The organism is Tenacibaculum sp. 190524A05c (assembly GCF_964036595.1).
Lineage (GTDB): Bacteria > Bacteroidota > Bacteroidia > Flavobacteriales > Flavobacteriaceae > Polaribacter > Polaribacter platacis.
Window position 1 is genome coordinate 729216 of sequence record NZ_OZ038523.1, and the last position, 57671, is coordinate 786886.

The window sequence follows — 57671 nt, forward strand, 5'->3', positions numbered from 1 at the left end:
CCTGGAAGAATCCTTGATCCACGACCAATCATCTGATAATATAATGTCAAAGATTTTGTTGCTCTGTTTAAGATAATCGACTGAACAGAAGGCTCGTCAAATCCTGTAGTTAAAATACTAACAGAAGTAATGATGGCATTTGGAGTTTGATTAAACCATTTTAAAATCGCATCACGCTCCTTTTTTGTATTTGTATTATCTAAATGTGCAATAGGGTATCCTGCTCTTTTGAACGTATCATACACATATAAAGATGTATTAATACCATTATTAAAGATTAAGGTTTTCGTTCCTTTAGCTCGTTCTTCATATGCTTGCAATAACTTAGAAAGCATATTCGTATTGGTATATAAATCTTCAGAAGATTTTACTGTATAATCTCCATTTGCTCCAACTTCAAGTGAAGTTAAACCAACATTGTAAGAATATACACTTGCCTTTGCTAAATATTCATTATTAATTAAGGCTGCAATACTTTCTCCTACGATTAATTCATCATAGTTATCTTTCATTGGCATTTTAATATTAGAACTTAACGGTGTTGCCGTAACTCCTAAAATGAAAGATTTATTGAAGAATTTAAATAATTTAGTAAACGAATTATAGTGCGCCTCATCAATAATAACTAATCCTACATCTGATATATCAAGAATATCATCATTTAATCTATTATTTAGTGTTTCCACCATTGCAACAAAACAATCATACTCATCTTGATCGTCTAAACTTGCTTTACTATCAATAATTTTATTTTCAACACCAAACTCTCCAAGCATTCTAGCCGTTTGTTTACATAATTCGATTCGGTGCGTCATAATAAGCACTTTCTTTTTGTAGTGCTTTAAATATTGACGTGTAATTTCAGAAAATATAACTGTTTTTCCTCCTCCTGTTGGCAATTGATACAGAAGATGATAATTTTCAGGGGCGTTTTCGAAACTCTTAAATATTTTAAATAATGCCTCTTTCTGGTAATCGTAAAGACTTTTACCAACTTTATTTTTAGTTTCAGTAGTACTCAAAAGGTGATTTTTTTAAAAACTCAAAAATACAACCTATTTAGTAATCCCCAGTGTTATTTTATGATTTTTTCGAGATTAATTTGAGTAATATCATAATGTGATGCATGCAAAGCAGTTATTCCATTATGAATTAACAAAAGTTGTGGAGATTGATGCATTACTTGGAACTCATACCCTACTTCATTAGACACGTCACGGTAACTTAATAAATCCAAATAGTACATATCTATCTTATCACTTACACTCTCAGGAAAACCTTGGTCAAAATTTTTCAATACCGTTCTACTAATAACACATCTTGTAGAATGCTTAAAAATACCTACTACTTTTGATTTAGATTTTTTCTTTATTTCTTCAAATTGACTTACAGAAGTTAATGGAATCCAATTTATTACGGACTTCACTTCTTTCTTTTCACTTTTCTCAGTCGATTTATTAAATATATTACCAAATATTCCCATTCTATATTATTTTACATTCATTGTCGAAGTTCTTTTCAACTCCTTTCAAACAAGACAAAAAGTCATTCAAAAACTCGTTTTAAAAGACAAATTGTCCTGCAAAAATACAAGATTTCAATTGGTATTGAATTTGTTCAGAGGATAAATAAAAAAATAAGAATGAATTTCAATAACTATACAATAAAATCACAAGAGACTATTCAGCTTTCACAGCAAATAGCTCAAGAATATAATCACAATCAAATTGAAAATGAGCACATCTTAAAGTCTATGTTTCAAGTAGATGAAAATGTACTTCCTTTCATATTGAAAAAGTTAAATCTAAATATTGATTTAATACAAAATGTATTAGATCAACAATTGAATAGTTTCTCAAAGGTTAGTGGAGCTAATATTCTATTGTCACACGAAGCTACTAAAACATTAAACGAAGCTTCTATTATAGCTAAAAAGATGAGTGATGAATATGTTTCTATAGAACATCTTATCCTGGCTATATTTAAATCGAAAAGTCAAATTTCACAATTTTTAAAAGATCAAGGAGTTAATGAAAAAGGGTTAAAAGCTGCAATTGAAGAACTACGTAAAGGAAATAGAGTTACTTCACAAAGTGCTGAAGAATCATACAATTCACTGAACAAATACGCTAAAAATTTAAATCAATTAGCACAAGACGGAAAATTAGATCCTGTTATTGGTAGAGATGAAGAAATTAGACGATTACTTCAGATTTTATCTAGAAGAACTAAAAATAATCCAATTCTTGTTGGAGAACCAGGAACCGGAAAAACTGCAATTGCAGAAGGATTAGCGCATAGAATTATTCGTGGAGATGTACCAGAGAACTTGAAAGATAAACTCATTTTCTCCTTAGATATGGGAGCATTAATTGCTGGAGCAAAATTCAAAGGAGAATTTGAAGAGCGTTTAAAAGCAGTAATTAAGGAAGTAACTACATCTGAGGGCGATATTGTTTTATTCATTGACGAGATCCATACTCTAGTTGGTGCTGGTGGTGGTCAAGGAGCAATGGATGCTGCTAATATTTTAAAACCGGCTTTAGCCCGTGGTGAATTAAGAGCTATTGGAGCAACAACTTTAGATGAATATCAAAAGTATTTCGAAAAAGATAAAGCTCTAGAGCGTCGTTTTCAAAAAGTAGTCGTTGACGAACCGGATACTGAAAGTGCGATATCAATTTTACGTGGTATTAAAGAAAAGTACGAAACACACCATAAAGTGCGTATTAAAGATGAAGCTATTATTGGAGCTGTAGAACTTTCTCAACGTTATATTACTAGTCGTTTTTTACCAGACAAAGCCATTGATTTAATGGATGAAGCTGCTGCTAAATTACGTATGGAAATTAATTCTAAACCGGAAGAGTTAGATATTTTAGATCGTAAAATAATGCAGTTAGAAATTGAAATAGAGGCTATAAAACGTGAAAACGATGTCTCAAAATTAAAATCTCTAAATGCTGATTTAGCAAATCTGAAAGAAGAAAGAAATGAAATTAATGCAAAATGGCAATCTGAGAAAACTGTTGTTGATTCTATACAATCGCTAAAAACAGCTATTGAAGAATCTAAATTAGAGGCTGAAAAAGCTGAAAGAAATGGTGATTATGGACGCGTTGCAGAACTACGTTATGGGAAAATTAAAGAGCTTCAAGAAGAATTAGAAGAACAACAGAAAATTCTTTCTGAACAAGAAGATAACGCACTTATTAAGGAGGAAGTTACTTATGACAACATTGCTGAAGTAGTTGCAAAATGGACGGGAATTCCTGTAACTAAAATGCTACAATCGGAACGTGAAAAATTATTACGATTAGAAGATGAATTACATAAGCGAGTGGTTGGACAAGAGGAAGCTATAGAAGCAGTTTCTGATGCCGTTAGAAGATCAAGAGCAGGATTGCAAAACCCAAATAAACCTATTGGTTCTTTCCTCTTTTTAGGGACGACGGGAGTTGGTAAAACGGAATTAGCCAAAGCTTTAGCTGAGTATTTATTTGATGATGATAATGCCATTACACGAATAGACATGAGTGAATATCAAGAGCGTCATTCTGTAAGTAGATTAGTGGGTGCGCCTCCTGGATATGTTGGTTATGATGAAGGTGGACAATTAACAGAAGCAGTGCGAAGAAAGCCCTATTCTGTTGTGCTTTTAGATGAAATTGAAAAAGCTCATCCAGATACTTTTAATATTCTGTTACAAGTATTAGATGAAGGTAGATTAACAGATAATAAAGGTCGTGTTGCTGATTTCAAAAACGCAATTATCATAATGACTTCAAATATGGGAAGTCATATTATTCAAGAGAAGTTCGAAACCATGAAAGGTGAGATACATTCAGCAATGGATTTAGCAAAAGATGAAGTTTTAGGGTTACTTAAACAAAGTGTCAGACCTGAATTCTTGAATCGAATTGACGATATAACTATGTTCACTCCACTTTCTGAACACAACATTAGAAACATTGTTGAAATTCAATTGAACAGTGTTAAAAAAACAGTAGCCGAACAAAATATTGTTCTTGACGCAACTGAAGAAGCAATAAGCTATTTAGCTAAAAAAGGATATCAACCAGAATTTGGAGCAAGACCCGTAAAAAGGGTTATTCAAAAAGAGGTTTTGAATACATTATCAAAAGAAATTTTATCAGGAAAAGTAACAACAGATAGTATCATTTTATTAGATGCATTTGATGATGAATTGGTTTTTAGAAATCAATCAGAATTGGTAAGCAATTCATAGTAGTAGTTTTTGAGTTAAGTGAAAAGCGATGTTTATTTGATAAGCATCGCTTTTATTTTTATTACATTCGTAACAAATCAAATCTTATGAAAAAAATCATTTTAGTTCTTGTATTTATTTTTAGCATTCAAGGTGTTTCAGCACAATCAGAAACAACAACATATTATTTAATTCGTCATACTGATAAAGTGCTTAAAAACAAAGGAGATAGAGATCCAGATTTGACTAAAAAAGGATATTTAAGAGCACAAAAATGGGCAGAAGTTCTTTCTGATGTAAAGTTTGATATGGTATATAGTTCTAATTACAAAAGAACTATAGAAACTGCAAAACCAACAGCTAAAGCAAATAATATAGGAATCAACTTCTACGATCCTAAAAAATCATATGACAAAGCGTTTCAAAAAGCAACTAAAGGTAAAACTGTACTAATTGTAGGACATAGTAACTCAACTCCATCTTTTGTCAATAAGATTTTAGGCGAATCTAAATACGTTGAAATTGATGAAAGTAATTATACCAATTTATACATTGTTAACGTAAATAAAGACAGTAAAAACAGTACCCTTTTACATGTAGACTTTTAGTCTTTTGTGTAATAATTAAAGTCTTTTAAAATCGTTGCTATAAAATCGATATCAGGAGTTTCTTTTGGCTTTTTTATACCAGTAACTTCTTCGATTTTAGATCTTAATTTTATCAAAGTATTATAGTCCTTCTTGTTTTTTGCTCGAGTATAAGTATCCTTTATTATTCGAGCATCATTATCAGAAAGTTTGATAACATTGGCATAAACAGGTTTATAATCTTCTTTTATATTCTCTAGAATCGTTTTAGCAAAACTGGCGTTATCTTTTAAGTACACCACAACTGTATTTGCAGAGATATCTCCTACTCTTTGGTTCTTAGAAGTAAAAACTATCATGAAAAAACCAATTGATTTCCCAATAATAAAAATCATGTAAATCAATCCAAAATAGCTATTTACATATCCCATAGAATAAAAATAAACGAAGAGTAAAATAAACAAGTTAAAATCAACCATTCGCATAAACCATCTGATTATATAATCGCCAATGGATGGTTTAAATCCTTCAATATTTATAACTCTCAACTTTAAAATTCTTTTACCTAAAGTTTGTCCATTCATTAAAATTTCTTGGTACAAAGAATAAAATGTAAGTGGCAAAAACATTAAAATATCAATAGCCTTAACCGACCAATAATCACCGTCTGTTGCATCTTTAATCAAAGAAAAATTAAACAGTTCTATAATTAAATAGATGTAAGCAAATTTTACTACGTTATCTATGATAAATGCGAGTAATCGTTGGCCAACGTTCGCCATCTCAAAATTTATCTTAACATTTTGTGTAGTATTTATTTGTAGCGTTTTCATACAATTTTTACATTTGTCTCTATGAGAGAGATCGCTTTTATAAAGCAAAATAAAGAAAAATGGCTTGAATTAGATGAAGTAATTTCAAATAATATTGAAAAAACTCCAGATGAAATTGCTGACTTGCATATCAAAATCATGAATGATTTATCATATGCTCAAACCTTTTATCCTAAGAGTAATGTTGTTCCTTATTTGAACAAACTTGCCAAAAAAAGCTACAGCAAAATTTATCATACTAAAAAGCAAGAAAAAAATACATTAGTTGCTTTCTTTTTAGAAACAGTTCCTCTACTCTCTTACAAATACCGAAAGTACATATATGTTTCTTTCATCTTTTTCTTTATTTGTTTTTTCATTGGTTTATTGTCCACCTTTAACGATGAAAACTTTGCTCGTCAAATATTAGGTAATGGCTATATTGATGAAACTTTAGAGAATATTGAAAGTGGAGATGCATTAGCCATTTATAAAAATGGAAGTACTTGGGGAAGTTTTATTGGTATATTCAACAACAATCTACGTGTAGGATTAAATATGTTTTTATCCGGTTTATTCTTAGGAATAGGATCTGGTTTTTATATTATTCATAATGGAATTATGGTTGCCGTTTTCCAAGCTTTCTTTTATCAAAACAATAGTTTTTTTGATAGTTTAAAAGGAATTTGGATTCATGGAACTTATGAAATTTTTGCAATGATTATTGAAGCTGCCTGTGGTTATATTATTGGTGCAAGTATTTTATTCCCAGGAGCACTTAGCCGTTTTGAATCCTTTAAAAAAGGACTTCGAGAAGCCTTTTATATATTCCTAAGTACCATACCATTTACTTTTGTCGCAGCTTTTTTAGAAGGTTATGTAACCCGATATTATAATCAAGTTCCAACCTTTGTTTGTATTCTCATTATCGCAACTTGTTTGGTAAGTATAAGTTACTATTACTTAATATTTCCATTTAAAGTAGCGGCTAAAAATCAGGTTAAATAATGAGAAACTTTATTTTACTGTTTTTGCTGTGTATTGGAATTTCGTCATTTGGCCAAGATGATTATTCGGATGAAAATGAAAATACTTATGAATATGTTGATTATGGAACCGAAATCATTGAGGAACGTAGTTTTGATGAAGATTTAAAATCAAAATATAACGGACCAGAATTTATATACACAGAAACCAAACCAGAGAAACCAAAACCTGAAAAAGATGACAAGTTAAGTCGTGATTTCTTTAAGGCATTAGTAGGATTTCTATCTACAGTATTTCCTTATTTATTGGCTTTAATCGTAGTCATCATTATTGTGAAAAGTGTACTCGCCGGAAATGCCGATTTCTGGAGGTTTAAAAAGAAAAAAATTGATAAGACTCCTTTAGTTATAACACAAGAGGAAGAAGAAAACATTCATGAAACAGATTATGAAAGATTGTTGCGTTTAGCGATTGATGCTAATGATTACAGAAAAGCAACTCGTTATTATTATTTGCTTTTATTGAAAAGAATGAATGAGAAAGAATTAATTACCTATGATAAAGATAAAACCAATTCTGAATATGTTTTTGATTTGCAAAAATTAGAGTTGAGAAAACAATTCTCTTATCTTTTATACATTTATGACTACGTATGGTATGGAGAGTTTAAAGTTGATGAATTGAACTTTATGACAATTGAAAATGAATATGAATCTTTCTTTAAACTATTATAATTGATGATAAAGAAAAGATACATATCATTCATTTTAGCATCGATGGCAGCGTTAGTTCTAACAAGCTGTAAAAAGACGAATTGGCAAGAGAACTTCAGAGAACGTTCAAAAGAACCTTTTGGCACCTATATCGTACAACAAGAAATTCAAGAATTATTTAAGGATGAACAAATCAATGTTCTTAATAAACATATTGATGACTATTTAATTGACATTTTCTATGACTATGAAGCGGATTTTGCCAATTATGTTTGTATAAAACCTGTCGCTTATCGCTTAGGTCCTGAATCTACCAACAAATTATTACAATTCGCTGCTTCTGGCAATGATGTTTTCTTATCACTGAATTTCTTCAATAGTACTTTAGAAGAAACCTTAGGAATTGAAACAATAAATCTTGATTCGGACATTTACACTGTGGCGGATTTGAAAAAATTAAATGGAACTCTTGAATTAGAGAATAATGTATTTGAAAATACGAGTTTTAAATATGACCGAAACTTGAGGAAGAATTACTTCTCTAAATTTGATGAAGAAAGTACAACTATTCTAGGAACACAAGAAGTAAACGATACTATTCGTCCTAATTTTATTAAAGTACGTTACGAAAAAGGAAATATATTCTTACATACACAACCGATAGCATTTACAAATTATTATTTGATCAATGGAAATCAAGAATATGTAGAAAATGTGTTTTCATATCTACCAAACAGAACCATAATTTGGGATCCACAGCGAAGAGCAAGCAGAAGACGTGGCGACGATGATAAAACATCTGCCCTGAGCTTTTTCATGAAACATCCTTCATTAAAATGGTCTCTTTATATTGCATTTATTGGATTATTGCTATTCATGTTTTTAAATGCGAGAAGAAAACAACGTGCAATTCCTGAAGTAAAACAATTGAAAAATTCAACACAAGATTTTACACATACTATCGCTAACTTATATTTAAAAGAAGAGAATCATAAAAATATAGTTTCTAAGAAAATCACCTATTTCTTAGAGAAAATCAGAACAAAATATCATCTAGAAACGAGAAATTTAAATTCTAGTTTTATAGAAAAACTCGCTGCAAAATCTGGTAATACAGAACACACAACAAAATATTTGATTAATACAATAATCGCATTAAACAAAAAATCTATCTGTACTCAAGATGAATTAGTTCGTTTGAATACATTGATAGAAAACTTTTTACAAAACAAGTAATTATGGAAGAAACAAGACAAGAAAATGAGAACCTAGAGTTTACTAATAGAATTGACCTAACAGAATTACAAGAAAGTGTTCATAAAATCAAAACACAATTAAATAAAGTAATTGTTGGTCAAAAAGAAATGATTGACTTGTTAATAGTTGCTATTTTCTCTGACGGACACGCTTTGATTGAAGGTGTTCCTGGAGTTGCAAAAACTATGACTACTAAATTATTATCTAGAGCTATGGATATTGATTTTAGTAGAATTCAATTCACACCAGACTTAATGCCTTCTGATATTTTAGGAACATCTGTTTTTAATGTAAAATCTTCTGAATTTGAATTCAAGAAAGGTCCAGTTTTCTCAAATATGGTTTTAATTGATGAAATCAATAGAGCTCCTGCAAAAACACAAGCAGCATTATTTGAGGTAATGGAAGAAAAGCAAATTACAATGGATGGTACACGTTATAAAATGAACGCTCCCTTTATTGTATTGGCCACTCAAAACCCAATTGAACAAGAAGGAACATATCGTTTACCAGAGGCTCAATTAGACCGATTTATTTTTAAAGTAAATGTAGAATATCCATCTGCTGAAGAAGAATTAGAAATTATTATTCGCGAGCAAGCATTAGAGAAAAATGTAAAATTAGATCAAGTAGAAAAAGTAATTACTGGAGCTGAGATTATAAAATATAAAGATCTTATCACTCAAATAAAAGTAGAAAAGAACTTATTAGAATATATTGCTAATATTGTTGTAAATACAAGATCAAACTCATTCTTATTCTTAGGAGCATCACCTAGAGCATCCATTTCTATTTTAAAAGCCTCAAAAGCTTTTGCTGCGATTAACGGACGTGATTTCGTAACTCCAGAAGATATTAAAAATGCTGCAATTCCTGTATTGGAACATCGTGTAATTGTGACTCCTGAACGCGAAATGGAAGGTGTTACGAGCAAACAAATTATTGAACAAATTATTGAATCTGTTGAAATTCCTAGATAAGGTTTAAAACTACTTGATGAAGAACTTTATAACATCTTTTTTCTTAAATAATCGCTTTTTTTATGCGCTTACGATAGTTGCTATGCTATTCGTAGTTGGGTTCTTTATTCCGTTGTTTTTTGGATTGGCTAAAGCATTATTATTCGGTTTATTACTCATTACACTTATCGATATATTCTTATTGTTTTCTGTTAAAAACGGAGTTACAGCTGAAAGATCAGTTCCTGAACGATTATCAAATGGTGATGAGAATAAAATTCAGTTATCCATTAAAAGTAATTATAATATTACTACCAATAACATCATTCTAGAAGAGCTTCCATTTCAATTACAATTAAGAGATTTTCGACTTTTTGAACAGCTAAAACCGCAACAGGAAAAAGATATAAATTACAAAGTTGTTCCATTTGTAAGAGGTGATTATGATTTTGGAAACACTAATATTTATGTGTCTTCTCCCCTACAATTAGCAACTCGAAAATTCATATTAAGTGAACAAAAAAATGTAAAATGTTATCCCTCATTTTTAAAACTTAATGAACTAAACATAAAAGCCATTTCTAATAATCTCCATACACAAGGAAGTAAGAAAATACGCAGAATTGGTAATTCATTAGAATTTGAGCAAATTAAAGAATATGTAACGGGTGACGATATTAGAACCTTAAATTGGAAAGCCACAGCCAAGCGAAATCAATTAATGGTAAATCAATATGTAGAAGAAAAATCACAGCCGATTTATTCTATAATTGATAAAGGAAGACAAATGCAGTTGCATTTTAATAACCTTACCTTATTAGATTATGCTATTAACGCAACTTTGGCTGTAAGTAGTACTATTCTTAGGAAGCAAGATAAAGCGGGAATGTTTTCATTTTCAAAGAAAATAGATAACGTTATTGTTGCCGAGCAACGAAACTCTCAAATGAGTTTAATTTCGGATGCACTTTATAATATTAAAACAGATTTTGTAGAATCTGATTACAGCTTATTATACGCGGCCATAAAGCGTAAAATACCAAGTAGAAGTTTATTAATTCTTTACACAAATTTTGAAACTTTAGACGCTTTAAAAAGACAATTACCCTATTTGAGAGCAATAGCTAAAAATCATTTGTTATTAGTTGTGTTCTTTAAAAATACAGAGCTTACAAAGATTGTAAAACAGAAAGCAGTGACTGTTGAAAACGTATATGATAAAGTGATCGCTGAGAAATTTATGTACGAGAAAAAGCAAATTGCAAACGAACTTAAAAAATATGGTATTCAATCTGTATTGACCAAACCAGAAAATTTAACTGGTGATACCATTAACAAATATCTAGAATTGAAATTACGAGGCTTGTTTTAATTCTTGTTATAATTTATAAAGTCTAATCACTAACTATTAAAAAATTGTATTCAAACTATGTCAAACTTAAAACTAAAACTAAAAAAAATTGATCCTGTAAAATATGCTTTAATTACTGGAACAGCTCTTGCTGGTGTAACTTTTGTAATTTTTGCTTTTTTCACTTTAATCGGTTCTTTATTTGGAGCTGCAATGGGAGAATTTGGACCATTTGCTGCTATTGCTGGAAGTGGGATTGTAATGCTAATTGTAGGACCAATTCTTTACTTTATTTTCGGTTTTATATTTGGTTTAATTGGTGCTTTCTTATTAAACTTTATACTAAGTAAAACTGACGGTTTAATTATCGACTTTGAAAAAATCGGAGAATCAGATGATCTTTCTATGATTGGACGAGGAGAATAATTCTCTAACCTCATTTTAAAAATCACCTACTCTTTAGTTAGGTGATTTTTTTTGTAAGTTGCAACAGCTAAATCGAACCAATAGCTACTAAAAACCCATCTTATGAAATCTTTTCATTCTTTACTTTTACTACTTATAATTTCTTTTTCATGTACTACGAAAGAAACTCAGAATAAACTAGCTATTGGAAGTTATAAGGCCTCACTTTTAATTCAAGATAATGAAGTAATTCCGTTTAATTTTGATGTATTAAATGAGCATAAACTCAATATTTATAATGCAGATGAAGTCATTAAAGTTCATGAGATTTCTTATCAAAATGATTCTGTAAAAATTCAATTACCTTATTTTGAAGGATACATAACTGGAAAGATATCTAAAGATGGAATTCAGGGTTACTTTATAAAACCAAGTTTGAATAGAACAGTTCCTTTTGTAGCAAAACCTAATTTACCTCGATTTAAGGTTACCTCAGAAGCTACGAAGAACATAACTGGAAATTGGGAAACTGTATTTAGTCCAGATTCAGAAGAAGACAGATACATCGCTAAAGGAATATTTAAACAAAATAAGAACAAAGTAGTAGGAACATTTAGAACCACTACTGGAGATTACCGCTATTTAGAAGGAATTATGAATGGTGATTCGTTACAACTTTCAACTTTTGACGGCGCACATGCCTTTTTATTTACAGCAAAAGCAACAGATTCTACCTTAAACGGATTCTTTTACTCAGGAAATCATTGGAAAGAACCTTTTACAGCAAAATTGAATAACGCCTACGAATTGCCTGGAGCAGAATCATTAACATATTTACGTGAAGGTTATGATAAAATTGAATTTTCATTTCCGAATGAAAAGGGAGAACTTATTAGTTTAGGAGATAACCGTTTTAAGGATAAAGTTACTGTAGTTCAAATTATGGGAACTTGGTGTCCAAACTGTTTAGATGAAAGTAAATACTATGCTGAGTATTACAACAAACATAAATCGAAAGAAATTGAATTTGTAGCTTTAGCTTTTGAAGTTGCAAAAACAAAGGAAGAAGGATTTCAACTAATTAAACGTTTAAAAGAACAAACAGGAATAAATTATCCTGTGTTATTGGCACAATACGGATCTTCTAGTAAAATTGATGCGCAGAAAAAACTACCAATGCTGAATCATGTACTCTCCTATCCTACTTCAATCTTTATAGATAAGAAAGGAAAAGTTAGAAAAATCCACACAGGATTTAACGGGCCAGCTACAGGAGTAAAGTATACTGAGTTTAAGCAAAACTTTGAATCGTTTATTACCCAGTTACTCAAGGAATAGTCATTTTTTTTATATTCACAAATTGGAACAAAAGTTCCTGTTATCCGGAATATTAAACCGATAAACAGGTATATTTGTTTTGATATAACTAGTTAGCACCAATTATGAAATCGAGTATTTTAATAAAGTTTCTACTTTTATTTGGGGTATTATACTCTTGCAATAAAAAAACTGAAAATACGAATTCGGGATTAATTGAAAATAAATTATTTGGAAAAGTAAAAAGTGTTGAGATAAAAACTTTTAAAAATGACACGCTAAAATCAGTAGAATTGAAAACCTATAGAAAAGACGGATTTATAGAAAAAAGTAAATTCCGTTTTGAGCCAAATTTATCATATGGAGAAACAATTTATGAATACAACAAGAAAAATAAGTTAGAAAAAGAAATAATAATTTCAAACGGAGATACAACTAATACGAATTTGTACATTTATAATAATCTTGGTTTATTAAAAAAAGAAGAATATTATGAGAACAAACTTCATTGCTTAACTAATTTTAAAATAGATTCTTCTGGAAAAATCATTGAAAAAAATTTTAAGTATGTGAATTCTGACGGTTTGAGAACTTTTAAATTCTACTATCCTGATAGTTTAACAACAATAATAAAGGAGTTTTTAAGAGGAAATCCAGATATAACAACTGAAATAAAAATTTATCCTAAACAAAATAAAAAGAGAGTATTTAAAAAAAGTCATTTTCCAAAAACTGAATTTGGAGAAATCTTGTATCATAATAGCGAAGGAAATATTATTAAAAAGGAAAAATATTACGAAGGAAAAATAACAGAAACTGAAAATTATAAGTACGAACTAGATTTAGAAAAAAATTGGGTAAAATCTGAAAGTGGCAAGATTAGAAAAGAAAGGAAAATTGAATATTATGAAAAATAACAGGTGCTAACAACGTGTATATTCAATTGCTTGTTTCTTTCCTACTTGGAAAAATCCTCGCGAATTTTCAATTCAGTAATTATTTGCTAAATTAGAGTTTGAACCACGCACCTGAAACATACACAAAACGTTTTAACACATTTTGAGAAACCTATCAGCTTACATATTGATATTAACTATTTGTTTCGGATGTTCGGACAAAAACTCTGAATGGAAATCTGAAATGAATGCAATAATATTCTTTGGAGCAGAACCGAAAAATGAAAAGTTTAATTTGACTTTCAACAAAACGGAAAACACACTGAATTTTAAATATGTAAATCAAATTGATACAACAAAAACGATAGCAATAAACAAAATAATTGATGCTGACACTCTTCTTTTCGGATTTGACAAGTTTGTGAAAATTAGCAAAAAGACTTTCATAAATGATGAACTTCAAGGATTGGAATTTGACTATTATGAAAAACTAGATTATGTAGATGACGCAACTGGACCGATTTTATTTAATGAGAAATATGGACTTCTTGCAATTAACAATGTATACGGACCGACAATCATATTTCTGGATAAAAAAAATGATTGTCTGACTGAATACATAATTAATAATCTAAATGAATAAAAAAACCGCTAACAATTTGTATAATTCATTTACTTCTTTCAGGAAGTAAACGCACCATACAAGAAACTTTGTACACAATTATGAAAAAGAACTTATTACTATTATCCTTGATCTTTAATCAAGTTTTATTTAGTCAAAATATTCATGAATTAAAATTTAGAAAATCAATTAAATTTGAAGTTTCTGAATCAATAAATCAATATCTATTAACAAAAAGTGATAAAAATAAGCTGAAATTAGATTCCATTAAAAAAATTGAAAGGAAGAATTTAATTGAAAATATTATTGGAAAATGGGAATATTTTGGATCTGATTGCTCTTGCTGTGTAAAACTAAATGAATCAAAAATAATTCAAAAATACATTGTGATTTCAAAGAATGAAATCAGTTTTTACAATGAAAAAATATCCAATAAAAATATTACCAATATAGAGCTTATTGAATTTAGCAATCAATTTGACAGCTTTTCAGAATTAACAGAGTTAGTTTATAAAGACAAAACTATTTGGACTTATAAAACTGATTCTTCAAAAGATTATATGAAAATCTATCGAAACGGAGAAGAAACAAATAGCGGAAGAACTAGACAAATTAGCGGAATTACAATCGATTATTATAAAAGAATGAAATAACAATGCACAACAAAGTGTATAATTAACTGCTGATGTTCCGAAGTTTGGTGATCTCAGTAATAATTCAATCTTATAAATTATATTTCGGCAACATCGTAAAACGACTCGCGTCCTTATCTCGCAAAAAAAACATAGACAAATTCGTTAACTCACATTTGAATGAACAATCTCAATCAAATAATAATTTTAGTCCTAACTTTGGGTTTTATTTCTTGTAATAACAAGAAAAAGACTGAGTCCAAAACAGGCCAAACGACTTCGGCTGTTTCAACAAATTTACAGGTTGACCATTTTAATATTTGGGTTAAAAATCCAAAAACAGCAAAAAAGAAATTGACAGATATCGGATTTACCTCTGTTCCTGACTCACTTTCAACAATTCATAAAGGACAAGGAACAACAGGACGTTATTTCTATTTTTTAAATAACTACCTCGAATTAATTTTTGTGTACAATCCAATAGAATTCGAAAAAAACAATAGAGAAAATAGAGGTTTAGATTTTGCTGAGAGAGCAAATTTTGATAAAAATGGTGCTTCCCCTTTTAGCCTTGCTTTGAAAATAAAAGACTACGATATAGAAAAAATTCCATTCAAAAAAGTAAAGTATCATCAAGAATGGATGAATGATAGTGAAAGTATATATTCAGCTATTAATTCAAAAATAAACCTAAAAGAGCCCTCTATTTTTGTAGTTTATCCAGAATTAGAATCGGATAGGTTTGAAACACTAACTGACTTAAAAAATATACCAGAAGAATATGCTTTTGTGAGAGCGTTTTATAAACATCCAAACGGAGCTAAAAAAGTAACGCATATCACAATTATATCCCCTGACCTAAACATGGAAACAGAAACAATCCAAGCTGTTAACAAAATTGAGAATGTAAGCATTAAAAATGGTGCAGACCATTTAATGGTTTTGACTTTTGACAATAATGCTCAAGAAAAAATATTTGACCTAAGACCTGAATTACCATTAATTATAAAAATATAAAAAATAGAAAACCGGTGGTAACGATGTGTATAAGTAAAAGTAGGGTAAGCGATAAACAAAAGTATAAACATAGAACATAAGTCAGTGCAAAACCGAAAGGTCTGGTAGTAAAAATATGCTACTACTCAGACACTAATCGATAGCACAAATTGAAAAAATGAAAAAAGAAATAACTTATTTACTATTGATATTAGGCTTACAAATATTCTCTCAGAACACTCAAACTGTTAGACTTGAATTGGTAAGTTTTTCAGACAAATCATATAATGATTTTGCACCAACTCTTTTTAAGAAAGGAATTTTATTTGTTTCTGACAGAGACAAGAGTACTAATTATTATAGTTTGTATTACTCTGATTTTAAATCAAAACCAAAAAAAGTAAAAATCAAAAATCAAAAATACCATATAGGACAAATTTTTTATGATGCATTAAATAGAACAGCATATTTGACGAAAACATCAAATGAAATTTCAAAGGATAGTACTACATATAATTTGGCTGTATTTTCTGTAAAAATTAAGGGAAATAAAAGAAAACGAATTGAAAAGTTAAGAAAATTAGATTTTTGTAATCCAAATTATAGTTATGGATATGCACAAATACATAATAAAAAGTTAACCATTCACAGTAATGAGAATAATGAATATTCCTTGAGTGTATATGAATCTAAAAATAATAAATGGGTAAAAGAAAAGGTCATATATAAAGATAAATATCCGATTTTAAATCCTACTTATAAGAATAACTCTACCATAGTTTTTGCATCGAAAAGACCTGGTGGAAAAGGTGGAGTTGATCTATATGAAATAGTAAAAATTAATGAAAAATGGGGTGAACCAAATAATTTAAAAGAATTTAACTCAGAATATGATGAACTAAGTTTGCTATATGTTAATGAGAATAAAGGATATTTATCGTCAAATCGTATTGATAATAAGGATCACATATTTAAGTTTACAATTAATCAAAAAGAATAACTAGAATAGTTACCAACACTACCTATAATTAAATACTGAATGAGAAAAATTACTTTTATCATAATAACTATTAGTGTATTGTTTTCATGTAATAGTAAGACTAAAAACAATGAACATGGCACCAAAGAATCGATAAGTAAACCAGATGAAAGTAAATCTTTTCAAAAACCTACTTCAAAGCTTCTTGTTAGTGACATACCCACAGCAGAAATACCTAAATCTATTGAAATAAAAGGGAGCTTATTAGTTGCAAAAAAATGGAAAGATAATAATGGAGAAAATATTTTGATTCTTTCTAGGAAAGGACCATTAAAAGAAACCGAATTTGAAGTTGAATTTTCAGGTGATGAACAATACGCTGAATTCTATGGTGAACAATATTTGAAAAAGGATAATGAATTTAAACTACTTTGGGACATTTATGATTTTGAAAGACATTGCCCTTTTGATTTGTGGATAGGTAACTTACCTAATTCGACACAAATAACAGATTTGGACGATGACGGAATTACAGAAACAACTATTACCTATAAATTGACTTGTAGAAGTGATGTTTCACCTTCGAGTATGAAAGTAGTTATCCATGAGAATAAAACAAAAATGGCTCTAAGAGGAACCATGATTCTAGATATGGATAAAAGTAGAATGTCGAATGATTTTGAATATGATTTGTCAAAAGTAGACACTACTGGATTATCGGAATATGAAAGAATAATCGAGTTATATGGTAGATACTCAAACGAAAATGATTTTAAAAACAAGCCTTCTGAATTCTTAAGCTTTGCGAAAGAAACATGGAAGAAGTTTGTTGGTAAAGATGAATTTAAACAGTTATAAAATGAGCATAACATTCTACATGGAATAATAGTAGCTTTCCGGATGTTGCGCTTCATATACTTAACGTTGTAAAACAATGCAAACGAAAATGAATATAATTAAATTACTTCTCAAACTGACCTTTATAATAATTTATGGAGTTTCATATTCTCAAGTTGAGATTATAGGATATGTAAAATCCTCTATTACAGGTGTAAAACCAATTTCAGAAATTTATATTGAACTCTTAAAAAGTAAAAAGCCTCTTTTAGAGAGAATGACAATGGCAGACAGCCTAGGTTTTTTTCGAATTAAAAATCTGAAACCAAATAAAATTTACGAAATTCAAATCTCTGTATCAGGTTATAATAATCATACTTTTAAAATAAAAACCAATGAAGGAATAACTAAAACTACTCTAACCATAGATACTGATTGTGAATATAGTGCCGAACAAGCAGAAAAAGATTGGAAAAATGGAAGACCTAAATTACTTTTATTCGGCTCAATTGTACCAACAGGCAATTCTCAATATGACATTAAGTTTGAAAAAAGCTATGGAATAGAATATTTTGATTTTGGTTGCACTCCTCCAACTGCAGAATGTATAAAAATATACAATGAACGAATCTTTAGATTTATGGATGAAAAATATGGAAAAAAATGGCGAAGTAAAGTTCGTTCAGATGTTGAATATTTAGATTGAAATAACATTTTTAAACTAGTTTTATAATTAATGTTGGTTAACTTTACTAAGTAACAATTCAATCTTATTAATTATCTTTCCGCAACATCTGAAAAGAACTCACATCCTTTTCATTCAAAAAATTAGACATAAATACGTTACAATAATTAAAAAAATCGATGAAAAAGAAATTACTAATTCTTACATTATTAATAATATCATCTTGTTACCCTGTAAAAGAAATTATATCAGAAAATTATAAAATAGATAATGATTTAGAATTTACAATACTTAAATATTCAGAACCAACAAATAATCCAGGTTATATTAGAAGTAACGATGACAAATTCATTACTTTAAAAATTAAAATGACCAATAAAAGTTTAAATTCTAGGGTGGTAAAATTTGATAAATACTATCTGGTTAACGACAAAAAGAATTTTAGAGCACCTTTATGGAAAGTTAACAGATTTGTAGAAAAATTATACACTGAAAATAAGAGTGTAAAATTTAACGGATTAGAGACAAAAAATCTTTACCTGAAATTTTTGGTTCCAAAAAAGGAACAAATAAATTATTTGATTTTTGATGATCAATTAATTGAATTAAAGTTCGGGAAAATAAAAAAAACAATGTTTTAAAACTATTGCCAACAACGTGCATAATTAATTGTGGCTAAATTTTCTCCGAGGAAATTCAATCTTATTAATTATCTTTCCCTCAAAAAAAACACCCACAAAAAAGTTGCCTACAATTATGAAAAACAGCATTCTCACAATAATATTTCTTTTAATTACAATCTTTAATTTTGGACAAGAAAGAATGTATGTAACGGCCGAAAGTGGATTAGTAGTAAGAGAAAAACCATCACTAAAGTCAAACAAAATTTTTCATCTTCCAAAAAATACAATGACTTATATTTCAAAGAAAACTGGTATAAATTTAGTTATTTCAGATGAAGGAAAAGAAATTAATGGAGAATGGTTGAAAATATATGGTTTTGATAATAAAAATACACAAGGCTATGTTTTTGGAGGTTTCTTGACAGACGAAAAACCTGAAATTTGGTATTCTGGAAAACAAGCATATTATAAAACTTACGATTATGATAATCAACAAGAAGGAACTTTTAAATCAAATAGTATATCTGAAAAATACCTGAATCAAAAATTACCAAGTATTGAACCAAATATAGAAATCTTAAACCCAAAAGAATTTCCTTACTTTCTTAATCCACAAAACACAAAAATTGTGCTTTTCGAAAACCATAAATTGAATAGTTTAAAACCGGCTGGAATTTTAAATAGTTTGACTCAAGTAAGAATTGACTCAACTTTTTATAAACTAAAATTTAGGGATTACACTAACTGTGTTTGGAATAGAATTAATATCAACGGAAAATATTATTACACAGATATAGATATTCACGACTTTTCTTTATCGAAAGAATTACCGAATCTTAATCAAAAAGTTAAAATTGTTGGTCAGTATGATGGTTATGATGGAGCTTATCATTTAGGTTATCCTGAATATTTTTTTATGATTTTTACTAATCGGGAAAATAAAGTGATTTATAAAACAAAAGTTCTTGATTTCCATCTTAATAACGAATTTGCTATGGAAGAGGATATTTTGAATATAAAATGGAATGAAAAAAATAATTCCTACGAAATAACTCTAATTGGAGCTGAACAAAAAACCAAAATTAGCTGGAATGGAAAAACATCTGAAATAAAAAAACTATAGGTAATACCTTTATAATTTATTGCGGCTCTACTGAAGTTTCGGGATCTCATCGGTATCTCAATCTTTTTAAATATCTTTCCACAACATCGGAAAACAACTCACGCCCTATTCCCGCAAAAAATCATATATAATTACGTTCGAGAACATAAAAATGAAACTTAATTATAAAACTTATAACAAAAAAAGAAATATCTATTATACAATTACAAGTATAATTGGAATGTCACTTTGCGTGTGGATTATAGAACTATATCAAAAAACCTTTGTAGAGCTTTATATTCTTTTTGTAATTGTATTAGGAGTTGGACTAATTGCAACTTTAATAGACTTCAAGTATTACAAAAAGACCTATTCACTTAAAGGATTCTCATCTATTTTCTTCGCTTTTTTGACAAACCTGAGCATATGGGGATTTACAACTTGTGCTTTATTTATGACAAGTAATTATTATTTCGAAAAGTCTAAGTCTAGGTTTAAGACTTATGAAATTATAGACCGATATTCAATCATTGGAAGCAAAAGAAATCGATCCGAAAGTACTCCGGTTTTTCAAATTCTACATAAAGTAAAGATAAAAGATATATATTTTGGGAATGACTTTTATAAAGATATGAATTCATTCAAAAATATTGAACTTGAAATAAAACAAGGCTTTTGGAAATTTGATATATTGATTAATAAAAAACTAAAAAAATAAAGTATCCCAAGAGAGTATATAATTAATTTAGAATGTCCTGAAACTTCAGAACTTTAAACAAAATTCAATTTTATTAATTATCTTCCCTGAATATGAAAAGATTGCTTCTAATAATATTTAGTTTCATAATTAACTTTTGTTCTTCTCAAACAAAAAAACAACTAATTGATTCAATAATTAAAGTCAATATAGTAGAATCTAATTGTATTGGATACGGTTGCATGCCTAGTACACAATACAAAAGATTTCAGAATCTAAAACAAAAACTAACTCAAAAAGAACTAAGTGAATTATTAAAACACGACAACCCTACAATACGAACTTACACCTCTATTGAATTTATTCAGTCTGGTAAAGGAAATCTTCCTGAAATGTTATCAACTGAATTACAAAAAAATGAAATGGTTGAAACTTTTGAAGGCTGCATAATAGACATTGAACCAATTTCATCAATAATTTATCACGAATATTGGAATAAAATCAGAATTAAAGCTTCTCGAAAAGTTAACGGGAATAATTACGAACAAGATTTAGCTATGAAAAAGGCTCTTGCGACTGACTTGATTATAGAAAAATTAGATAGTGTAATTATCTATTCAAAGAAAGAAATTTATTGGTTGCTTTATAATAGAACATTCGAAAACAGAAAACATAAAAAAAGTTATTTACCTCGAATTAAGGAATTGGCTTTTAAAGAAAATAATGCTTATGCATTTGATTATTTGAAAAAACACTACTATTCAGAATACTCGAATGAATTGGAAAACTATTTAAAAAATGACTTTCCAAATGCAAAATTTAAAACCGACAATGAAGTTTTCAATTTGCACTCTTTTATTAAAATATTATTGGAAAGTAAAAATGATGATTATAAAAATATTACAATCGAAAAACTAAAAACCAATCAAAGTTGGAAAAAACATAAAGGTTGGTTCAATACCACTTTGAAAAAACATGGAATTGAACTCTGAAAAAGTTCTTCACAAAACAATGAATAAACCTAATTAGCCTCTATTCGATATCTTCCAAATCAATTCGCTAGTTACTAATACAAATTCTTACACAAAAAATGTAACTTTAATCCCGAAAAAAAGGTTATACAAAGGCGTTCCGGTTATTTAAAAAACAAGTAAAATACACTATGAAATTTAAGAAGTTAAAACTGTATACTAATCAATTAGAATCAGAATTTGAGTTTTATTCCAAAACTTTAGGTTTTGAAGTTTTAGAACGAAAAAAAAAATATTTTTCTGTAAAAGTTGGTTGGAGTGAATTATCATTCGAGAAAAAAGAAAGAGAATATAAATACCATTATTGTTTTTTAATCCCTTCAAATAAACTTAACGAAGCTTTAGAATGGATGGAAAAAAGAACTGAAATTATAAATATTGGAAATGGTAAAAAAACTCAAAAATTTGACTCTTGGAATGCTGAATCATTTTACTTTTATGATGCAAGTGGAAATATTGCTGAATTCATTGTGCGATACGATTTGAATAATGACGATTCTGACGAATTTGACATTTCTAAAGTTTTAGGAGTAAATGAAATGGGAATGCCCACATCCAATGTTAAAAAAATAAATGACCAACTTCGAACTGAGTTACAAACAGAATACTGGAAAGGAGATATTGAACGGTTTGGTACAAATGGTTCACAAGAAGGAATTTTTCTTTTACCAAACTACAATTTAAAGGACATTTGGTTTCCAACATCAATAAAAATAAAACCTGAACCTTTTGAAGCAGTTATTGAAAATAAAGAAAGAGAATATCATGTAGAATATAGAAATGAAAAAATAAAAACTACTACCAATATTGATAATAATTAATACGGGGTTTATTGCATTTTGACAAAGTGGTCATATCATTGTGATTTGACTTTTGAAAAAGAAAAAATTAACTGAAAACCAAATGAGACGTAAGAATTGGACATCTGAAAAAATATTTAATCGCTTATTGAATAATAAGACTCAAAAAACATATTGGGACAATATCTCTGAATTGAGAAAGAGACCAAATCAAGAGGTATTTAGAAAAGCATATGAATTTGCTAAATCCGATTTTGATAAGCAAAAAATTATCGGACTTGATGTACTACAACAATTAGGTTTTGACCCAAGATATAATAAAAAAGAAACTGTAGAGTTACATTTTGAACTTCTTGAAAAAGAACAATCAGACAATGTACTTAAATCAATTTTTCACGGAATTGGACATAATAATGACGAATTGAGTGATAAACAAATTTTAAAACTTCCAGAATTTAAAAATGTTAAAAACACAGAAGTCAAACACGCTTTGATTTCAGCATTATCAGGTATAGAAAATATTAACACGATCAATGTTTTAATTCAATTTACGAGAGATAAGACTCCTTCAATCAGAAATTGGGCTACTTTTGGAATAGGAAGTTTATCAGAACTAGACAATTCCGATATTAGAAATGCTTTATGGAACAGGGTAAATGACTCAGACTTTGAGACAAAATCAGAAGCTATTGTTGGATTGGCAAATAGAAAGGACAGTAGAATTAAGAGCATTATTACTAAAGAACTAGAAAATGGAGATTATGGAACTCTTCTATTTGAAGCAATTTTAACTATTAAAGACAAAGATTTTATACCTCTTTTAAATAAAAATTTAGAAGTTGCCAAAACGAATGAAGATGACATTAAAAATGGTTGGGTACCTGCTTTAGAAAACACAATAAATGAATTAACAAAATAACAAACGTACAACAATGTGTATAGCGGATTGTTCCCTTCGGGATACTACGTCATCATACACGGAACGTTAGCTACCATAAGAAATGACAACTCTCGATTTATTAACTACATTTTGGAAAAATTGGATAATGCTTCCGTCATTTATATTAGGAATTATCGGATTCTTCTTTTTTGTTTATTCTGTCTCTAATGAAAACATAAAGAGGAAAAAATCAAAAATAACTGGAATTTCTTTACTGATATTCTTTGCTTTTAATTGGTTTATTGGTTTTAGTTTAGCGTGGAGTCTTGAAACACTTGCCAAAAATGAATTAATTAACTTTTTAAACCAACCTAATATCGAAATTGAAATTAATGGTGAGAAACTAGTTCCTGAATACTTAACAAGAGTTATTAGTGAATTAAAAAAAATTGAAAATTTAACAGCACATCATTCGCACCCTACAGATGAAATTGAATTAAAAATATCATCTGAAGAAGATTCTATGACACTAGTAGTTAGGCAAGATTCCGAAAAGAAATATGAATTTTGGGTATTTTCAAATAAGTATAATCATACTAAAGAAAATATAATTGGAAAATTGAATACTTTAGTGTTTATTAAATATTTCGGTGGCTAACAATATACAACCACAATTATAGCGGATTCGACTACGCCCGAATAAATTCGCTAGTTACTAATACAAACTCTTACACAAAAAATGTAACTTTAAGCCGAATCAATCGTTAAACAAATAAATTTGGTTTAATTAATAGAAAATGCCACATTCTATAGTTGCTATTATAACAAAAGATAAAATTGATAAAGAAAGAGCTGAATATTATGATTTAATTCTCTTCTCAGAAAATAACTTTACAGTAATTGGGTTAAGCGGATCGCATTCAGAATATTGGGCAAAAAAATTAAACATTTATGATGATTACAGTGATTTCTTTGGATATCCTGATGGTGTTTTTATAAATATAACTTTAAAAATGACTGAAGATATTGGGATCAAGAAGTTTGCATTAGTTGCGACTGATTATTTTGGTGGCTTGGGTACTCAAGCCGGTCGGATATTTGAAAACGGAAATGAAATATTCCTGGATGGATATAATGATCAAGAGCCGCTATTTAAAGGAACTAGTATAAATATTGCACTGAAATATATTGGAGTGAAAAGGGGTAAAAAGTCAGACGAATTCGACACCATTAACTTATCTAAATATAGATCATTTGAAAAATATTATATAAAATATGATAATGAATAACTAAAAACCAACGAACAAAAAATCTTGCAATCTATTCAAATCCCTTTTTTAGAAATTATAGCACTTCTATCCGTCCTTCATTGTTTAGTCTTAAGCTTGGTCATTCTTTTCTCAAAATTTTTTAGAAGTAAACATAATAACTACTTAGGATATACTTTATTGATTATTGCTATTGTTGGTATTAACAATTGGTTTTGGGATAGAGGCTCAAACCCAACAATTATTAGTTTATTAGATCTATTTCTTTGGCAATTTCTATATCCAGTAACTCTGCTGCATTTTTTTCACAAAACATCGGAGGATGAAACCAAAAAAATAGTAGGAATCAAATATCTATACCTCCTTTTTATTGTATTAAGTGCTTTTAATAGTGTCATATCTTTAAGTACCATATTCAATTTATATAGTTTACCTCAAACTATTTGTACTCATGTTGATCAGTTTTATAAAGGAATCAGTTTTTTGTCTGTTATCTTTCCGATGTATACAATTATCCTATCCTACAGGCTAGTTCTTCACCACAAGGACAATCCAAGTAAAAAATGGTTAAGACAGCTTTGGATTTATTTTTCTATCCTTATGCTATTTGGTGTTGCATTTGAATTGCATAGATTTTTGTATTCGGAAAAACTACCTTTTACATATTTATGGACCTTTGCTTCTATCTTCCTTTATTGGTTAGTTTATAAAGGGTTTTATCAGTTTAAATTATCTAATGATAGATATGAAATTAGAACAATTGCTAAAAAAGAGAAAAACCAATTAGCAAGCAACAGAAATACTAAAAACACCCACTTTAATAAACTACTACTTTTAATAGAAAAAGAAAAAATTCATCATGATCCAAATCTAAGTAGAGACCATGTTGCAGAACAACTCGAAATTAGTAGTGGATATCTTTCTCAAATTATAAAAGAAAATACTTCTGGTAGTTTTTCAGACTTTATCAATTATCATCGGGTAAAAGATATCAAAGCATTGATCAAGGATCCGAGATTTGATAACTATAGTTTACTTTCTATTGGTTTGGAATGTGGGTTCAATTCTAAAACGTCCTTTTATACCAATTTTAAAAAAGAGACAGGTTTAACACCGAACCAGTATAAGAACAAATAGGTTCTAAATTGTCATAAGTATAGATTTCCGAACTACGCTAACCCAAACAGAATGTAGATTTGCGGTAAATCTAAATAATTATAATATGACTAAATTTTTAATCGCGTGTCTATCTTTTTTAATGATTTCTATTACCTATTCGCAATCAATTGATGTTGATAGCTGGACTCAAGATCTTGATACTTATAAGAGCAACTTGGAAAAATATCATATCGATCTTTATCATAAAATTAATAAAGCAGATTTTGAAAAGGAATTACAGCAGATAAAATCAAACCTTAATAACAAAACCGACCTGGAGGTTATCATTGACCTTATGCGATTGACTCGAAAAATAGGTGACGGACATACAGCATTTTCGTTAAGAGGATTTGAAACCCATAATTTCCCGATTGAAATTTATAATGTCAATGGACAATGGAGAGTGATCAAAACAACTAAAGAGCACAAAAACCTTCTAGGTAAAATTTTGATACAAATTGATAACGAATCAATTGATAAAGTCTCCCAAGAAGTAAGTAAAGTTGCTCAATATATTGAAAACAAACAATCAGAGATTATTAGAACCGGACAATATTTAATGAAATCTGAAGTACTCTTTGGTTTGAAGCTAACAAAGAATCAACGTAAGGCAGATTTTATTTTTTTAGACGATACAGGAGAGAAAACCAATGTTTCTTTAGAAGCAATTGCGAAAACCGATTACCATAAAAAAACCGAATTTGAATCTTTCACTATAAATGTTCCAGAAATACAAAAACCTTCAGATTCAAAACTAGATTATCTTTGGTTTAGTCCTATTAAAAACACTTCAGCGATTTATATCAAATTTGAGAGCTACCCCTCTTTTCAAGATATGGAAGCCTTTGGAGGTTCCCTTTTGTATTACATCAACAAGAATCAAATTAAGCAAGTGGTTATTGATTTAAGAAATAATGGTGGTGGAGATTTTTTTATTGGTACTTTTTTGGCTTATTATCTTAATCTGGCTAATAGCATTGATTGGAAATCTGGAGTATACGTGCTAACGGATAAAGTTACTTTTTCTGCAGCCACGAGTAATGCTTCTCAATTCAGACAGATGTTAAATGCAAAAATTATTGGAGAACCTACCGGTTCTAATCCAACAGGTTATCAAGATATGGGAGAATTTACGCTTCAAAATTCTGGGAGAATTGTTACATATTCAAAGCGATTATTCCGATTCCAAGAACAGGTAACTCAAGGAGTACAACCAGATGTCCAGATACCATATGATTGGAAAAGTTACTCAAATGGAATCGATAATATGATGCAATGGATTATTAATGATATACTGAAAAAATAGGTGTTTGTATATTAGTTTAATTTTAAAACTATAGATTACTTAAGGAATAATCTATCACCAACATTCAAATAAATGAAAATGAATAATAGAAAAAATATATTTTTTGGATTACTACAAATTTTACTTTCACTCCTCTGGATTCGGGAAATGTCTATGTTCTATTATTACTATCACTATACAAACATACTTTTTGCTCTTAGATATCCTGATTGGGTTTTATTTACAAATATAGTTTTGAGTTTTATTAATCTTTATTATGGACTCAAGTTAATGAATAGTAAAATTACAATTAGAAAAAGCTATACCGCATTCGTCATTATAGTCACTTTTGGGGTATTTGTTAACTTTTATTATTGGTTTCTTTAGTATATCAATATTGATTAATCTCCACATCTAATATTCAATCTTATTAATTATCTTTCGGCGAAAAAGGAAAATGACTTCCCTCCTTTTCCCGTGAATCTTATAAATAAATCCGTTATTTGAAATCAAAAAATATGAAAGAGGACTTTGAATATAAACTCGAGCAAATAAAAAATGTTTGGAATCAATTCATTTGGGAATATGATTTCTGCAAAAAAGAAATAAAATTTGATTTCGAAGCAAGAACTAATTATTTCGGAGATATATTCGGATATTTTCTTGACACTAACGTCATAATACTCCAATATTCTAATTCAGAATCAAATAGTATCCGGTTTTCAAATCAAATAAGTCTTTTACAAAGTATATATGTTCAACAAGATTTTATCGAAGAATTATTAAGACTTTTTAAATTAAGAATCAACAAAGGAGATTTAAAAAAAGATCCAAACTACACTATAAATAGAAATATTAGGAATGAATTGGTAGGACATCCAATTAGAAGAGAGAATGGAAATGGAGAACTAATTAGCTCATGTCTATTTGGTTACAATGGAGGAGATAGTAAAATAACTTATTTAAAATATCATAGAGAGAATAATTTCAAATTTGAATCTATGGAATTTTTGATTTCAGAAATAATTTCAAGACATAAAGAATTTCTTAACTATTATTTTGACAAAATATTAAATAAACTTAAACGGATTCTTTCAAAATTCATTAAAAAAATTGACACTTTAGAAAGTTTAATAGAAAATAAAAGTTTTAATGAAATATTAAATATTTCAGAAGTGTTTTTTGAATCAATATTTGAATCTGACTATATTTATGATAAAGATTCCTTATTAATAATATATTCAAAAAAAAATGATCATCTAAGATATCAAAACTTTATTGATCGATTTTATAGAGATCTAAAAACAGGATTGAAAGAAATCAAAGAGTATGTAAAGGAATTGTTCGAACCTCAATCTCCAAGAAGTAAAACTGAAGCTGAAAAAACTATTTTCAAAATAGAATTTGTTGAAGCATCAGAATTAAGTCCTGAAAAAATTGAATTACCTATTACATATCATTATGAACTTGGTAAATTAGCTATATAAAGAAATTCAATGGACTTTAATTTTTTCAGTGATTGTTTGAAACAAAAATGTTTAGATAATAAATTGGTTCTTGAAGAATTAAAACATATGAAATCGAATATTTTTAATAAAATTGAATACTACACAGCGCTAAGACTAATATATAAAGAGTTGAAAGAAGAATGAATAAAAAAGCCGATGTATACATAGCACTAAAAGAATGATATTGAAAAACGGATTAATAAGCATTCTAAATGCCATATTGGCAACTATTCTCTATCTCATAGGAATTGAACTTTTTGGTTCTTGGATTTTTTTAGCTAAAATACTTGGTATTGAGAACTATTACGAGTATTATCTTTTAATCCAAGGAACACTTCAGCTAATAAGTGTTTTGATTTTTATGTATTTCATTAGAAAGATGACTTTCAAAAATTTGATTGTGGATACTCAACTAAAATGGTATGTATTTGGGGTAATAATTGGAATTTCATTTGTCTTTATTCAAACACCTCTAAATTGGATTTACAATTTATTCTTTGAAACAGAATACCATATAGCTTATAGATTTGATGGTTTACCAAAATTTAAGAATATCAATATTATTCCTGTGATACTAATGATACCCATTGGAGAAGAATTGATTTTTAGAGAATATATCCAAAATTATTTACAGAAGACAACGAATGAAGTAATTGCAATTTTGTTTGCTTCTTTGATGTTTGCTTCAATTCATTCTCCTTATATGAATTTAATATTAGGATCATCAAATGAAAATTGGCATTTGTTCTATTTAACATTTTTTGGAGGCTTAATATCTGGAACTCTATACTTAAAATCTAAATCGATTGGTCCTTCTATCCTATTTCATGTTTTTTGGAATGTAATGGCTTGCATTGTTTAACATATAAAAACAAATGCTCCATTTAATTACAACTATATCAAAGCTTAGATACCATAGCTAAATTTAAATCTTATTAATTATCTTTTCCGCAGTAATTTAAATACTATGCAATAAATTATGAAATATCTTAAAATGAAAAACTATGTAGCTTTAATAATATCTATTTTGACTTTAACAAGTTGTTTTAAAAGGAACTATGAAAGTGAATTGATTAAATCACCTACTGGCAATTTTGAAATTAAAACAACCGTAAATAGAACTGATAAAAATGCAGACAATTACGCTGATGTAATTATTCATATTTTCGATATAAAAAGTAATAAGGTAACTCAATTGAATACTGGAGTTGGCGATTTTAGTAAATGGTCAGTCGGTTGGACTAAAATAGGAGATACAATCGTTCTTCAAAGCAGTGATATAGGAAATAAAGCATGGATTATTAGTAATAACAAACCTATTGAGATTAAAATGACAGATAATCTGAATAATCGAGCTGAATTTCTTAAATCAGAAAAATACGACTAAGAAACTCAACGGAAACTTAATCCTATTAGTTATCTTTCGGTGAAAAAGAAAAATGACTTCCCTCCTAGTCCTGTATAAACTATGTTCAAATATATTATAGAATAAGATGTAATGGCTATACCTAAAAAAGGATCAAGAAAAATAATTGTAAATAACGAGAAGTATAAATGGCTTATTCGAAAAAAGGGAACATATTCTCAAACGGTTTTTGGAAATGGTAAATTACATATTGCTATTGAATTAGAAGAGAACCCAGGAGCTAGCTTGTTCATTATTTCGGATCGTAATCATCCTAATGATATAGAAACAAAATCAGTAAATCCGATAAAACCATCTGACATTTCTAATTGGATATTGCAGGCTTATGATTTAGGATGGAATCCTTCAAATATGGGAAATCCCTTGCAAACTAGAATTATTAATGGTAAAATGGAATTAGTATAGAATATACATTATATGCCAAAATGTATAATTAATTCCCTCTGAGAACTCATTATTATTAATTATCTTTTCCGAAATACTGTAAATAGAATTTAACAAAACCAAGCTTAAAAAGAAATAAACAAAAAAGATAAAATGAACTTAAAAGAAAACAAAGAGATTAAAGAGATTTTGGAGAATGTAAAAATTGGAATGATTGATTACATTGAACCAGGAGAAACAGAATACACCGAATCTGATGTTGAAAAGTGTATATCTATAATGAACAATTTCCTTTCAGAAATATCCAATTCAGATTCACGCGAAATTGGAATGCAAAGTGTTAAAAAAGTGGTTATTGAATTAAATAAGCTAAATGAAGAATGTGAGTATGAAATAATAGAAACAGACCAAAGAGAACAACTAGCTGAAATAATAATTATAGCTGGTAGTCTTAAAGGTTATAACAATAAAAATGAGGATATCACTGAACAATGGAGAGATTGGTAGAATACATCATATAATTAATGTATTAAGTTAAAATTATGGAAATGAAAAAAGTCTTATTCTTAATAGTACTATTAATTGGTATTAACTCTTGGACTCAAAAACTAACTTGTGATGACTTTAAGATTGGAACATTCTATATTCCAACTACAGAAGAAATTAATAAATATAGAATTGAAGCAAATGATAGTATTGCGGAAATGATTCAAAAACGCGACTTATCCATCAAAAAATGGATTGTCGTTCGAGATAAAAACACTCAAATTGAATGGACTAATGGAATAGGAAATGGAAAACCAGAATATGAAATAATTGAATGGTTAGATGACTGTACGTATCGATTAACTTATGACGCTACAAAATCGAAATTAAATGATGAAAAGAAATGGGTTAATGACAATAATGGAATTGTTGTTACAAAAACAAAAATTGAAAATAACTGTATGTCTTATAGAGCAACAATGACTACCAAAGATGGGCAAAAAATTTCTCAAAACGGGATCATATGTAAGTAATAAAATAAGATTCGGTAATTTCATTTTTTCCAAACTTTCTAACTTAGCAATGAAAAAGTTAACAATAATTCTTACGCTACTTTTATTAGGGAATATTTTTGAACTGAATAGTCAAAATATTCATTTCAAAAGATTAAAGAATCCTAAAAATCTCAAACAAAAGGATTCTTTGATTATTGATTTAAAAAAAGGAGGTGCTTTTCATAATGTCTGGCAAAGATTAGTAATCATAAGAGAAAAAGAAAAACTACAATTAATTAAAATTGATAATGTTACTGAGCTTGTTTTAAAGTATGATAAAACATCAGTTTTATCAAATTCAGAAGAGAATTGGCTTAAAAATAATTTTAATAAAGTTTTTAAATCTGATAATAAAACAAGAATAAGTAACGAAGAATATATCTCTATTATTAATAAAATCAGTGATTTAATTTTAACTTATAAAGATTGTAAAACCAATATAACCGGTAAGTATTCGAAAATTACTATTTCAATGAATAATATTAAAGAAGTTTTTGACTTTAACTGTGAAATACATGCTAACTTATAAAAACCTGTAAACTCTAATAACAAAACTCGATCTTATTACATATCTTTCACTAACAATGGAAAGACTACATTAATCACTATTTAAAACATTTCATGAAAAAGACAATTACTTTAATTTTACTAGGTATGCTATCATTAGGCTTATTTAGCTTCATAAAGAAAGATAAAAAGAAAACTACCAATTCAAGTTCGGTAATTCTAGGGATGGTTCTTTTAGAAGATCCTAACTCATTTGACTTGAAAAAAACTATAAATGAATTACGAACGAAATGGAAATTAAAAGTTGATGAGAGTGAATCTGATGATAAAGCTGCCGTATTATTAATAAATGATTACAGAATTGTAATAGCAAATATTGCCGCTCCTATTCCAGGAAAAGAAGTTGAAAACGCCGCAGAATTCAATTATTTCTGGAAAAATGGAGCTCAGGAAGCATCTAAACATAAAGGTCATATTGTTGTTTCAATTATGAATGCAGGCAAAAATCCTGTACAAGAAAATGTATTATACAGTAAAATAGCTTCAGCAGTTATGAACAACAGTTCATCATTAGGTATTTATATTGGAGGAAGAACTTTAGTTCTGAAAAAAGATTTTTACCTCGCAAATGTGGAAATGATGACGGAAGAAGATCTTCCTTTATACAATTGGATTTACTTTGGAATAAAGCAATTAAACGGAAAACAATCTGTTTACACCTATGGCCTATCTGATTTTGGAAAAATGGAAATGGAGATTATAGATTCAAATAAATCCATTCAAGAAATCAATGAAATGATGTTTAACATTACTCACTATGTAATTGCTTATAATGTGACGTTAAGAGACGGTGAAACTATTGGTTTATCTGCAGAACAAAAACTAAAAATATCGGAATCAAAAGGTAAGTTTTTAGGAGGAAACACATTAAAAATTAAGTTTTAAAAGTCTTTTATAAATTCTCAAAATGAGAACGACTTCATGATAACTTTCACTCAAAAACTCTATGAAAACAATTTTACTACAAAAAGACGAGTATTCTATTTCTAATGATCAATCTCAATTAGATATTGATGCTATTCATAATTTTTTATCAACTAAAGCATATTGGTCTTTAAACATTCCTAAGGAAAAAGTAGAAGTTTCTATTAAGAATTCACTTTGTTTCGGACTGTATAAGAATAGTAAACAAATAGGATTTGCAAGAGTAATCTCAGATTTCTCAACAATAGCTTACTTAGGAGATGTTTACATATTAGAAGAACACCGTGGAAAAGGTCTTTCAAAATGGTTAATGGAAACTATTATGAGTTTTCCTGAACTTCAAGGATTACGCAGATGGATTTTACTCACAGGTGATGCTCATGAACTATATAGAAAATACGGTTGGACAGACTTAGCGGATTCAACAAACTGGATGGAATTACATAATAAGAATGTGTATTCTCATTAAGTAACACAACATTACTTTCGAATTAAAGGATAAATCTATAATTCAAACTTATTAATTATCTTTCGTTAAAATAGAAAAAGGTTTTCTTCTTCTTTTAAATAAAACTCTTAAATACATTGATCAAAAATTGGATGATCTGATATATAATATGAAAAAAAGAATCAACTTATTAACCACTATTATTGTAATTTTTTTAGCTCAACATCTATTTGCTCAAAAAAATCAATCCCTTACTTTTAAGGACATCAGACAATGGAGAACACATTCAACTACTTTATCTGATAACGGAAAATGGTATACAACAAACTACAAATTATTAGACAAGTCCGAATTCATTAAAGACTCTATCATTGAAAAAAAAGTAAAATTGTCTTATGGAGAAGACAATCAAACAGATATTCTTTATGTTTTCAATACAGAAACTGGATTGAAATATCAAATTCCATATGCCAATAATCCTGTTTTTTCTTATTCTTCGGAATGGATTGCTTATCAGATTAAACCGGAGTCGAAAAAAAAGAAGAATAATAAAAAAGTCCAGACGAAAAATTATATCGAACTGAAACATCTAGAATCAGGTTTTTCTATCAAATATGAATCTAACGCTAGTTATCAATTTTTAGAACATAAAAATTACTTTATTACTTCTGACAAAAACAGTTTATTAATTTATGATTTGGAGAAACGAATAGAGCATTATGTAGGAAACATTGGAGAGTATATTATTGATGAAAAATCAGATTATGTTGCATATACAATTGCTTCTGATGATAAACGAGGTAATGGTGTATATGTATATTCTTTAGAAAAAAAGACAACACGGGCATTACAAACTGGTAATTCTTTATTCAGTAATCTTTCTTGGAATAAGGATAAAACTTCTATTGCATTTTACAGATATAAAAATGTGGATAATGAGGTCGATTATTCTAATATAAATCTCGTTACAGTTAATCAAGTAAATAATTCAGGGAGTAACATAATTGAGTATTGTTCAAAGGATATAAAAGGCTTTAAGAATAATTTTAGCTTTGCCATTAAAAAAGGGACAAACTCGAATAAAATAACATGGAGTAATGATGGGGAAAGATTCTTTGTGAAAATTAAGAAATACGTTAAAAAGAAAAAGCAAAAAAAAGGTAAAACCAAAGTAGAAAAAAAATCAACTGTTCAAGTTTGGCATAGTAAAGATAAAAAACTACTATCTGAACGAATGATGGAATATGATAAAAAGGCAGATCAAACATTTGACGCTATTTTTTTTCGAAAGTCTAATACAATTACTCAACTAACCGATGATAATATTCAGGAATTAAATTATAGTAAGGGAACTGACCAATGGGCAGTTGGTTTAGATAATCAAAAATACATTTCAGATTGGGATGTTAAAAAACATGATTTATATAGCATCAATCTTAAAACTGGAGAAAAAAAACTAATACATAAGAAGCTCAGTAGATCTTATACTAGTCCTAATTATGAAATATCACCTGATGGGAAAAAGCTGTTACTCTGGGACGGTAGTCACTTTTGGGTTTATGATTTTAATACTAACGTAAAGGTTAATATAACGAAAGAACTTAACATTTCTTTTATAAATAAAGATTATGATCAATTTGGTTATGTTCCTAGCTATGGATTTGTAGGTTGGGTTAAAAATAAGAATACAATAGTAGTAAATCATAAGTATGATTTATGGGAACTGCCTTTAGACAAATTATCAACAGCCAAGAATCTTACAGGATCGGTTGCTAAAAACACTTCAATTCGCTACAGACTTGAAAATTATAATTTCAAAGAGGAATCAAATATTGAAGATCGCTATATTGACCTTTCTTCGCCTATTTATCTATATGCATTTAACCCTCAAACAAAGTATTCGGGTTATTATAATTTGAATAATAATCAACTAACAAAACTAATTTTTGAGCCTTCAAATTTTTCTCAGACTTGGAGAAGGAATGATATTATCAAAAGTAAAAGTTCTAATACTATAATTTATACTAAAGGAGATTATCAAAATTATCCAGAATCATATTTAAGTTCATCTGATTTTAAAAAATCAAAGAAAATAACAAATACAAACCCTCAACAAAAACTTTTTAATTGGGGTAAACGAATATTAATTGATTATACGAATGAAGATGGCATTCCTCTACAAGCCACTCTAAGTATACCAGAAAATTATAAAAAAGGAAAGAAGCTCCCTATGATTGTTTGGTCATATGAAAAAGTTTCCGATAGATTATATCATTATTCAACACCCTATATAAGTGGTGCTAATACAACCGAAATGCTTTATGTATCTAATGGATATCTATATTTAAAACCTGATATTCATTTTAATGTTGGAACTCCACACTCTGATATGCATGAATGTATAAATGCTGCAATTGAAAAAGTTATAGAACTAGGATATGTAGATGATAAAAGAATTGGTTATGAAGGATTTAGTTTTGGTGGGCATTGTGGAATGTATATTTCTACACAAAAAAATAAATTTGCCGCTATTGCTGCTGGTGCTGGTGTTAGTAATCTCGTACAAGGATTCAATATAGATATTGTCTGGAATGGTAGTAACGAACAAGATTATTATATGACTGGTCAAGGTCGTTTAGGAACAGACCCTACATCTAATACAGAAATGTATCTTAGAGAATCTGCTGTTTTTCAAGCGCAGAACATGAATACACCTCTCATGTTATTTCATGGGACAGCGGATAATGTAGTGCAATGGGAGCATTCATTTGGGTTTTACAGTATATTGCGATTTTTGAAAAAGCCTGTGGTTTTTCTTTCATACAAAGGAGAAGGACATGGACTAAGGAAAGAAGAAAATAGATTGGATATTCAAAGAAGGTTAAAAGAGTATTTTGATCACTATTTAAAAGGAGAGAAACCGAAAAAATGGATGATTGAAGAGTTACCATATATACCCAAAAAAGAGGTTTTAAAAAATAAAAAGGATAAAAAAACTCTTCCAAAATGGAAATAATTGATAAAGAGGTTTCATTAATGTTAAGAAAAACAAGTAGCACAAGATACTATGTAAAACCAATTAATAAACCCCAATGAAACTATCGTTTAATATTGTTTTAGCAATACTTATAATATCTATTTCCTGTTCTCAGAAAGAACAAAAACTAGATAAAACAGAAGAACGATTTACTTCAGAGCTTTTGGAATTAAAGGAATATTTTAAAATTCCTGGTCTTGCTGTCTCTATTGAAGAAAACGGACAACCGATTTATAAAAAACACTTTGGAGTATCTGATATAAAAACGTAACAAAACTTGAAGCTTCTACCCTATTTCCAATTGCTTCAATCACTAAGGTTTATTCTGCTATATTGATAATGAAATTAGTAGAACAAGGAAAACTTTCATTGGATGATTCTATTAATACATACTTATCGAAATCAATATTAAATGATTCCATAAAAGTAAAACATGTCTTATCGCATACTTCTCAGGGAAACATTGGAAAGGAATTCTACTATAGTTCACGATTTGGATTATTAACTAAAGTAATTGAACAAGCTTCGGGTACTTCTTTTGCGGAATTAATGAAAAAAGAAATCTTCCTTCCATTACAACTTAAGAACACTTTTTTATTAAAAGATTCAACTCAAATTGAAAGAATTGCCAAACCATATATGTTAGATAATGATGTAGCAAATGGATTTATAGATTATGGATATTCTTCTTCAGCCGGTATAGTTTCTAATCTGGATGATTTATCTGTTTTTAATAATGCTTTAGACAAGAACACCATTATAACTAAAGAATCAAAAAATCTCATGTTTTCATCTTTTGAGAAAGCTTTACCGTACGGATATGGGATTTTTAATCAACAATTTGAAAACTTAGATATTGTTTGGGCATACGGACAATATGATTGCTATTCAAGTTTATTAGTGAAAATTCCAGCTCAAAATATCTCTCTTACCATTTTAGCCAATAATAACCTTTTAAGCGATCCTGCTCGTTTAATTTATGGAGATGTTACTACTTCCCTATTTGCAATGAGTTTTTTAAAAAACTATATCTTCAAACTTGATAAAATGAACTTATTTGAAAAACCAGATTCTATCTCACGGAATCAAAATTCTCATAAAACCTTTTATTATAAAAAACTATTGGCTCAAGCTTTAGCGGAATCTTACATGGCTAGGTTTGATGCGAAAAAAATACAATCGAGTGCACAACTTTTAAAATCTGTTTTTTATGAAAATCCCGATTATTTGGAATATGCAGATTTAACCTTGCTTCATAATCTTACATTTTTAAAAGACGTGGCATTTTATAGGGAACTTGATGAATTCAATGATTTTGATATCCAAATTCAAAACATTGGAAAAATGCTTCTTGAAAAAGAACCTCATAATCCTTATGCCAATTTATATTTGGGGACCTTCTATGCTAGAAAAGGAAACAAGGAATTAGCAAAATACTATTTTGAGCGTATTGTTAATGCTAGGAATTTTTCTAAAAATTGGTATACAAATGAAGCTCAACAATGGTTAAATGAGAATTAATTATTCAAAATCTATAATCTTATTTTTAGATTTCTTTCGTTAATTAGCTCTAACCAACCAAGATTAAGATAAAATGGATTCTATACATAGAATTGTTAAAAAAGCTCAAGACGATTTATTTCCTGAATTAGAAGCTAAAATTCGAGCCGAACTCTACAAAAAAGATAAAGATTGGCTTATAGATCAGATAATTTATTTAACCTGCGAGAGACATAGCTTACATGAGCAAAGAGATAAATTTAATGCTTTAAAAAAACGATTGCATCGTATCAAAGCAAAGAATTTCAACACTAAAATGTTATTTGACTTTATTGATAATTATAAAAATATAGATAGAGTTTATTTAGAAGAATCTGGTTTCCTTATACATCCATCACATTTAGGCCTAAATAGCATTGAATCCTTTCAACGAACAACTCTCGGAGAGAAATTACTCGAAGAAGCGAAAGATGTACTCTACATAGCTCTATATGGAGATTCGACAATAAATATTGATCTAAAACGTGAGCGTGAAGAAATTCTAACGATCATTTTACCGGAAAATAAAGTAGATACTTTTTCTTTTTTAAAAGCAATGACGGAAACTAAAGTTTCTGGAACTTGGAATGATCCTGAAGGCATATCAAATGATGATCAAGTAAGTAACATTGCTTTACAAATAGAGTTTAGTGATGATCACAAAGGAACTATAGGTGTTGCTATTTTTGTTGCTTTGAATCTTATAAATTTATTAGAAGTGAATGAGCAAATCTTATATTCTAGATTAGAAAAATTAGAAAGAAGTTCATTAGAGCCTCAATAAAATTAAAATTTAGGAACTCCTCCACTATTCGTATAACTTTAATTATTTTTCTTACTCAAGAGATATCAATATATTTATTCAATTAAATATTAGATCCAAAACAACTATGAATTTTAGTGAATTTTGCATTCAAGAATATGACAAATTTTATGATGAGCAAATCGAATTTTATTCTCAATATAACTTAGACTCGTACTCACATTGGTTCTATGATCAAGAGAGTGAACTATTGAGAATATATAATAATGATAACGATGAAATCTATTTCGAATATATACCAATTGGTTCGTATTCTTTAAAGTCGAATACTTGGTTATGGAGTTGGGCAAATGAACATTCAATTGAAAAAAATAAAACAAAAACATTAGTAATTAAGGAACTTGGAGAGAAAAATTCTTATTCACAATTAAACGATGGACTTTTTGAATGTGATAAAGAAGAATGTTGGGACTTCGCTGCTATTACTAAAAATTATATACAATCATTAGGTGTTTATTGTGTTAATTCTAATGATTTATTGAGCTTTAAATTAGTTATTAAAGTACATGGAAATAAAAACTCTAAGGAAGTTGTTAAATTAAAGCAAAGAACTGTTGATTGCGGTATTCATGGAAAACGAAGACCTGCTTTTGTTTGTCAACACTTAAATTTAACGGAACGAAAGGGATTCCATGAATCATTTGATACATTTAGAGGAATGGATTTAGACAATGATGATGACTTTGGCGCATGGTGTAATGAATGTGAACTAGTTAGAGACAAAGAAGAAGAATGGAATGATGTTTCAGAATCGTATGCAGAGATACAACTAGTATGTGAAGAATGTTATTTTGAGTTAAAAGAATTTAATCAATAAGAACAGGAAATATAACAATATTGAAATTAATATTTTTGTGGAAAAATCAAATTACAAACTATGAAAGCATCCGTATCTTTTAACGAACCAAAGAAACTCTATGTAATCTTTACAATTTTTCTGATTATAGGTCTATACTTAATGATTTTTGTATCCTTTCAACAAAGTTTTATGAGTCCTTATGTTTTATTCGCTTTTAGTTTTTTTATTTTCTATTTCGGACTGAAAGGTATTTATAAAACTTACCAATACACAAAAAATAAAAAGAAATAACATAAAGGTTCAAAACGTAATTCTATCTAGTTACTTAGAATACCTTTATAATAAATTACTATTTAAGAAAAAGTATGAAACAAATAATTTCAATCTCAATAATAATTTCTATTCTTATTGTTCTATTATCTTGTCAAAATAATATAGAAAATGAAGTTTTAGTTTTACCTGTAGAACGTATTATTTATAATAATCCTGCTCCAATTCCTACCATGAATGGAACAATTTCTTTTTTACCTGGTGCGAATACGCCAGAAGATGCAACCTACAGAATGTATTTTGATTCCTCAGAAGATCCTCAAACAGTTTTTGATTTAGCAATTCCAGAAAAAAAATACACTAATTTAAATATTAACCATACTTATTATTGGAGAGTTGAGACCATAAGTAGTAATGGACAAGTTTTGGCCAGTTCACCAATTTGGAGTTTTACAACAAGTAATACTTTTATAATAAGAACTCAGGAAGATATTGAACTTTTAGGAAGTAATAATTACACTAAAATAATGGGAACTCTTATTATTGGAGATTTTGTTGGAATTAATCAGATATTACCAGAATCTACTAATATTAAAAATTTAGCGCCTTTAATCAAATTAAAAGAGGTTATTAAATTAGTAGTGAATAATAATGATTTACTTGAAAACTTAGATGGAATTTCAAATCTTGAAATTATTCATGACGATTTATTTATTGGAGTCGGTCAAAATTCTGAAGGAGGAAATTCTCAATTAAAGGATATTAGTGCACTGTCTAAAGTTAATTCAATTGGTGGAAGTCTAATTATATACAATAATAACGAATTAACTAATTTAAACGGTTTAGAATCTATATTGACAATAAATAATGATTTAATAATTGAAAATAATTCAAAACTGAAGGATTTATGTGCTTTGACTACATTATTTAAAAATTCTGAACCCTCAGGACTTTATCAGGTAGTTAATAATGGCTATAACCCATCTAAAATGGATTTGATGAATGAAAATTGCACTGAGTAATCATTAACAGTTTTAAAAATTACTTTCGGAAATAGCATATATAAAATGAACTTTAAATTTGTTATTGGACTTTTCTTATTAATGGGTTTATCAGGATGTGATAAAACTGAACAATCCAAATATCTATTCTTTCTTCATAACCGATTTTTAGAAACTCATGAATTGAATGATATTCATCCCGAATATGGTAGAACACAGTACAAAGAAATCTTATCTAAGTTTCAAAATGCAGGATTCAACGTTATCAGTGAAAAAAGAAAAGGTAATGTAAATGCTAGAGCCTACGCCCGTCTAATAGTTAATAAAATAGATATCTTGATGCAATCTGGAATCCAAGCTCAAAATATAACTGTAGTTGGAACATCTAAAGGTGGATATATTGCCCAATATGTATCTACGTTAGCTAATAATCCAAATCTTAATTTTGTTTTTGTCGCTAGTTTTCAAGAATCAGATATTGAAAATATTCCAGAAATAAATTATTGTGGAAATATTCTTACCATTTATGAGAAATCTGATCCATTTGGTGTTTCTGCCATCAAACGAAAAAATAGTTCAACTTGTAACATCCAAAATTTCAAAGAAATACGGTTAAATACAGGATTAAGACACGGTTTTTTATTTCAACCTTTACAAGAATGGATTCAACCAACCATTGAATGGGCAAATGGTAATTATGATATGAAATAAATAATCTCTGTATCCTTGTTTTCCCATTTTTACATTAATTATTCTCTTTTTAATATAAGTCTACACATTTGATTATAAGATTTTTGACCAAAATTTAAATCATAATACCGGTGCAACAATAACTGGTTTTGATAATGGTCATAAATTCTAATTAAATAATCAACATGAGAGCATATTTCATATTTTTTTCAGCACTATTATTTATTTTGATTTCATGCAAAAGTGAAAGTAAATCCTTGAATAGAACCGATATAATTAATACTGTTTCAGAAGTAAATACTTCGGGATCTGGATATAGAGAATTAGAAGGTAAGTTTATTGAATATGAATATGTAGATTTTGGAAGTTTTCGATTAGCTATTTATGATAATAGAATTAAATGGCGAGGTTATGGAGGCTATTTTGATGGAATAACTTCTGAAGTAGAACCTCAAATTTCAAAAATTTCTGAGCACATTTACTTCTTGTCATGGGTTTTCGGAGATAGTGGCGGAGACAATGTTGTTGTAAACTTTAAAACTAAAAAAGTATATGCCCATCTTCGCAGTGGTAATGCTAGTGAAAATAGTCCTTCTGATTTTGAAATGATTCACGGAACCGTTAAATGTGGTCCTTCAATTCATTGCGAGTTTCCTGAAGGAAAACCAATATCTATGCTTCGAATGATTTTAAAATTGAATAGTAATACTAAAAAGTATGAATTACCTACAATTTTTGAGTCTAAAAAACCTCTAATAGAAGAGCATTTAACTGCTAGAAAAGAACTTTCTGGAAAAACCTTTATCTACGACAGTGAAGAAGGTCTAACTTCAATAAAAGTTGATGAGAATATTACCTGGGTAAGTTTAAACAATAAAGAAGCTAAACAATATCAAACAAATATTACCAAAATTTCTGATGGGATTTACTTTCTTTCCTGGTTAGGAAATTCTCAATTTGGAGAACATATTGTTCTAAACACAAATACAATGAAAGTATTTGATCATTTAACCAATGTAAAATTACATGAGGAAAGAATTTATAAGCTAAATGATAATTCCAATTAGTAAGAACGAAGATTTACTCTAGGTTAAAAAATTAGTTCACTTATAAATTAAACCATTGTTTAATTAAAAAGTCTAAGTAGTTAAATCAACTAAATACCCCTTACATGAAAAACTTAATTTTCGGTTTCTCAACTATTCTCTTTTTAACATCATGCTGTTCTGAAGAAAATAGTTATGAACCTGTTATTCCAACCGATTCTTTTGCCGAATTGAATTTACCTGACCAACCTTTCAATTATGAAAATCAAAGTATTCCTTCCTATATTTCTAAAGACAATACATTAGGCTCTAACCCAATTACTAATGCGGGTGCTACGTTAGGTAGAGTATTATTCTACGATACAAAATTATCCGTAGATAATTCTATTTCTTGTGCTTCTTGTCATATTCAAGAGCATGCGTTCTCTGATTTAGAGAATGTAAGCAAAGGAATTAATGATAATCTTACTCCAAAACATTCTATGCGATTAGTCAATATTCGATTTAGCAATGACGGACGAGTTAGATGGGATAAATCAGCGAACACTATTGAAGATCAAATGACACTTCCTATAAAGGATGAAAAAGAAATGGGCTTTAGTGGAGAAAATGGTATGCCTAGTTTTGATGATTTGATTATAAAAATGAAAGCAACCGAATATTATTCAAGTTTATTTATTAGTGCATTTGGAGATGATACTATTACCGAAGATAGAATTCAAAAAGCATTAGCTCAATTTGTAAGAAGTATCCAATCTTTCGATTCTAAATATGATATTGGTAGAGCTCAGGTAAACGATGATTTAACTGATTTTCCAAATTTTACGGATGATGAAAATGCTGGTAAGCGTTTGTTTATTCAAGACTTTGAATGGGTTGAAGATTCTCATACTGTAACTGATGTTCCTGGAGATCCAGGAGGAACTTTTAATGTTGCAAAACGAACAGTAGGAGGATTCAATTGTGCTACTTGCCATCAACCTCCAGAATTTAATATTGATCCGAATTCTTTGAATAACGCTTTTGTAAGACCCGCTTCGAATAATCCAAATGCACCGTCAGACATTCATAATACAAGGTCTCCATCACTAAGAGATTTGATAAAAGCAGATAAAGAAAGTTTGAATGGAGGAATGTTTCATTCTGGTCAAGCTCATTTTTTACAAGATATATTCGGACATTATGAATTTAGAAGGTTAGACGAAGCGGATAATCCAAATCTTGATCCTAGATTAAGACGAGTTAGTCCAAGTACGGGAGAAAATATTGCTCTCTTAATGAATTCCACGGTTCAAGAAAGACAACAAATTAATGCATTTCTATCTACATTAACAGGAAGTGATGTGTATACGAATGAAAAATGGTCAGATCCATTCATAAAAAATTAAACCCAAATCAAATAATACTAGAGTGATGATTGAAAAATTATCACTCTACTCTATTCTTTCCACTTTATTTAAATCAAAAAATATACATTAACACATTAAATTAAAAAACAAAAAAAAGCACCATATTGATATGGTACTTTTTAAATTCAAAATAGTGGGATTTTTACTTTGTAATTACTTAATTAACACCTTTTTTATAATAGAATTTCCTTCTAAGTTAGTTATCCTTAAAAAATATGTACCATTCGAAATTTGCTTAACATCAAGCTCTGCTGATTTATCATTATAAGCTACTACCCTACCATGGATATCATATAAAGTTAGCTCAAGCTCTGATTGGTTTTTTGCTATTACCTTTATGATTTGATTAGCTGGGTTTGGATATATTTTTAAATCTTTTTCATTCTCATCATCAGTAGATAAATTATTGAAATAATATCCTATTATAAAGTCAATTTGATCAGAGATTTGTTTCGCAATGTTCTCTGTATCATAATTTGCTAATGTCCAATCAAAACGATCATGATGAACAGGATCTACTGTTGGTTTAATTAAATCATACCATGTTTGAAAAGCGTTTTTATCCGCAGGTATTATAGATTTATAATAATTTAGTCTATCAAGAATCTCAGTACTTTCAGTATAAGAATCCAAATTATCCTTTAGTGATTGTGAAGGTATATATCCCCAAAAATGCAATAAAGGTGTTATGTTTATATCTAAAGCTTCTGTACAAGTTTTGATATAATCTTCACTACTAATATTAGGAATATCTTCTGCCAACCAATTTGCACTTTTAAATCTGTTGTAATACACTTCATTTATCTTTCCTAATTTATCCCAACCAAAAAGCATAGCTATATCAACAAACTTCATTCCTCCTCTAATTTGATATCGTTTTTCATCACAAACATCATTAGGCATTGTAGGATCACATCCCATCGGATTATTAGTTCTAAAATTTTGACTAATCATCCAATTTATTGCCGCCATATCTCTAGTATGCATTTCATTCTCTAAATACTGTGTAACAGTATCAATAGGAAGTCCTAAACCAACATTATATGCGGGTAATCCAACTAATTGTACTGTAGTTTCAATTTCCCCTGGAGGAGTTGGAAAATTCATATTATGTCCAAATTCGTGAACAAGAACACCGTTAGAAGCAGTTTGAATATAGTTTGTTTCAAGCACTCGTAATGGATTTTCACCTGAATCGCTATAATTACCAAAAGGAGCATCTGAAAAACTTAAAATCATTGGATAACCCGCTCCTATCGCACCAAAAGGTAATCTCCTATCAATTAATAAATATTCAGATCTTGTTTTCTTCAAAGGTCTACCTCCAGCAATTTGAACTGCTTCCCACATTTCATCCCATTTATTCATAGCTCCAGAAATATCATGAGATCCTATCATTCCTTTAGGTAAAGTAAATAGCATCATTTCTGATTCAATATCTATCCAAGAAGTATAGTTGTTTGCTAAATCTGTTTGAAAAGAAGAAATAGATAATTCATGCCCGCTTATACTTCTATAAAATGGAGATTTTATGGCGTTACTTATTGTAATATCTAACCATCCCAAGTTAGTTCCATCTGGGACTAAAATGTATATAGCACCTCCAAAAGGATTTGCAACTTTAACCTGACTTTGAGTTACATCAAACTCTTTTGATATTCTAGGAAAACGATTAGTTTCACCTAGTTTAGCTGTTAGATCAAAAGCGTGTGATCCAACTTGAATACTTAAACCACTATTTATAGCCTGACTTGGTACATTTATCTCGATTATTTCTCCAGGAGCTGCATAGTAACCCGTTGGTCTAATTGCAGTATCTCCTCCTCTTTGGTAACCTCTATCGGTAATGTATGTTCCATTTATTTCTACAACTTGACTTACGAGCCTAGGAGCACTATTATCAATAGATCCTGGAAAAACATCTGCGGCCTCAAATTTAATTCCTGAAACATTATCTATGTTTCCTAAAACAAATTCATTGTCATGAATATCTTGTTGAAGATAAAAAGTAATTCTTGATTCATTTGATAAATCTGAAATGTTCACTAAACTTCCACTTTGGAAAAGTGGTGCATAATTATCTTCATAAGCTTTTAAATAAGCATCAATAGAAGTTTTAGCAGAAGCGTAATTATTTGAATAGTTTAATAAAATATCTATGGTGTATAAATCTTTTTGAGATTGTGTTAGAGTAACGGTACCTAAAATACTCTTGGTCATTTCATCAATAGCATTTGTAAGTGTACTCACAGAACTCGCTTTTTTAGGAGCATATATATTTAAGTTATCAAATTTAACTGTACTCGAAAATGTACTCGGAAATGCCGCAACTGCAGTTTCTAATTCAAACCTCCATCCAACATAAGGATGAAGTGTACTTAATTCACTTTTTACATAATCTAAGTCAAATTTTGGATCAAAGTTTTGGACAGTAAAACTATCATTGACTCTGATTGTCCAAGTTCTACTTACAAAATCAATAATAAGATTAACTTTTACCCACTCACCCTCTGTAAGTTGACCAACTGGAGAAGAGTATGCAAAATCTGCACCTTGTGTACCTTGTCTTCCATCAGCATATAAAAATATGAGCTTGATATTTGTTCCATCAAACTCTGTGTATAAATTAAATCCTGCGCTTGTTTCAGAATCACTAACCTTATAATTAAAAATAGGTTTTCTTGCATCTCCTGTACCCGCTTCAGTGACGTTAAAATCTAATTCAACTTGAAAAGAATTCTCATTAAGTATTGATTGTCCTAAAGTATTAGGAAGACTTAATCCTTCATTTGGCTTTAGACTTAATGCTTTTCCATTTAATCCAGAAGTGAATAACGTAGAATTTATTGTGGTTTCAACTCCATCTAATAGATAGCTTCCATCAAAACTACCAACTTGATCATTTATATCATCTTCAAAGGTAAATTGAGAAATTTGAGCATTAGAAACTGCAATAAAAAATATAGAAAGAAATAAGAAGTATACACTTTTGAGTCGTGTAGAAATTTTAAAATAATTTTGCTTCATATGTTTGGGATTATTATTGGGATAAATATCAAATAATTAGATTTTTAATATTTACTTCGAAACAAAATTAATAAAATTCTACTCTATTCTTTCCACTTTATTAATTGGAATTGGTAAATCAACTCCCTCTTGAATAAATCGTTTATGAACTGCTTCTTTTAGCGCACATTTTCCTCTAAATTCTTGAAAGGGTTCATTCATCCAAACATAAGCTCTTATGTGAATATAGCTTTCATGAATGTCAATAACTCTAACATCAATCGTAGAAACATCCGTTTCCATCACCATTGGTAGTTTTATGGCTTCTTCTTGAATTATAGCTCTTGCCAAATCTATATCTGCCCGTAAACCAATTTTAAAATTGTTAAAGCTTAATACATTAGAGTCTTGAATGGTATGATTTAATACAGAATCTGTACTAATGACAGAATTCGGTATAATTAGTCGTTTATTCTCGAAGTTATTAATTACCGTATGACGCAATGTAATGTCCTCTACAATACCAACTCTTGTATCATCTAATTTTATATAATCACCAACACGAAATGGCTTAAAAATAACGATGAAGGCTCCTGCAATTAAATTCGATAATGCCGCTTGAGCAGCGAAACCGATAATAGCAGCAATAATACCGGCTCCAGAGAAGATTAAAGTAGCTTTACTTCGTAATGAAGGAATTGACATTACAATGAATACTAATGCAAATATTCCAACAAAAAACTTTACGGAATTCCTTAAGAACTGAATACTGGTTCTACCAAAACGATCCGTTTGCTTTGAATTGATAATTAATACAATCACATACCGAATACATCTTGATAATAGCCACGCAACGAAAAGAACTAAAGCGATATATGCAATTATTCCAAACGGATTATTTAAATCAAACTGATATGAAATGATTTTATCCAATTCTTCCTTGTTTTTCAATCGCATTAGCTCTTAAATATAAGTACAACGGAAATGTAAAAGCAACTGCGATTATAAAAGTTAATGGTATTAAAACCCACCAATATTTGATTTTTAGTTTAATTGCATCAGGAATATAAAAAGCAAAAAAGGTAATTACAACAACTAATAAATCAGCACTGAGTGATTTACCAGCAAAATTCACTTTAGCATCTGCGAAAAAATTAGCAAAAGATGGATCAACTGCATGCTGAAAATACTGGATATTATAATACCAAGTATAACATATACCTAAAACGGCCAATGCCAAATATAGATGCTTTAATTTCATTTAAAACAATGCTGTTTGATTTTCATCATCGTCGCTAGCTTCTTTCTTTCTTTTAATTGCTGCTCGTAAGGCTTTATTTGCCTTGGTCTCTTTGAACTTATCAGACTCGTCTTCTGTATTATTCATTAATTCCTCATCGTTAACTTCTATATCCTCAACCTTCTCTTCCTCAGGTTCTTCATATGGAAGCGACTCTAATAAATTAACGGTTCTAATTTTAGCTTGAGTTAGCTGATTTCCAATTGCTTTTATTCCTTTAACTGATATAAACTCTTCAAAGTTGACTTCCATTTTTGGTAGACTACGTTTTGAGAATGTAATTTCAGCTACTGGACGATAATCTGTTGCTACAATTTGTAACTGTGATTTTTCATGATCTGTAATGAACACTTCTTCTTTATCTGCACTTTCTAGTAAGAAACGTTTAACGAAATAGCGTTCTTTATGTCCGTCATAATAAATTGCAGAGATAGGTTTATTTGGTTTCCATTTCTCTAATACAATCATATTATTATCAAAATGCATTGCTAAATCTGGTGTAACAGCCTTTGCTTTTCCAGATTGTGAAATCACTAAGATTTTATCTTCAGCTCTAAATTCACCAAGTAACTCTCCCCTTTCATCAACATTTAAACGCTGAACCGTATCATCAAACCAGATTTTTCGAGGCTTTAATGTAGAAACTCCGGCTTCTTTAAACTCAACCTTTTTTACGCTATGTTTTGTTACTAAATTTCCACGTACTCCTCTACCTTTTATAGCTAAATCAGCGAAATCTAAATCCCACTTCAATTTCTTAATGCTACCAACTGCTCTAAGTAAAATCGTAACTACTTCTGCTTCACCATTCGGATTTGCCGAGAAATATAAAATTTTAGAACCTTTACTTTTGTTTGTTAGGTCATACTCCTTATCACGAGTAACTGACGTTACATTAAAACGTTTCATATAGCTCGGACCACGAGTACCATCTTTATAAATTAAGTTATAAACGGTTCTTTTGTCTTTTTTCTTGAATACGGCAATGTGAATAATCCCTTTACCAACAAAGGTTTTACTCCCTACTTTGGTAACCAGCATTGTTCCATCTTCTCTAAACACTATGATATCATCAATATCAGAACAATCCGATACAAACTCATCTTTACGTAATGAAGTTCCGATAAATCCTTCTTCTCTATTCACGTATAACTTCGCGTTTCGCATAACTACTTTTGTAGCTACAATGTCATCGAAGATTCTGATTTCAGTTTTACGTTCTTTTCCTTTACCGTATTTAGATTTTAATTCTTTAAAATAATCAATAGCAAACTCAATTAAATGATCTAAATGATGCTTAACATCTGCTATTTTCTCTTCTAAACTCTCAATGAATTGCTTCGCCTTGTCAATATCGAATTTTGAAATTTTCTTAATTCGAATTTCTGTAAGTCTTACAATGTCTTCCTCCGTTACGGCTCTTTTTAAATGTTTTGTATGAGGCTTTAAACCTAAATCGATGGCTTCAATAACACCTTCCCAAGTTTCTTGTTCCTCGATATCTCGATAAATTCTGTTTTCAATGAAAATACGCTCTAAAGAAGAAAAATGCCATTGTTCTTCTAATTCATTTAATTGAATCTCTAATTCACGTTTCAGCAACTCAACTGTAAAATCAGTAGATTTCTTTAATACTTCAGAAACTCCAATAAAAATTGGTTTATTATCTTCAATAATACACGATAAAGGAGATATTGAGCTTTCACAGCTAGTAAAAGCATACAAAGCATCAATCATCTTATCAGGAGATGTATTTGGCGGTAAATGCACTAAAATTTCAACATTCGCTGCGGTATTATCTTCGATTTTTTTAATCTTGATTTTACCTTTATCATTTGCCTTTAAAATACTATCGATTAACGAAGAAGTAGTTGTTCCATAAGGTACTTCAGTAATTACTAAAGTCTTTTTATCTAATTGAGAAATCTTTGCTCTTACACGAACTTTTCCTCCTCGTTTTCCATCATTATAATTAGAAACATCTGCAATTCCTCCTGTAAGGAAATCAGGAACTAAGGTAAAACTTCTTCCCTTCAAGTATTTAATTGAAGCGTCAATTAACTCATTAAAATTATGAGGTAAGATTTTAGTAGATAAACCAACGGCAATACCTTCAGCTCCCTGTGCTAATAGTAAAGGAAACTTAACGGGTAAGTTTACGGGTTCATTCTTTCTTCCATCATAAGATAATTGCCATTCTGTAGTTTTGGGATTGAAAACAACATCTAAAGCAAACTTAGATAAACGTGCTTCAATATAACGCGAGGCTGCAGCTCTATCTCCAGTTAAGATATTACCCCAGTTTCCCTGCATATCAATAAGTAACTCTTTTTGTCCCATTTGAACCATTGCATCTGCAATAGAAGCATCACCATGCGGGTGATACTGCATGGTATGACCAACAATATTTGCTACTTTATTGTATCGTCCATCATCTAAATCTTTCATAGAATGCATAATTCTGCGTTGTACAGGTTTAAAACCGTCTTCAATAGATGGAACAGCACGTTCTAAAATTACATACGAAGCATAATCTAAAAACCAATCCTTATACATACCCGTAACCTTAGTTATGGATTCTGTATTTTCAGCTTGATTTTCGTTTGTTAACTCCTCGTCGTGTTCGTAATTATTGTTTTCTTCGCTCATGTATTATAAACGTTTAACCGTTTTGAGTTTATTTATTGTTTCACTTGACTAATATACTTAATCTCCTCCACATCCGCCACAAGAACTGCAACTACTACAGCTACTGCAAGAACTACATGAACTGCAGCTACTGCATGAACTACAACTACTGCACGAACTCCAGGTAGAATCAAACCAACTTGTTTCCTTTTTTTTGGGTCCGTATCCACTAGCTATAATTAAAGCTGTTAAAGCTCCAGCTAATACTACATTTTGATTTAACAAAATTCCATCTAAATATTGATCTGTATCTACATGCGTATCTATCGCAGATAAAAACTTTCTTTTATATAAAACTTTATACCTGTCCATTAAATACACATAGAATATAACCAAAGAAAGAACTATGAATATCATTAATATTAATACTGGTTTATCTCTCAGTGTTCCTAGTATGAATCTTGAAAAAAGAAAGGAATAAAGCAAAAAAAGAATGAATGATATGATTATTTTATGTTCAATAATGGCTTTTGAATTCATTATTTTATTTTGAATCATTTCACCAGTATCTAAAAACCTTGTCAAAAAAGGCTTATTACTTGCTTCATTTAATACAACTCTTAAATCATTCTTAGAATTCTCTTTTACATAATTTAAAATAGAGTTCTCTACAACATCTTCGCTTTTCTTGGTGCTATTTACTTTTTTTAAGTTTGTACTATCTCTCTTAGTTTCAATTAATTTATTTTCAAATAAGTTATTCAACTTATATAGAGCCAATTGTTCGGTATTTCTAGTTGCTATAACTATTGATTCTTCTGGCTTTAATTTTCGAATATATTCGTTATCATAAACTAGACTGCTATACGCATTATTAAATCCTTCTCTAGTAAAGTACTCAATGAATACAATACTAAAAATCAACCCCATTATAGCAATCTGAATAAATTCAGGGTTCCCTATTTTTAACAAAATTGGTTTCCAAAGAAAAAATGTTGGTATTAATAATAGTACACCTACCAAAATCAATTGACTATTCGATAGGTTCCAATTTTTACTTGCTTGTTGAAGTTTTATTGAATCTTCAAAAGATTTAACCGACCAAATAATTGCATTTTGCTTATCGAAATACTTCTCATATTTTTCTTTAGTAAAATTTACTGCATTCTTAAGTACTTCCCTTTCTCCTACCTTCCCTGTAGAAGGAATATGATTAATAGATTTTCCTAATAACTCGCAAAATGATTTATAAGAATGTGAAAACGTAAGATGCTGATGCCAAACTATATCTATAATATGAGATGGAGATACCATAGATTTAGATATAGCTGCTAAAAACATGAATTTCTTATACTCTAAAATAGCATCTTCTGTAAATTGTATTGTCCATTTATTCTCATGTGATAGTTTTATAGAAAAACCATAATCTTCTTTGGGAGAATCTAATTTAAATGCTTTAACTTTTTTCCAAAGTTCCTTTTCCTCTTTATTCAATATTTAAACTATTTCTTTTTAATACCTCTTTTAATGAATTCCATAGCGATTAACATTAACACCATTGAAAATATTCCGAAATACGGTGAAATGTTATTCTTAAAAGACAAATCTTTATAATCGATCATAACAATCCAAAAAATTAAAATGATAATAAATATGATGGATAATGCTCTAAATACTTTTGCTATACTTTTCATTAATTAAAAGCTTTTATTCCTTAATTCTGCTCCTCTTTATTCATTTTTCTTAATGTTATCAACATTGCTAATGCATTTAAAGACATTGACAAGACTCCTAGATATTTTGATAGATTTATCTTTAAATCAGTTAAATTATCTAAATCTATTAAGAATAGATTTATCAAAACTAAAGCTAATGAAGCTATCAGCACAATTTTAATGAATTTCTTACTTGGCATATTTATTCCTCTGTAGTCACTAAATCTTGTTCTACTTTTAAGTTTTCGATAATAAATTTTTGTCGGTCTGGTGTATTTTTCCCCATGTAGAATTGTAGCATCTGATCTATAGACATATCCTTATCTAACATTACAGGATCTAAACGCATATCCTCTCCAATAAAGTAAACAAACTCGTTAGGTGAAATTTCCCCTAATCCTTTAAATCGTGTAATCTCTGGTTTACCTCTTAATTTTTGAATCGCTTCTTGCTTTTCTGTTTCCGAGTAACAGTAATGCGTTTCCTTTTTGTTTCGAACTCTAAATAATGGAGTTTCTAAGATATATAGGTGACCTTCTTTAATTACTTCTGGGAAGAATTGTAAGAAGAATGTAATCAATAGTAATCGAATGTGCATTCCATCGACATCGGCATCCGTTGCAATTACAATATTGTTATAGCGTAATCCTTCTAAACCATCTTCGATATTTAATGCGGCTTGTAATAAGTTAAACTCTTCATTTTCATATACAATTTTCTTTGTTAATCCATATGAATTTAAAGGCTTTCCTTTTAAACTAAATACAGCCTGTGTGTTTACATTTCTAGACTTTGTTATTGATCCCGATGCAGAATCTCCCTCGGTAATGAATAAGGTCGTATTTAAATAATCTTCTTTTTTTGTATCTCCAAAATGGATTCTACAATCTCTTAATTTCTTATTATGTAAACTCGCTTTTTTAGCACGATCACGAGCTAACTTTCTAATTCCAGATAACTCCTTACGCTCCTTCTCTGCTTGTAAAATCTTCTTTTGAAGAATCTCAGCAATTTCTTGGTTTTTATGTAAGAAATTATCAAGTTTCGTTTTTATAAAATCATTAATATAGGTTCTTACCGTAGGTAAATCTCCTCCCATTTCAGTAGAACCTAGTTTCGTTTTGGTTTGACTTTCAAAAACAGGTTCCATTACTTTAATAGAAATGGCTGCAATTATAGATTTACGTACATCAGAAGCATCAAAATTCTTACCATAGAACTCACGAATAGTTTTTACTACAGCTTCTCTAAAGGCAGCTTGATGCGTTCCTCCTTGAGTTGTATTCTGACCGTTAACAAATGAATGATATTCCTCTGAATATTGAGTTTTACTATGTGTCATAGCAACTTCAATATCGTCTCCTTTCAAATGGATAATAGGATACATCATATCTTCTTGATTGTTGTTATCCTCAAGTAAATCTTTTAATCCATTTTCTGAATGAAATTTCTCTCCATTAAAAACTATGGTTAAACCTGGGTTTAAGTACACATAGTTCTTTAATAATTTTATGACATATTCTGGACGATACTTGTAATTCTTGAAGATGGCATCATCAGCAATAAATGTAACCTTTGTTCCTCTTCTTCTTGTTGTTTCTTCTAGAAAATCCTGATTGGTTAAATTTCCTTTTTCAAATTCTGCAGAAGCTGATTTTCCATCACGTGTACTTTCTACTCTAAAATACGTAGATAACGCATTTACTGCTTTAGTACCAACACCATTTAATCCAACTGATTTTTTAAAAGCTCTAGAATCGTATTTACCACCAGTATTCATTTTAGATACCACATCTACAACTTTACCTAATGGAATACCACGTCCGTAATCTCTAACAATAACTTTATTTCCTTGAATAGAAACTTCGATGGTTTTACCAGTACCCATTACAAATTCATCTATGGAATTATCGAGTACCTCTTTTACTAAGATATAAATACCATCATCTGGAGATGATCCATCTCCTAATTTACCGATATACATCCCCGGTCGCATACGGATATGCTCCTTCCAGTCGAGTGATCGTATATTATCTTCGGTATATTTTGTTTCTTGCGCCATAAAAGTCAGTAAATAATGAAGTGTTCGCTAAAATAAGATTTACCTACATAAAATAAAAAACTCTATCAACATAGTTATTAACAGAGTTTTTATTTTTCATTTCTTTTTCTTTTGTTTCTTCTCTATTTCGCATAAAGTTCTCCCAAATCTTTCTGCTTTTATTCTTCTGGTTGCTTTTATTTTCGATTTACATTTCGATAGTCCTCTACAATCTTTATCATAGTGATACCTAGTACTTTTTACACTTTTACAGATATACACGTTTTGTTCCTCCTTTTTCTTCATTTTTTCCTGAAAGGATAGTGAGATTATTCCAATACAAATAATTAAAATAGTTTTTTTCATAATTAATTATTTATAAAATCCTCAATAACATCCTCTAAATATATTGGTAGATCTGCGCTTTTAATTTGGTGTTTTTTGACATTCATTTCATTGAACCATTTTGACCAATACGATTTAATAACATCTTTTTCAAAAGGATTATGTTTTAATGGGTTTATCCCTAAAACTAAGATTTCTAATTCCTTTAAGTTTTGCTCAACAGATAGAAAACCATAGTTGTTTTTTTCAAAACGTTTTTTCCAATTTGTTGTATTCAATTTAAACCCTCTTATTAATTTAGAAGTTAGATATGTTGTTTCATTTTTATCTTTTATTCTAGAGTCTTTATGATACATATAACCATCTGTTAGTATAATTAAGATATTTCTTTGATTCTTTTTAATACAATAATTTGAAACTTTATTTTTAAAAAAATTAAACAAATCTGATCCTATATATTTACCATCTTTTATAGCTGTTTCATAGATATCTTTACAATTAAATTGATATGTTTCTTGTATTTTATTAATATACTCTTTTGTAGCATTATGCCTATTGAATTCTAATTTTAAAGCTGCTATTTTTTCATTTAGAGTAATATCTGATGGTTCTGGATCTATAAATACTTGTATTTGATCCTTTATTTTTTGAATTTTCTTATGCATAATATGGTTTTCAAAAGCTTTTGTGATAGCCGCTATATAACCCAAATCTCTTTGATAATACTCCATTGTCCCATTTGAGTTTTTTACTGGATTTATCCGATCAGATAAATCTAATAAAATACTAATGTTTAGGTTATCTGTAGTTTTCTTTTTACTAACTACTTGTAATGCTTTTGCATCTTGTGAAGTATTTTTTGTTTCTTCTTTACATCCTACTATTAAGAGTAGGAATACCAATAATTGAATATAATTAGGTCTCATAATGTTTTTAGTTTAGTTGTGATTTATAAATGATTCCTTCAGTATTCTCATTAGTTAAATCATAATGTTGTAAATGTTCTTTTTCTATTGCTTCGCAATTTGTAAGTAAATCATTACGTTTTTTGAGGTTTTCAAAGTTGTCGCTTATAGCTAAATACCAACCTTTCACATATTCTGCGTGATATGTTAAGTAGCGTTTATTGGGAAAAATATACCCATCTATAGTTTGTTGAATATCGAATATTCTTGCCTCCAATTCACCTATTTCTTTCTTTACATCATTTAGCTTTTTAGTTCCTTCTGAAATTGATCTTTTAAAGTTTTCTATAGTTTCTCTTTTCCCTCTAATAAATACTTTAATCTTATCTATACTTTCATATTCTTTCATGATAAAATCAAATACCAATCCCCAAATTATGTAAACAACAAAACCAGCAAAAATAATTCCCCAAAATTCTACTTTATTAAATGCAATAGACATGTTAAAATCTGGTGATCCTGGTGTTTTATTAAAATCATAAATCTTCATTTCAATTTGATACGCTAAAATTGCATCGAAAATAAATGTGATAATAAATAACGCACCTATCTTCACATAAGACAACCATCCTTTGTGTTTTTGAAACATGTGAATTAAGTATCCAAGTCCCATAAATGCAAAAGGAATTGTTATTACAAATATTGCTTCTAAAACTCCATGACTTAATGCTTTTGAAAATGCATTTCCATCGAAAATTGCAGTAGATAACACATCGTTTTCAAAGTTTTTGAAAAAGGCTGAAAAGGACGCTGAAATATAAAATACCAGTAAGTAAAATGTAATTGGAATGAGTACTGTTAACCCTAAATAAAATTGTGCTTTAGGTTTTCGATCTGAATCTACATACTTTGTTGAGTTTTCTCGAATATCTATAATTTCAAATTCACATTCTTTAATTTTTTCTTTATCCGATGAAATAGTATCACCTAAAATTCCTTTTACAATTTGTCTCTTTTTTAATTCTATCTCTTTTCTTCCTCTCTCTTGAATATGTGGTTCTTTTAATTTGTTTTGTAATTGCTCATCTTCTGCACATTTAGATTTATAATCCATATATACATTTGTTAAACATGCTTTAAATACTTTATGGTTTCCAGATGATTGTTTGGAAGATCCATATCCACTTTCAAAAAAAGTTAATTCAACCTTTTTAGTATCTTCTTTAAGCGTTGTTACTTCGGTAGTAGTTTCTTCCTCTTTTGTCGCAAATATTTTTCTTATAGCTTCCATAATATATTATGCTTTTAATTGATTTAACAATTCTATTTTTGAAGTTTTATTTTTTGCATTCTCTAGTAAAAAACTGGAGATTTCTTCTATGTTTTCATTAAGAAATCCAAATTTTATACAGTACTTTTTTAGCGTTATAATTTCATCTTCTGTAACTACACTATCTGCCCATATCATTACTGCTAAATCGTATAAATATTCTATTTTTAATTCTAATGTTTCTGGGATAGTACTCTCTTGATATTCTGAATGAAGAATGCTATCTAATTCTTCTTTTGAAATATTTCTATCTGACGCAAATTTGTAAAGCATTTTCATTTCTAATACATCAAAATTATTGTCTGCTAATGCCATTTGATACAATCGTAAAAAATGGCTTTTAAGTTCGGTAGTGATTTCGTTCATTTTTCTAGTATTTTATA

The 57671-nt window shown here is 29.1% G+C and carries 58 protein-coding genes and 1 pseudogene (2 of these 59 cut by a window edge); 44 read left to right on the top strand and 15 right to left on the bottom strand.

All coding sequences use genetic code 11. The features are described 5' to 3' along the window. Together ABNT61_RS03210 and ytxJ are read right to left on the bottom strand one after the other, a co-directional pair. A protein-coding gene (locus ABNT61_RS03210) for a DEAD/DEAH box helicase (RefSeq protein ID WP_348741950.1) crosses the window boundary here: on the bottom strand, window positions 1–1022 show its 5' portion. Its footprint begins 532 nt before the window's first position; only the first 1022 of its 1554 coding nucleotides appear in the window; the start codon lies at window positions 1020–1022; its stop codon lies off the left edge, out of view. 53 nt (window positions 1023–1075) lie between these two features. Beyond that, window positions 1076–1483 (bottom strand): bacillithiol system redox-active protein YtxJ, encoded by a 408-nt coding sequence (gene ytxJ, locus ABNT61_RS03215; RefSeq protein ID WP_348741951.1) that lies wholly within the window; start codon window positions 1481–1483, stop codon window positions 1076–1078. A gap of 159 nt (window positions 1484–1642) precedes the next feature. On the opposite strand from ytxJ, the gene clpB reads away from it, so the two are divergent. Next, entirely contained in the window at window positions 1643–4249 is a 2607-nt protein-coding gene (gene clpB / locus ABNT61_RS03220) for an ATP-dependent chaperone ClpB (RefSeq protein WP_348744832.1), read from the top strand. Window positions 4250–4335: 86 nt separating this feature from the next. Further along, window positions 4336–4836 (top strand): phosphoglycerate mutase family protein, encoded by a 501-nt coding sequence (locus ABNT61_RS03225; RefSeq protein ID WP_348744833.1) that lies wholly within the window; start codon window positions 4336–4338, stop codon window positions 4834–4836. On the opposite strand, the gene ABNT61_RS03230 is transcribed toward ABNT61_RS03225, so the two are convergent. Further along, window positions 4833–5648: an RDD family protein gene (locus ABNT61_RS03230; RefSeq protein WP_348712070.1), complete on the bottom strand. Its 816-nt coding sequence runs from the start codon at window positions 5646–5648 to the stop codon at window positions 4833–4835. The two genes, ABNT61_RS03225 and ABNT61_RS03230, sit on opposite strands and share 4 nt — an antisense overlap. 21 nt (window positions 5649–5669) lie before the next feature. On the opposite strand from ABNT61_RS03230, the gene ABNT61_RS03235 reads away from it, so the two are divergent. From ABNT61_RS03235 to ABNT61_RS03440, 42 genes and pseudogenes are all read left to right on the top strand, one after another. Beyond that, window positions 5670–6635 carry a stage II sporulation protein M gene (locus ABNT61_RS03235; RefSeq protein WP_348744834.1) on the top strand — a complete coding sequence of 322 codons (966 nt, stop codon included), beginning with the start codon at window positions 5670–5672 and terminating at the stop codon, window positions 6633–6635. Next, window positions 6635–7348, top strand: a complete 714-nt coding sequence (locus tag ABNT61_RS03240; protein ID WP_348744835.1) for a hypothetical protein — start codon at window positions 6635–6637, stop codon at window positions 7346–7348. The genes ABNT61_RS03235 and ABNT61_RS03240 overlap by 1 nt, the downstream gene beginning before the upstream one ends. A 3-nt stretch (window positions 7349–7351) precedes the next feature. Further along, window positions 7352–8563 carry a DUF4350 domain-containing protein gene (locus ABNT61_RS03245; RefSeq protein WP_348744836.1) on the top strand — a complete coding sequence of 404 codons (1212 nt, stop codon included), beginning with the start codon at window positions 7352–7354 and terminating at the stop codon, window positions 8561–8563. 2 nt (window positions 8564–8565) lie between these two features. After that, a complete protein-coding gene (locus ABNT61_RS03250; RefSeq protein ID WP_348744837.1) occupies window positions 8566–9564 on the top strand; it encodes a MoxR family ATPase in 999 nt (332 codons plus the stop codon). 16 nt (window positions 9565–9580) lie between these two features. Continuing rightward, window positions 9581–10915 carry a DUF58 domain-containing protein gene (locus ABNT61_RS03255; protein WP_348744838.1) on the top strand — a complete coding sequence of 445 codons (1335 nt, stop codon included), beginning with the start codon at window positions 9581–9583 and terminating at the stop codon, window positions 10913–10915. A 57-nt stretch (window positions 10916–10972) separates the two neighbouring features. Then, window positions 10973–11320: a hypothetical protein gene (locus ABNT61_RS03260; RefSeq protein WP_348744839.1), complete on the top strand. Its 348-nt coding sequence runs from the start codon at window positions 10973–10975 to the stop codon at window positions 11318–11320. A 102-nt stretch (window positions 11321–11422) separates the two neighbouring features. Next, a complete protein-coding gene (locus ABNT61_RS03265) occupies window positions 11423–12637 on the top strand; it encodes a TlpA disulfide reductase family protein (protein ID WP_348744840.1) in 1215 nt (404 codons plus the stop codon). Window positions 12638–12741: 104 nt separating this feature from the next. Then, window positions 12742–13533, top strand: a complete 792-nt coding sequence (locus ABNT61_RS03270) for a hypothetical protein (protein ID WP_348744841.1) — start codon at window positions 12742–12744, stop codon at window positions 13531–13533. A gap of 142 nt (window positions 13534–13675) precedes the next feature. Further along, on the top strand, window positions 13676–14155 hold the full coding sequence (locus ABNT61_RS03275; RefSeq protein WP_348744842.1) for a hypothetical protein: 480 nt from the start codon (window positions 13676–13678) through the stop codon (window positions 14153–14155). An 80-nt stretch (window positions 14156–14235) separates the two neighbouring features. Next, window positions 14236–14787, top strand: coding sequence for a hypothetical protein (locus ABNT61_RS03280; protein ID WP_348744843.1), 552 nt, complete (start codon window positions 14236–14238; stop codon window positions 14785–14787). Between the two features lie 159 nt (window positions 14788–14946). Then, complete coding sequence (locus ABNT61_RS03285; RefSeq protein WP_348744844.1) at window positions 14947–15783, top strand: hypothetical protein; 837 nt, start codon at window positions 14947–14949, stop codon at window positions 15781–15783. A 157-nt stretch (window positions 15784–15940) separates the two neighbouring features. Continuing rightward, the gene (locus ABNT61_RS03290) at window positions 15941–16762 is read left to right on the top strand and encodes a hypothetical protein (protein ID WP_348744845.1); all 822 of its coding nucleotides are present in this window, start codon (window positions 15941–15943) and stop codon (window positions 16760–16762) included. A gap of 39 nt (window positions 16763–16801) precedes the next feature. Beyond that, window positions 16802–17599: a M949_RS01915 family surface polysaccharide biosynthesis protein gene (locus ABNT61_RS03295; RefSeq protein ID WP_348744846.1), complete on the top strand. Its 798-nt coding sequence runs from the start codon at window positions 16802–16804 to the stop codon at window positions 17597–17599. 88 nt (window positions 17600–17687) lie between these two features. Continuing rightward, the gene (locus tag ABNT61_RS03300; protein WP_348744847.1) at window positions 17688–18284 is read left to right on the top strand and encodes a hypothetical protein; all 597 of its coding nucleotides are present in this window, start codon (window positions 17688–17690) and stop codon (window positions 18282–18284) included. Window positions 18285–18442: 158 nt separating this feature from the next. Continuing rightward, entirely contained in the window at window positions 18443–18904 is a 462-nt protein-coding gene (locus ABNT61_RS03305; RefSeq protein ID WP_348744848.1) for a hypothetical protein, read from the top strand. A gap of 115 nt (window positions 18905–19019) precedes the next feature. After that, window positions 19020–20009: an SH3 domain-containing protein gene (locus ABNT61_RS03310; RefSeq protein ID WP_348744849.1), complete on the top strand. Its 990-nt coding sequence runs from the start codon at window positions 19020–19022 to the stop codon at window positions 20007–20009. A gap of 151 nt (window positions 20010–20160) precedes the next feature. Then, complete coding sequence (locus ABNT61_RS03315; protein ID WP_348744850.1) at window positions 20161–20706, top strand: hypothetical protein; 546 nt, start codon at window positions 20161–20163, stop codon at window positions 20704–20706. Window positions 20707–20927: 221 nt separating this feature from the next. Next, a complete protein-coding gene (locus ABNT61_RS03320) occupies window positions 20928–21677 on the top strand; it encodes a hypothetical protein (protein WP_348744851.1) in 750 nt (249 codons plus the stop codon). A 170-nt stretch (window positions 21678–21847) separates the two neighbouring features. After that, window positions 21848–22537: a glyoxalase gene (locus tag ABNT61_RS03325; RefSeq protein ID WP_348744852.1), complete on the top strand. Its 690-nt coding sequence runs from the start codon at window positions 21848–21850 to the stop codon at window positions 22535–22537. 82 nt (window positions 22538–22619) lie between these two features. Further along, window positions 22620–23435, top strand: coding sequence for a hypothetical protein (locus ABNT61_RS03330; RefSeq protein WP_348744853.1), 816 nt, complete (start codon window positions 22620–22622; stop codon window positions 23433–23435). 82 nt (window positions 23436–23517) lie between these two features. Continuing rightward, window positions 23518–24054, top strand: a complete 537-nt coding sequence (locus tag ABNT61_RS03335; RefSeq protein ID WP_348744854.1) for a hypothetical protein — start codon at window positions 23518–23520, stop codon at window positions 24052–24054. Window positions 24055–24193: 139 nt separating this feature from the next. Then, window positions 24194–24685, top strand: coding sequence for a hypothetical protein (locus tag ABNT61_RS03340; protein ID WP_348744855.1), 492 nt, complete (start codon window positions 24194–24196; stop codon window positions 24683–24685). 24 nt (window positions 24686–24709) lie between these two features. Next, on the top strand, window positions 24710–25801 hold the full coding sequence (locus ABNT61_RS03345; protein WP_348744856.1) for a helix-turn-helix domain-containing protein: 1092 nt from the start codon (window positions 24710–24712) through the stop codon (window positions 25799–25801). Window positions 25802–25922: 121 nt separating this feature from the next. Beyond that, complete coding sequence (locus tag ABNT61_RS03350; protein ID WP_348744857.1) at window positions 25923–27128, top strand: S41 family peptidase; 1206 nt, start codon at window positions 25923–25925, stop codon at window positions 27126–27128. Between the two features lie 497 nt (window positions 27129–27625). Continuing rightward, complete coding sequence (locus ABNT61_RS03355; RefSeq protein WP_348744858.1) at window positions 27626–28594, top strand: hypothetical protein; 969 nt, start codon at window positions 27626–27628, stop codon at window positions 28592–28594. A 205-nt stretch (window positions 28595–28799) separates the two neighbouring features. After that, window positions 28800–29477 carry a type II CAAX endopeptidase family protein gene (locus tag ABNT61_RS03360; protein ID WP_348744859.1) on the top strand — a complete coding sequence of 226 codons (678 nt, stop codon included), beginning with the start codon at window positions 28800–28802 and terminating at the stop codon, window positions 29475–29477. A 132-nt stretch (window positions 29478–29609) separates the two neighbouring features. Beyond that, window positions 29610–30002 (top strand): hypothetical protein, encoded by a 393-nt coding sequence (locus tag ABNT61_RS03365; RefSeq protein WP_348744860.1) that lies wholly within the window; start codon window positions 29610–29612, stop codon window positions 30000–30002. 111 nt (window positions 30003–30113) lie between these two features. After that, window positions 30114–30446, top strand: coding sequence for a hypothetical protein (locus tag ABNT61_RS03370; protein WP_348744861.1), 333 nt, complete (start codon window positions 30114–30116; stop codon window positions 30444–30446). Between the two features lie 132 nt (window positions 30447–30578). After that, entirely contained in the window at window positions 30579–30932 is a 354-nt protein-coding gene (locus ABNT61_RS03375; protein WP_348744862.1) for a hypothetical protein, read from the top strand. Between the two features lie 41 nt (window positions 30933–30973). Further along, a complete protein-coding gene (locus tag ABNT61_RS03380; protein WP_348744863.1) occupies window positions 30974–31444 on the top strand; it encodes a hypothetical protein in 471 nt (156 codons plus the stop codon). 49 nt (window positions 31445–31493) lie between these two features. Further along, window positions 31494–31994 carry a hypothetical protein gene (locus ABNT61_RS03385; RefSeq protein ID WP_348744864.1) on the top strand — a complete coding sequence of 167 codons (501 nt, stop codon included), beginning with the start codon at window positions 31494–31496 and terminating at the stop codon, window positions 31992–31994. 92 nt (window positions 31995–32086) lie between these two features. Then, window positions 32087–32917 (top strand): DUF4261 domain-containing protein, encoded by an 831-nt coding sequence (locus ABNT61_RS03390; RefSeq protein WP_348744865.1) that lies wholly within the window; start codon window positions 32087–32089, stop codon window positions 32915–32917. Between the two features lie 61 nt (window positions 32918–32978). Next, window positions 32979–33425: a GNAT family N-acetyltransferase gene (locus ABNT61_RS03395; protein ID WP_348744866.1), complete on the top strand. Its 447-nt coding sequence runs from the start codon at window positions 32979–32981 to the stop codon at window positions 33423–33425. A 148-nt stretch (window positions 33426–33573) separates the two neighbouring features. Beyond that, the gene (locus ABNT61_RS03400) at window positions 33574–36420 is read left to right on the top strand and encodes an alpha/beta hydrolase family protein (RefSeq protein WP_348744867.1); all 2847 of its coding nucleotides are present in this window, start codon (window positions 33574–33576) and stop codon (window positions 36418–36420) included. Between the two features lie 76 nt (window positions 36421–36496). Continuing rightward, on the top strand, window positions 36497–36712 hold the full coding sequence (locus ABNT61_RS03405; RefSeq protein WP_348744868.1) for a hypothetical protein: 216 nt from the start codon (window positions 36497–36499) through the stop codon (window positions 36710–36712). A gap of 14 nt (window positions 36713–36726) precedes the next feature. Beyond that, window positions 36727–37962 (top strand): annotated as a pseudogene (locus ABNT61_RS03410) (serine hydrolase); the annotation flags it as partial. Window positions 37963–38035: 73 nt separating this feature from the next. After that, window positions 38036–38764 carry a hypothetical protein gene (locus tag ABNT61_RS03415; protein ID WP_348744869.1) on the top strand — a complete coding sequence of 243 codons (729 nt, stop codon included), beginning with the start codon at window positions 38036–38038 and terminating at the stop codon, window positions 38762–38764. A gap of 106 nt (window positions 38765–38870) precedes the next feature. Beyond that, window positions 38871–39620: a DUF6882 domain-containing protein gene (locus ABNT61_RS03420; protein WP_348744870.1), complete on the top strand. Its 750-nt coding sequence runs from the start codon at window positions 38871–38873 to the stop codon at window positions 39618–39620. Window positions 39621–39967: 347 nt separating this feature from the next. Continuing rightward, window positions 39968–40894, top strand: a complete 927-nt coding sequence (locus ABNT61_RS03425) for a hypothetical protein (RefSeq protein WP_348744871.1) — start codon at window positions 39968–39970, stop codon at window positions 40892–40894. Between the two features lie 45 nt (window positions 40895–40939). Continuing rightward, complete coding sequence (locus ABNT61_RS03430) at window positions 40940–41584, top strand: alpha/beta hydrolase (protein WP_412766929.1); 645 nt, start codon at window positions 40940–40942, stop codon at window positions 41582–41584. 236 nt (window positions 41585–41820) lie between these two features. Beyond that, window positions 41821–42630 (top strand): hypothetical protein, encoded by an 810-nt coding sequence (locus tag ABNT61_RS03435; RefSeq protein WP_348744872.1) that lies wholly within the window; start codon window positions 41821–41823, stop codon window positions 42628–42630. Between the two features lie 104 nt (window positions 42631–42734). Then, window positions 42735–43997: a cytochrome-c peroxidase gene (locus tag ABNT61_RS03440; protein ID WP_348744873.1), complete on the top strand. Its 1263-nt coding sequence runs from the start codon at window positions 42735–42737 to the stop codon at window positions 43995–43997. A gap of 174 nt (window positions 43998–44171) precedes the next feature. Here ABNT61_RS03440 and ABNT61_RS03445 read toward each other — a convergent pair whose 3' ends face one another. From ABNT61_RS03445 to ABNT61_RS03500, 12 genes are all read right to left on the bottom strand, one after another. Continuing rightward, complete coding sequence (locus ABNT61_RS03445; RefSeq protein WP_348744874.1) at window positions 44172–47045, bottom strand: M60 family peptidase N-terminal accessory domain-containing protein; 2874 nt, start codon at window positions 47043–47045, stop codon at window positions 44172–44174. Window positions 47046–47123: 78 nt separating this feature from the next. After that, window positions 47124–47975 carry a mechanosensitive ion channel family protein gene (locus tag ABNT61_RS03450; RefSeq protein WP_348744875.1) on the bottom strand — a complete coding sequence of 284 codons (852 nt, stop codon included), beginning with the start codon at window positions 47973–47975 and terminating at the stop codon, window positions 47124–47126. Next, window positions 47950–48285: a DUF2834 domain-containing protein gene (locus ABNT61_RS03455; protein ID WP_348712119.1), complete on the bottom strand. Its 336-nt coding sequence runs from the start codon at window positions 48283–48285 to the stop codon at window positions 47950–47952. Before ABNT61_RS03455 ends, ABNT61_RS03450 begins: the two co-directional genes overlap by 26 nt. After that, window positions 48286–50973, bottom strand: coding sequence for a DNA gyrase/topoisomerase IV subunit A (locus ABNT61_RS03460; protein WP_348744876.1), 2688 nt, complete (start codon window positions 50971–50973; stop codon window positions 48286–48288). A 57-nt stretch (window positions 50974–51030) separates the two neighbouring features. Further along, on the bottom strand, window positions 51031–52446 hold the full coding sequence (locus ABNT61_RS03465; RefSeq protein WP_348744877.1) for a hypothetical protein: 1416 nt from the start codon (window positions 52444–52446) through the stop codon (window positions 51031–51033). Window positions 52447–52454: 8 nt separating this feature from the next. Then, window positions 52455–52646: a hypothetical protein gene (locus ABNT61_RS03470; RefSeq protein WP_348712125.1), complete on the bottom strand. Its 192-nt coding sequence runs from the start codon at window positions 52644–52646 to the stop codon at window positions 52455–52457. A 20-nt stretch (window positions 52647–52666) separates the two neighbouring features. Then, window positions 52667–52867 (bottom strand): hypothetical protein, encoded by a 201-nt coding sequence (locus tag ABNT61_RS03475; RefSeq protein WP_348712127.1) that lies wholly within the window; start codon window positions 52865–52867, stop codon window positions 52667–52669. Window positions 52868–52869: 2 nt separating this feature from the next. Then, on the bottom strand, window positions 52870–54729 hold the full coding sequence (locus tag ABNT61_RS03480; protein WP_348744878.1) for a DNA topoisomerase IV subunit B: 1860 nt from the start codon (window positions 54727–54729) through the stop codon (window positions 52870–52872). A 347-nt stretch (window positions 54730–55076) separates the two neighbouring features. After that, window positions 55077–55979 (bottom strand): hypothetical protein, encoded by a 903-nt coding sequence (locus ABNT61_RS03485; RefSeq protein WP_348744879.1) that lies wholly within the window; start codon window positions 55977–55979, stop codon window positions 55077–55079. Between the two features lie 7 nt (window positions 55980–55986). After that, window positions 55987–57249 (bottom strand): ABC transporter permease, encoded by a 1263-nt coding sequence (locus ABNT61_RS03490; protein ID WP_348744880.1) that lies wholly within the window; start codon window positions 57247–57249, stop codon window positions 55987–55989. Window positions 57250–57255: 6 nt separating this feature from the next. Continuing rightward, window positions 57256–57654 (bottom strand): hypothetical protein, encoded by a 399-nt coding sequence (locus tag ABNT61_RS03495; protein ID WP_348744881.1) that lies wholly within the window; start codon window positions 57652–57654, stop codon window positions 57256–57258. A 4-nt stretch (window positions 57655–57658) separates the two neighbouring features. Continuing rightward, window positions 57659–57671: the final stretch of a DUF6804 family protein gene (locus ABNT61_RS03500; protein ID WP_348744882.1), read on the bottom strand. It continues 368 nt past the right edge of the window; 13 of the gene's 381 nt are visible here — the last part of the coding sequence; the start codon falls outside the window, past its right edge; it ends in the stop codon at window positions 57659–57661.

Coding starts and splice junctions, on each gene's coding strand:
- ABNT61_RS03475 (WP_348712127.1), bottom strand. CDS start 52,867: ATGCCAAGTAAGAAATTCATTAAAATTGTGCTGATAGCTTCATTAGCT.
- ABNT61_RS03455 (WP_348712119.1), bottom strand. CDS start 48,285: ATGAAATTAAAGCATCTATATTTGGCATTGGCCGTTTTAGGTATATGT.
- ABNT61_RS03270 (WP_348744841.1), top strand. CDS start 12,742: ATGAAATCGAGTATTTTAATAAAGTTTCTACTTTTATTTGGGGTATTA.
- ABNT61_RS03385 (WP_348744864.1), top strand. CDS start 31,494: ATGAAAAAGTTAACAATAATTCTTACGCTACTTTTATTAGGGAATATT.
- ABNT61_RS03375 (WP_348744862.1), top strand. CDS start 30,579: ATGAACTTAAAAGAAAACAAAGAGATTAAAGAGATTTTGGAGAATGTA.
- ABNT61_RS03390 (WP_348744865.1), top strand. CDS start 32,087: ATGAAAAAGACAATTACTTTAATTTTACTAGGTATGCTATCATTAGGC.
- ABNT61_RS03305 (WP_348744848.1), top strand. CDS start 18,443: ATGAAAAAGAAATTACTAATTCTTACATTATTAATAATATCATCTTGT.
- ABNT61_RS03330 (WP_348744853.1), top strand. CDS start 22,620: ATGAGACGTAAGAATTGGACATCTGAAAAAATATTTAATCGCTTATTG.
- ABNT61_RS03260 (WP_348744839.1), top strand. CDS start 10,973: ATGTCAAACTTAAAACTAAAACTAAAAAAAATTGATCCTGTAAAATAT.
- ABNT61_RS03245 (WP_348744836.1), top strand. CDS start 7,352: ATGATAAAGAAAAGATACATATCATTCATTTTAGCATCGATGGCAGCG.
- clpB (WP_348744832.1), top strand. CDS start 1,643: ATGAATTTCAATAACTATACAATAAAATCACAAGAGACTATTCAGCTT.
- ABNT61_RS03225 (WP_348744833.1), top strand. CDS start 4,336: ATGAAAAAAATCATTTTAGTTCTTGTATTTATTTTTAGCATTCAAGGT.
- ABNT61_RS03340 (WP_348744855.1), top strand. CDS start 24,194: ATGCCACATTCTATAGTTGCTATTATAACAAAAGATAAAATTGATAAA.
- ABNT61_RS03415 (WP_348744869.1), top strand. CDS start 38,036: ATGGATTCTATACATAGAATTGTTAAAAAAGCTCAAGACGATTTATTT.
- ABNT61_RS03235 (WP_348744834.1), top strand. CDS start 5,670: ATGAGAGAGATCGCTTTTATAAAGCAAAATAAAGAAAAATGGCTTGAA.
- ABNT61_RS03395 (WP_348744866.1), top strand. CDS start 32,979: ATGAAAACAATTTTACTACAAAAAGACGAGTATTCTATTTCTAATGAT.
- ABNT61_RS03490 (WP_348744880.1), bottom strand. CDS start 57,249: ATGGAAGCTATAAGAAAAATATTTGCGACAAAAGAGGAAGAAACTACT.
- ABNT61_RS03320 (WP_348744851.1), top strand. CDS start 20,928: ATGCCTAGTACACAATACAAAAGATTTCAGAATCTAAAACAAAAACTA.
- ABNT61_RS03430 (WP_412766929.1), top strand. CDS start 40,940: ATGAACTTTAAATTTGTTATTGGACTTTTCTTATTAATGGGTTTATCA.
- ABNT61_RS03425 (WP_348744871.1), top strand. CDS start 39,968: ATGAAACAAATAATTTCAATCTCAATAATAATTTCTATTCTTATTGTT.
- ABNT61_RS03445 (WP_348744874.1), bottom strand. CDS start 47,045: ATGAAGCAAAATTATTTTAAAATTTCTACACGACTCAAAAGTGTATAC.
- ABNT61_RS03365 (WP_348744860.1), top strand. CDS start 29,610: ATGAAAAACTATGTAGCTTTAATAATATCTATTTTGACTTTAACAAGT.
- ABNT61_RS03310 (WP_348744849.1), top strand. CDS start 19,020: ATGAAAAACAGCATTCTCACAATAATATTTCTTTTAATTACAATCTTT.
- ABNT61_RS03495 (WP_348744881.1), bottom strand. CDS start 57,654: ATGAACGAAATCACTACCGAACTTAAAAGCCATTTTTTACGATTGTAT.
- ABNT61_RS03285 (WP_348744844.1), top strand. CDS start 14,947: ATGAACAATCTCAATCAAATAATAATTTTAGTCCTAACTTTGGGTTTT.
- ABNT61_RS03325 (WP_348744852.1), top strand. CDS start 21,848: ATGAAATTTAAGAAGTTAAAACTGTATACTAATCAATTAGAATCAGAA.
- ABNT61_RS03255 (WP_348744838.1), top strand. CDS start 9,581: ATGAAGAACTTTATAACATCTTTTTTCTTAAATAATCGCTTTTTTTAT.
- ABNT61_RS03335 (WP_348744854.1), top strand. CDS start 23,518: ATGACAACTCTCGATTTATTAACTACATTTTGGAAAAATTGGATAATG.
- ABNT61_RS03295 (WP_348744846.1), top strand. CDS start 16,802: ATGAGAAAAATTACTTTTATCATAATAACTATTAGTGTATTGTTTTCA.
- ABNT61_RS03485 (WP_348744879.1), bottom strand. CDS start 55,979: ATGAGACCTAATTATATTCAATTATTGGTATTCCTACTCTTAATAGTA.
- ABNT61_RS03315 (WP_348744850.1), top strand. CDS start 20,161: ATGAAACTTAATTATAAAACTTATAACAAAAAAAGAAATATCTATTAT.
- ABNT61_RS03250 (WP_348744837.1), top strand. CDS start 8,566: ATGGAAGAAACAAGACAAGAAAATGAGAACCTAGAGTTTACTAATAGA.
- ABNT61_RS03405 (WP_348744868.1), top strand. CDS start 36,497: ATGAAACTATCGTTTAATATTGTTTTAGCAATACTTATAATATCTATT.
- ABNT61_RS03240 (WP_348744835.1), top strand. CDS start 6,635: ATGAGAAACTTTATTTTACTGTTTTTGCTGTGTATTGGAATTTCGTCA.
- ABNT61_RS03370 (WP_348744861.1), top strand. CDS start 30,114: ATGGCTATACCTAAAAAAGGATCAAGAAAAATAATTGTAAATAACGAG.
- ABNT61_RS03265 (WP_348744840.1), top strand. CDS start 11,423: ATGAAATCTTTTCATTCTTTACTTTTACTACTTATAATTTCTTTTTCA.
- ABNT61_RS03290 (WP_348744845.1), top strand. CDS start 15,941: ATGAAAAAAGAAATAACTTATTTACTATTGATATTAGGCTTACAAATA.
- ABNT61_RS03470 (WP_348712125.1), bottom strand. CDS start 52,646: ATGAAAAGTATAGCAAAAGTATTTAGAGCATTATCCATCATATTTATT.
- ABNT61_RS03440 (WP_348744873.1), top strand. CDS start 42,735: ATGAAAAACTTAATTTTCGGTTTCTCAACTATTCTCTTTTTAACATCA.
- ABNT61_RS03300 (WP_348744847.1), top strand. CDS start 17,688: ATGAATATAATTAAATTACTTCTCAAACTGACCTTTATAATAATTTAT.
- ABNT61_RS03230 (WP_348712070.1), bottom strand. CDS start 5,648: ATGAAAACGCTACAAATAAATACTACACAAAATGTTAAGATAAATTTT.
- ABNT61_RS03380 (WP_348744863.1), top strand. CDS start 30,974: ATGAAAAAAGTCTTATTCTTAATAGTACTATTAATTGGTATTAACTCT.
- ytxJ (WP_348741951.1), bottom strand. CDS start 1,483: ATGGGAATATTTGGTAATATATTTAATAAATCGACTGAGAAAAGTGAA.
- ABNT61_RS03420 (WP_348744870.1), top strand. CDS start 38,871: ATGAATTTTAGTGAATTTTGCATTCAAGAATATGACAAATTTTATGAT.
- ABNT61_RS03460 (WP_348744876.1), bottom strand. CDS start 50,973: ATGAGCGAAGAAAACAATAATTACGAACACGACGAGGAGTTAACAAAC.
- ABNT61_RS03280 (WP_348744843.1), top strand. CDS start 14,236: ATGAAAAAGAACTTATTACTATTATCCTTGATCTTTAATCAAGTTTTA.
- ABNT61_RS03400 (WP_348744867.1), top strand. CDS start 33,574: ATGAAAAAAAGAATCAACTTATTAACCACTATTATTGTAATTTTTTTA.
- ABNT61_RS03480 (WP_348744878.1), bottom strand. CDS start 54,729: ATGGCGCAAGAAACAAAATATACCGAAGATAATATACGATCACTCGAC.
- ABNT61_RS03355 (WP_348744858.1), top strand. CDS start 27,626: ATGAAAGAGGACTTTGAATATAAACTCGAGCAAATAAAAAATGTTTGG.
- ABNT61_RS03350 (WP_348744857.1), top strand. CDS start 25,923: ATGATTTCTATTACCTATTCGCAATCAATTGATGTTGATAGCTGGACT.